The 55957-nt window shown below is 60.2% G+C and carries 52 protein-coding genes and 6 tRNA genes; 34 read left to right on the top strand and 24 right to left on the bottom strand.

All coding sequences use genetic code 11. The annotated features are described in order from the left end of the window. Positions 1 to 46: 46 nt before the first annotated feature. Entirely contained in the window at positions 47 to 724 is a 678-nt protein-coding gene (locus tag M9827_RS14390; protein ID WP_093442145.1) for a response regulator transcription factor, read from the top strand. Further along, positions 721 to 2067: an ATP-binding protein gene (locus tag M9827_RS14395; RefSeq protein ID WP_038367433.1), complete on the top strand. Its 1347-nt coding sequence runs from the start codon at positions 721 to 723 to the stop codon at positions 2065 to 2067. The genes M9827_RS14390 and M9827_RS14395 overlap by 4 nt, the downstream gene beginning before the upstream one ends. 335 nt (positions 2068 to 2402) lie before the next feature. Here M9827_RS14395 and M9827_RS14400 read toward each other — a convergent pair whose 3' ends face one another. Then, on the bottom strand, positions 2403 to 3401 hold the full coding sequence (locus tag M9827_RS14400; RefSeq protein ID WP_250605923.1) for an AraC family transcriptional regulator: 999 nt from the start codon (positions 3399 to 3401) through the stop codon (positions 2403 to 2405). Between the two features lie 351 nt (positions 3402 to 3752). Between M9827_RS14400 and M9827_RS14405 the strand changes: the two genes are divergently transcribed. Together M9827_RS14405 and M9827_RS14410 are read left to right on the top strand one after the other, a co-directional pair. Next, entirely contained in the window at positions 3753 to 5087 is a 1335-nt protein-coding gene (locus M9827_RS14405; protein WP_130929328.1) for a dicarboxylate/amino acid:cation symporter, read from the top strand. Positions 5088 to 5232: 145 nt separating this feature from the next. Then, positions 5233 to 6414 (top strand): CaiB/BaiF CoA transferase family protein, encoded by a 1182-nt coding sequence (locus M9827_RS14410; protein ID WP_250605924.1) that lies wholly within the window; start codon positions 5233 to 5235, stop codon positions 6412 to 6414. 133 nt (positions 6415 to 6547) lie between these two features. On the opposite strand, the gene M9827_RS14415 is transcribed toward M9827_RS14410, so the two are convergent. Both M9827_RS14415 and M9827_RS14420 read right to left on the bottom strand, forming a co-directional pair. Further along, on the bottom strand, positions 6548 to 7042 hold the full coding sequence (locus tag M9827_RS14415; RefSeq protein ID WP_250605925.1) for a SprT family zinc-dependent metalloprotease: 495 nt from the start codon (positions 7040 to 7042) through the stop codon (positions 6548 to 6550). A gap of 140 nt (positions 7043 to 7182) precedes the next feature. After that, a complete protein-coding gene (locus tag M9827_RS14420) occupies positions 7183 to 7785 on the bottom strand; it encodes a Yip1 family protein (RefSeq protein ID WP_016773629.1) in 603 nt (200 codons plus the stop codon). A 397-nt stretch (positions 7786 to 8182) separates the two neighbouring features. On the opposite strand from M9827_RS14420, the gene ttcA reads away from it, so the two are divergent. Both ttcA and M9827_RS14430 read left to right on the top strand, forming a co-directional pair. After that, the gene (gene ttcA / locus M9827_RS14425) at positions 8183 to 9007 is read left to right on the top strand and encodes a tRNA 2-thiocytidine(32) synthetase TtcA (RefSeq protein WP_123453360.1); all 825 of its coding nucleotides are present in this window, start codon (positions 8183 to 8185) and stop codon (positions 9005 to 9007) included. A gap of 134 nt (positions 9008 to 9141) precedes the next feature. Next, positions 9142 to 9816: a DNA-3-methyladenine glycosylase I gene (locus M9827_RS14430; RefSeq protein WP_250605926.1), complete on the top strand. Its 675-nt coding sequence runs from the start codon at positions 9142 to 9144 to the stop codon at positions 9814 to 9816. 114 nt (positions 9817 to 9930) lie between these two features. Here the strand turns inward: M9827_RS14430 and M9827_RS14435 are convergent, their stop codons facing one another. The 3 genes from M9827_RS14435 to arsC are packed head-to-tail and all read right to left on the bottom strand — an operon-like array spanning position 9931 to position 11304. Continuing rightward, complete coding sequence (locus tag M9827_RS14435) at positions 9931 to 10356, bottom strand: DUF2069 domain-containing protein (protein WP_250605927.1); 426 nt, start codon at positions 10354 to 10356, stop codon at positions 9931 to 9933. A 1-nt stretch (position 10357) separates the two neighbouring features. Continuing rightward, on the bottom strand, positions 10358 to 10954 hold the full coding sequence (gene wrbA / locus M9827_RS14440; RefSeq protein ID WP_250605928.1) for an NAD(P)H:quinone oxidoreductase: 597 nt from the start codon (positions 10952 to 10954) through the stop codon (positions 10358 to 10360). Then, positions 10951 to 11304 carry an arsenate reductase (glutaredoxin) gene (gene arsC / locus M9827_RS14445; protein ID WP_250605929.1) on the bottom strand — a complete coding sequence of 118 codons (354 nt, stop codon included), beginning with the start codon at positions 11302 to 11304 and terminating at the stop codon, positions 10951 to 10953. The genes wrbA and arsC overlap by 4 nt, the downstream gene beginning before the upstream one ends. A 113-nt stretch (positions 11305 to 11417) precedes the next feature. Here arsC and M9827_RS14450 point away from each other — a divergent pair, with 113 nt between their 5' ends. Further along, positions 11418 to 11885: a TlpA disulfide reductase family protein gene (locus M9827_RS14450; RefSeq protein ID WP_250605930.1), complete on the top strand. Its 468-nt coding sequence runs from the start codon at positions 11418 to 11420 to the stop codon at positions 11883 to 11885. 244 nt (positions 11886 to 12129) lie between these two features. Here the strand turns inward: M9827_RS14450 and M9827_RS14455 are convergent, their stop codons facing one another. Together M9827_RS14455 and M9827_RS14460 are read right to left on the bottom strand one after the other, a co-directional pair. After that, positions 12130 to 12534: an META domain-containing protein gene (locus tag M9827_RS14455; protein ID WP_250605931.1), complete on the bottom strand. Its 405-nt coding sequence runs from the start codon at positions 12532 to 12534 to the stop codon at positions 12130 to 12132. Then, complete coding sequence (locus tag M9827_RS14460; RefSeq protein WP_093442198.1) at positions 12534 to 12968, bottom strand: hypothetical protein; 435 nt, start codon at positions 12966 to 12968, stop codon at positions 12534 to 12536. The genes M9827_RS14455 and M9827_RS14460 overlap by 1 nt, the downstream gene beginning before the upstream one ends. A 133-nt stretch (positions 12969 to 13101) precedes the next feature. Between M9827_RS14460 and M9827_RS14465 the strand changes: the two genes are divergently transcribed. Next, complete coding sequence (locus tag M9827_RS14465) at positions 13102 to 13560, top strand: hypothetical protein (RefSeq protein WP_250605932.1); 459 nt, start codon at positions 13102 to 13104, stop codon at positions 13558 to 13560. Between the two features lie 12 nt (positions 13561 to 13572). On the opposite strand, the gene M9827_RS14470 is transcribed toward M9827_RS14465, so the two are convergent. Both M9827_RS14470 and M9827_RS14475 read right to left on the bottom strand, forming a co-directional pair. Then, on the bottom strand, positions 13573 to 14562 hold the full coding sequence (locus M9827_RS14470) for a 2-hydroxyacid dehydrogenase (protein ID WP_250605933.1): 990 nt from the start codon (positions 14560 to 14562) through the stop codon (positions 13573 to 13575). An 81-nt stretch (positions 14563 to 14643) separates the two neighbouring features. Beyond that, positions 14644 to 17397: a response regulator gene (locus M9827_RS14475; RefSeq protein ID WP_250606152.1), complete on the bottom strand. Its 2754-nt coding sequence runs from the start codon at positions 17395 to 17397 to the stop codon at positions 14644 to 14646. Between the two features lie 219 nt (positions 17398 to 17616). Here M9827_RS14475 and M9827_RS14480 point away from each other — a divergent pair, with 219 nt between their 5' ends. The 7 genes from M9827_RS14480 to M9827_RS14510 all read left to right on the top strand — a co-directional run bounded on the left by M9827_RS14480 (position 17617) and on the right by M9827_RS14510 (position 26105). Beyond that, entirely contained in the window at positions 17617 to 18339 is a 723-nt protein-coding gene (locus M9827_RS14480) for a response regulator transcription factor (RefSeq protein WP_250605934.1), read from the top strand. Next, positions 18326 to 19750: a sensor histidine kinase gene (locus tag M9827_RS14485; protein ID WP_250605935.1), complete on the top strand. Its 1425-nt coding sequence runs from the start codon at positions 18326 to 18328 to the stop codon at positions 19748 to 19750. The genes M9827_RS14480 and M9827_RS14485 overlap by 14 nt, the downstream gene beginning before the upstream one ends. Before the next feature lie 252 nt (positions 19751 to 20002). Beyond that, positions 20003 to 20905: a cysteine synthase CysM gene (cysM, locus tag M9827_RS14490; RefSeq protein WP_026000780.1), complete on the top strand. Its 903-nt coding sequence runs from the start codon at positions 20003 to 20005 to the stop codon at positions 20903 to 20905. Further along, positions 20905 to 22281, top strand: coding sequence for a 23S rRNA (uracil(1939)-C(5))-methyltransferase RlmD (gene rlmD / locus M9827_RS14495; RefSeq protein ID WP_250605936.1), 1377 nt, complete (start codon positions 20905 to 20907; stop codon positions 22279 to 22281). Before cysM ends, rlmD begins: the two co-directional genes overlap by 1 nt. 101 nt (positions 22282 to 22382) lie before the next feature. After that, entirely contained in the window at positions 22383 to 24626 is a 2244-nt protein-coding gene (gene relA / locus M9827_RS14500; RefSeq protein ID WP_250605937.1) for a GTP diphosphokinase, read from the top strand. 77 nt (positions 24627 to 24703) lie between these two features. After that, a complete protein-coding gene (gene mazG / locus M9827_RS14505) occupies positions 24704 to 25537 on the top strand; it encodes a nucleoside triphosphate pyrophosphohydrolase (protein ID WP_250605938.1) in 834 nt (277 codons plus the stop codon). A 25-nt stretch (positions 25538 to 25562) separates the two neighbouring features. Then, positions 25563 to 26105 carry a DUF2058 domain-containing protein gene (locus tag M9827_RS14510; RefSeq protein ID WP_038367495.1) on the top strand — a complete coding sequence of 181 codons (543 nt, stop codon included), beginning with the start codon at positions 25563 to 25565 and terminating at the stop codon, positions 26103 to 26105. Positions 26106 to 26174: 69 nt separating this feature from the next. On the opposite strand, the gene M9827_RS14515 is transcribed toward M9827_RS14510, so the two are convergent. From M9827_RS14515 to M9827_RS14540, 6 genes are all read right to left on the bottom strand, one after another. Continuing rightward, positions 26175 to 26363: a hypothetical protein gene (locus M9827_RS14515; RefSeq protein WP_034155814.1), complete on the bottom strand. Its 189-nt coding sequence runs from the start codon at positions 26361 to 26363 to the stop codon at positions 26175 to 26177. Between the two features lie 391 nt (positions 26364 to 26754). Further along, on the bottom strand, positions 26755 to 27975 hold the full coding sequence (fabB, locus tag M9827_RS14520; protein WP_007968959.1) for a beta-ketoacyl-ACP synthase I: 1221 nt from the start codon (positions 27973 to 27975) through the stop codon (positions 26755 to 26757). An 11-nt stretch (positions 27976 to 27986) separates the two neighbouring features. Continuing rightward, positions 27987 to 28502 (bottom strand): 3-hydroxyacyl-[acyl-carrier-protein] dehydratase FabA, encoded by a 516-nt coding sequence (gene fabA / locus M9827_RS14525; RefSeq protein ID WP_003227150.1) that lies wholly within the window; start codon positions 28500 to 28502, stop codon positions 27987 to 27989. A 247-nt stretch (positions 28503 to 28749) separates the two neighbouring features. Further along, positions 28750 to 30654 (bottom strand): ATP-binding protein, encoded by a 1905-nt coding sequence (locus M9827_RS14530; protein ID WP_250605939.1) that lies wholly within the window; start codon positions 30652 to 30654, stop codon positions 28750 to 28752. After that, a complete protein-coding gene (locus M9827_RS14535; RefSeq protein WP_250605940.1) occupies positions 30651 to 31583 on the bottom strand; it encodes an ABC transporter substrate-binding protein in 933 nt (310 codons plus the stop codon). The genes M9827_RS14530 and M9827_RS14535 overlap by 4 nt, the downstream gene beginning before the upstream one ends. Position 31584: 1 nt before the next feature. Further along, positions 31585 to 33708 (bottom strand): TonB-dependent receptor plug domain-containing protein, encoded by a 2124-nt coding sequence (locus tag M9827_RS14540; protein ID WP_250605941.1) that lies wholly within the window; start codon positions 33706 to 33708, stop codon positions 31585 to 31587. Between the two features lie 196 nt (positions 33709 to 33904). On the opposite strand from M9827_RS14540, the gene M9827_RS14545 reads away from it, so the two are divergent. The 9 genes from M9827_RS14545 to M9827_RS14585 all read left to right on the top strand — a co-directional run bounded on the left by M9827_RS14545 (position 33905) and on the right by M9827_RS14585 (position 42073). Continuing rightward, the gene (locus tag M9827_RS14545; protein ID WP_250605942.1) at positions 33905 to 34930 is read left to right on the top strand and encodes an NAD(P)H-dependent glycerol-3-phosphate dehydrogenase; all 1026 of its coding nucleotides are present in this window, start codon (positions 33905 to 33907) and stop codon (positions 34928 to 34930) included. 19 nt (positions 34931 to 34949) lie between these two features. Then, positions 34950 to 35297: a DUF4389 domain-containing protein gene (locus M9827_RS14550; protein ID WP_160059050.1), complete on the top strand. Its 348-nt coding sequence runs from the start codon at positions 34950 to 34952 to the stop codon at positions 35295 to 35297. Beyond that, the gene (sixA, locus tag M9827_RS14555) at positions 35294 to 35746 is read left to right on the top strand and encodes a phosphohistidine phosphatase SixA (RefSeq protein WP_250605943.1); all 453 of its coding nucleotides are present in this window, start codon (positions 35294 to 35296) and stop codon (positions 35744 to 35746) included. The genes M9827_RS14550 and sixA overlap by 4 nt, the downstream gene beginning before the upstream one ends. 181 nt (positions 35747 to 35927) lie before the next feature. Beyond that, positions 35928 to 37583: an AMP-binding protein gene (locus M9827_RS14560; protein ID WP_250605944.1), complete on the top strand. Its 1656-nt coding sequence runs from the start codon at positions 35928 to 35930 to the stop codon at positions 37581 to 37583. 31 nt (positions 37584 to 37614) lie between these two features. Next, positions 37615 to 38058 (top strand): hotdog fold thioesterase, encoded by a 444-nt coding sequence (locus M9827_RS14565; RefSeq protein ID WP_042560476.1) that lies wholly within the window; start codon positions 37615 to 37617, stop codon positions 38056 to 38058. Between the two features lie 313 nt (positions 38059 to 38371). Continuing rightward, on the top strand, positions 38372 to 39178 hold the full coding sequence (locus M9827_RS14570; RefSeq protein WP_250605945.1) for an alpha/beta fold hydrolase: 807 nt from the start codon (positions 38372 to 38374) through the stop codon (positions 39176 to 39178). Then, complete coding sequence (locus M9827_RS14575) at positions 39175 to 40029, top strand: alpha/beta hydrolase (protein ID WP_250605946.1); 855 nt, start codon at positions 39175 to 39177, stop codon at positions 40027 to 40029. Before M9827_RS14570 ends, M9827_RS14575 begins: the two co-directional genes overlap by 4 nt. Before the next feature lie 115 nt (positions 40030 to 40144). After that, a complete protein-coding gene (locus M9827_RS14580; RefSeq protein WP_250605947.1) occupies positions 40145 to 40951 on the top strand; it encodes a DUF4892 domain-containing protein in 807 nt (268 codons plus the stop codon). A 69-nt stretch (positions 40952 to 41020) separates the two neighbouring features. Next, entirely contained in the window at positions 41021 to 42073 is a 1053-nt protein-coding gene (locus M9827_RS14585) for an AI-2E family transporter (protein ID WP_250605948.1), read from the top strand. Between the two features lie 545 nt (positions 42074 to 42618). Here M9827_RS14585 and xopAW read toward each other — a convergent pair. From xopAW to M9827_RS14600, 3 genes are all read right to left on the bottom strand, one after another. Beyond that, positions 42619 to 43269: a XopAW family type III secretion system calcium-binding effector gene (gene xopAW, locus M9827_RS14590; protein ID WP_250605949.1), complete on the bottom strand. Its 651-nt coding sequence runs from the start codon at positions 43267 to 43269 to the stop codon at positions 42619 to 42621. A gap of 145 nt (positions 43270 to 43414) precedes the next feature. Beyond that, positions 43415 to 44464: a sensor histidine kinase gene (locus M9827_RS14595; protein ID WP_250605950.1), complete on the bottom strand. Its 1050-nt coding sequence runs from the start codon at positions 44462 to 44464 to the stop codon at positions 43415 to 43417. Further along, complete coding sequence (locus M9827_RS14600) at positions 44464 to 45213, bottom strand: response regulator (RefSeq protein WP_502943457.1); 750 nt, start codon at positions 45211 to 45213, stop codon at positions 44464 to 44466. Before M9827_RS14600 ends, M9827_RS14595 begins: the two co-directional genes overlap by 1 nt. A gap of 296 nt (positions 45214 to 45509) precedes the next feature. Between M9827_RS14600 and pyrF the strand changes: the two genes are divergently transcribed. Beyond that, positions 45510 to 46208, top strand: coding sequence for an orotidine-5'-phosphate decarboxylase (gene pyrF / locus M9827_RS14605; RefSeq protein WP_250605951.1), 699 nt, complete (start codon positions 45510 to 45512; stop codon positions 46206 to 46208). 84 nt (positions 46209 to 46292) lie between these two features. On the opposite strand, the gene M9827_RS14610 is transcribed toward pyrF, so the two are convergent. Both M9827_RS14610 and M9827_RS14615 read right to left on the bottom strand, forming a co-directional pair. Further along, a complete protein-coding gene (locus M9827_RS14610) occupies positions 46293 to 47297 on the bottom strand; it encodes an NADP-dependent oxidoreductase (RefSeq protein ID WP_250605952.1) in 1005 nt (334 codons plus the stop codon). Continuing rightward, the gene (locus M9827_RS14615; protein ID WP_250605953.1) at positions 47294 to 47431 is read right to left on the bottom strand and encodes a hypothetical protein; all 138 of its coding nucleotides are present in this window, start codon (positions 47429 to 47431) and stop codon (positions 47294 to 47296) included. The genes M9827_RS14610 and M9827_RS14615 overlap by 4 nt, the downstream gene beginning before the upstream one ends. A 95-nt stretch (positions 47432 to 47526) precedes the next feature. Between M9827_RS14615 and M9827_RS14620 the strand changes: the two genes are divergently transcribed. The 3 genes from M9827_RS14620 to M9827_RS14630 all read left to right on the top strand — a co-directional run bounded on the left by M9827_RS14620 (position 47527) and on the right by M9827_RS14630 (position 51957). Beyond that, a complete protein-coding gene (locus tag M9827_RS14620; protein WP_250605954.1) occupies positions 47527 to 48288 on the top strand; it encodes an SDR family oxidoreductase in 762 nt (253 codons plus the stop codon). A gap of 191 nt (positions 48289 to 48479) precedes the next feature. Then, positions 48480 to 49880 (top strand): aminotransferase-like domain-containing protein, encoded by a 1401-nt coding sequence (locus M9827_RS14625; RefSeq protein ID WP_250605955.1) that lies wholly within the window; start codon positions 48480 to 48482, stop codon positions 49878 to 49880. A gap of 109 nt (positions 49881 to 49989) precedes the next feature. Next, the gene (locus tag M9827_RS14630; RefSeq protein ID WP_250605956.1) at positions 49990 to 51957 is read left to right on the top strand and encodes a methyl-accepting chemotaxis protein; all 1968 of its coding nucleotides are present in this window, start codon (positions 49990 to 49992) and stop codon (positions 51955 to 51957) included. Between the two features lie 630 nt (positions 51958 to 52587). Here the strand turns inward: M9827_RS14630 and M9827_RS14635 are convergent. Then, positions 52588 to 53346 (bottom strand): hypothetical protein, encoded by a 759-nt coding sequence (locus tag M9827_RS14635; protein WP_176471267.1) that lies wholly within the window; start codon positions 53344 to 53346, stop codon positions 52588 to 52590. A 383-nt stretch (positions 53347 to 53729) separates the two neighbouring features. Here M9827_RS14635 and M9827_RS14640 point away from each other — a divergent pair. The 6 genes from M9827_RS14640 (at position 53730) to M9827_RS14665 (ending at position 54356) form a co-directional block, all read left to right on the top strand. Next, a tRNA-Glu gene (locus M9827_RS14640) sits at positions 53730 to 53805 on the top strand. Positions 53806 to 53808: 3 nt separating this feature from the next. Beyond that, positions 53809 to 53884 (top strand) — tRNA-Gly (locus M9827_RS14645). A 104-nt stretch (positions 53885 to 53988) separates the two neighbouring features. Beyond that, positions 53989 to 54064 (top strand) — tRNA-Glu (locus M9827_RS14650). A gap of 3 nt (positions 54065 to 54067) precedes the next feature. After that, a tRNA-Gly gene (locus M9827_RS14655) sits at positions 54068 to 54143 on the top strand. Positions 54144 to 54201: 58 nt separating this feature from the next. Continuing rightward, positions 54202 to 54277 (top strand) — tRNA-Glu (locus tag M9827_RS14660). Between the two features lie 3 nt (positions 54278 to 54280). Continuing rightward, positions 54281 to 54356: transfer RNA gene (locus M9827_RS14665), tRNA-Gly, on the top strand. Between the two features lie 126 nt (positions 54357 to 54482). Here the strand turns inward: M9827_RS14665 and M9827_RS14670 are convergent. Together M9827_RS14670 and M9827_RS14675 are read right to left on the bottom strand one after the other, a co-directional pair. Then, positions 54483 to 55121 carry a LysE family translocator gene (locus tag M9827_RS14670; RefSeq protein WP_250605957.1) on the bottom strand — a complete coding sequence of 213 codons (639 nt, stop codon included), beginning with the start codon at positions 55119 to 55121 and terminating at the stop codon, positions 54483 to 54485. A gap of 1 nt (position 55122) precedes the next feature. Continuing rightward, a complete protein-coding gene (locus M9827_RS14675) occupies positions 55123 to 55893 on the bottom strand; it encodes a 2OG-Fe(II) oxygenase (protein ID WP_095048633.1) in 771 nt (256 codons plus the stop codon). Between the last annotated feature and the right edge of the window lie 64 nt (positions 55894 to 55957).

The following is a 55957-nucleotide window of genomic DNA, read 5'->3' on the forward strand; positions in this document are numbered from 1 at the left end:
CCCACAGGTGTGTGACTGGAGATTCTGATTTACCCGGGAGAGTGTTATGAAACTGTTGGTCGTCGAAGATGAAGCGCTGTTGCGCCATCACCTGCAAACCCGCCTGACGGAAAGTGGCCACGTTGTCGAATCCGTGGCCAATGCCGAAGAGGCGCTGTACCAGACCGGACAGTTCAACTTCGACCTGGCGGTGATCGATCTCGGCCTGCCGGGCATGGGCGGTCTCGACCTGATTCGCCAATTGCGCGCGGCCGGCAAGACCTTCCCGATCCTGATCCTCACCGCGCGCGGCAACTGGCAGGACAAGGTCGAAGGCCTCGCCGCCGGCGCCGACGATTACGTGGTCAAGCCGTTCCAGTTCGAAGAGCTCGACGCGCGCCTGAATGCCTTGCTGCGCCGTTCCAGCGGTTTCACCCAGTCGACCATCGTCGCCGGTCCGCTGCTGCTCGACCTCAATCGCAAACAGGCGAGCCTTGACGAGCAACCGCTGGCGCTGACCGCTTACGAATACCGCATCCTTGAATACCTCATGCGCCATCACCAGCAAGTGGTGCCCAAGGATCGCTTGATGGAGCAACTCTACCCGGACGACGACGAGCGCGATCCAAATGTCATCGAAGTGCTGGTCGGTCGTCTGCGGCGCAAGCTCGAAGGCCCGGCCGGGTTCAAGCCGATCGACACCGTGCGCGGCCTCGGCTACCTGTTCAATGAGCGCTGCACTTGATTCGTTCCCTTCGCGTTCGCTTGATGCTCGCCGCCACCACGTTGGCGGTGTTGTTCATGCTCGCCTTGCTGCCGGCAATGCAAGGCGCGTTCAGCTTGGCCTTGCAGGATTCCATTGAGCAGCGGCTGGCCTCGGATGTCACCACGCTGATCTCGGCTGCACGCATCGAAAACGGTCGGTTGGTGATGCCGACGCAACTGCCGGATGAGCGCTTCAACCTCACCGACTTCCGTTTGCTCGGCTACATCTATGACCGCGAAGGGCATCTGGTGTGGCGCTCGAAAGCCACCCAGGAAGAGCAGATCAACTACAAGCCGCGTTATGACGGCCTCGGTAACGAGTTCGCGCGGATCCGCGAAAGCAACGGCCAGGAATTCTTCGTCTATGACGTCGAAGTCAAACTGCTCGGCGGCAAAAGCGCGGCGTTCAGCATCGTCGCCCTGCAACCAGTGCGCGAGTACGAAACCACCCTCGAAGGCCTGCGTGAAAATCTCTATCTGGGCTTCGGCGCTGCATTACTCGTGCTGCTGGCGCTGTTGTGGATCGGCCTGACCTGGGGCCTCAAAGCCCTGCGCCGGCTCAGTCAGGAACTCGACGAAATCGAAGGTGGCACTCGTGAGAGTCTGACTGAACAACACCCGCGTGAACTGCTGCGTCTGACCGGTTCGCTCAACCGTTTGCTGCACAGCGAACGTCAACAGCGCAGTCGCTATCGCGATTCCCTCGATGACCTGGCGCACAGCCTGAAAACGCCGTTGGCGGTGTTGCAAGGCGTCAGCGAAGACATGGCGCAACGTCCCGAAGAGCGCGATCAGGCCTGGGTGCTGCAAAGCCAGATCGAACGCATGAGCCAGCAGATCAGCTACCAACTGCAACGGGCCAGCTTGCGCAAAAGCGGGCTGGTGCGACATCAAGTGCGCTTGCAACCGGTGCTCAAAAGCCTCTGCGATACGCTGGACAAGGTTTACCGTGATAAACATGTGCGGGTGGCGTTCGATCTGCCCGAGCATTGCTACGTGCCGATCGAGCAGGGCGCGTTGCTGGAGATGATGGGCAATCTGCTGGAAAACGCTTATCGCCTGTGTCTGGGCGAAGTGCGCATCAGTGTGCGCGAGACTCTGGCCGGAATTGAACTGTGCGTCGAAGATGACGGCCCGGGCGTACCGCCGGATCAGCGTGCGCGGATTCTTGAGCGCGGTGAGCGACTGGATGCCCAGCATCCGGGGCAGGGCATCGGGTTGGCGGTGGTCAAGGACATTATTGAAAGCTACAACGCCAAACTCGCACTGGGGGATTCGCCGATGGGCGGGGCGGCGTTCAGGATTCATTTTCCGGCGGTGTGATTAAAAGCTGCCCTCACCCCAGCCCTCTCCCAGAGGGAGAGGGAGCCGACCGAGGTGTCTGGCGTTATCCATCGACCTGAAATAGCCAGTCGATTATGGATTCAACAGCGAAGTTTCAGGTCGGCGGATTTACCGAGCATCCCCCAATCAGTCCCTTCCCGCTCAGAGCGAGGGGACTGATCGAATTGTCTTTGGAAAATTATCGACCTGAGCGATTTGCAGCGAATATGGATTCAATAGAGAGCTTGCAGGTCGGCGTATTTCTCAAGCATCCCCCAATCAGTCCCCTCTCCCTCCGGGAGAGGGTTAGGGTGAGGGGCTTTTGATTTAGCGCCTCATTGTTCCTGCGCCCGATAAGCCCCCGGCGTCAGCCCCGTCCACTTCTTGAACGCCCGGTGAAACGCCGACGGTTCGGAAAACCCCAACTGCTCGGCAATCTGCTGCAACGACAGATCCGCCCGGCCCAAATGATAAATGGCGATATCCCGCCGCAACTGATCCTTCAATTCCTGAAAACTGCTGCCTTCTTCACGCAAATGCCGGCGCAGCGTTTGCGGGCTGATGTGCAAGTGCGCCGCCACCGCTTCCAGATCCGGCCAGTGTGCCGTGTCGCGACTGAGCAAACGGCGCAAACGACTGCTCAGGCTGTCGCCTTCGTCCGGGCGTGAGAGCAGGTCGGCGGGGGAACGTTCGAGGAAATGTTTGAGTGTGCGTTCGTCCTGCAACAGCGGCATAGACAGATAGCGGCTGTGGAATAAAAGGCTGCTTTGCTCGGTGCCGAAGGTCAGCGGGCAGGGGAACAGCAGGTCATATTCAGCCCCATGCTCGGGGCGCGGATAGCTGAAGCTCGCTTGTTCGAGGCGAATCCGCTGGCCGATCAGCCAACTGCCGAGGCGATGCCAGATCACCAGCAAACTTTCGGTGAGAAAGTGATCCGGGTCCCACATCTGCGAATCAGCGAGGCTCAAACGCACCCATTCGTCTTCGCGCGTCAGGCTCAGGCGTGGGGCTTCGGGGAATAGGCTATAGAACAATAAACCGCGTTGCAGCGCTTTCTCCAGATTGCGGCAGTGAATCGAGGCATGGCACATCATGGCGAAACTGCCGGGTTTGCTGGGTGCGTTGCCGAAACCCAGGTACTCGTCGTCCAGCGCCAGCCACAGGCCCTGGATCAACCGGGTGAATTGTTCCGGAGCAATGCGTGCGCGGGGTTCGTCGAGCAATTCCGGGCTGATGCCCAGTTGCGACAGCAGCTGCGAATAATCAAAACCCAGGCGGCGCGCGCCACCGAGGGCGGCACGGGCGAAATGACTGGCGATGGTGCGTTCGCGCATAAGCGGCAGATCCTTCCTCAGGCGCCGGATGGTAGCCGGCGGCTGGACACGCCTACAAGGCGGATTTCCGCCAAATTGCAGGACGACAAGCGGCGAGTTGGCGGAAATCCGCCACACTTGAGTCACTGGACGGTGACATTCGTACACCTGTAATCCCTGATATCAAAAGGCTTGCTGGCAATCGCACCAAAGTGGCACGAGGTTTGCGATACAAGCCACAGAAGCGTGCGTTTGGCCCTGATGGAAAATGCTGCTCCAACAACAAATCCCTCCAGTGCAGGAGGGTTCGCAATTAAGGTTTCGCGGCCAACAGATGGATGTTGTCACGCGGAACGCTTGAGGAAACCTGCAATGACGACTCGTCAGCCACTGTACAAATCCCTGTATTTCCAGGTGATCGTTGCCATCGCCATCGGCATCCTGCTTGGTCACTTCTACCCTCAGACCGGTGTGGCCCTCAAGCCGCTGGGTGACGGGTTCATCAAACTGATCAAAATGGTCATCGCCCCGATCATCTTCTGTACCGTTGTCAGCGGCATCGCCGGCATGCAGAACATGAAATCCGTGGGCAAGACCGGCGGCTACGCGCTGCTGTACTTCGAAATCGTTTCCACCATTGCCCTGCTGATCGGTCTGATCGTGGTCAACGTTGTGCAACCGGGCGCCGGCATGCACATCGACGTCACCACTCTGGATGCCTCGAAAATCGCCACTTATGTGACGGCCAGTAAAGACCAGAGCATTGTCGGTTTCCTCCTCAATGTAATCCCGAACACCATCGTCGGCGCGTTCGCCACCGGTGACATCCTGCAAGTGCTGATGTTCTCGGTGATCTTCGGCTACGCCCTGCATCGCCTGGGTTCGTACGGTCGTCCGCTGCTGGACATGATCGATCGCTTCGCCCACGTGATGTTCAACATCATCAACATGATCATGAAGCTGGCGCCGCTGGGTGCTTTCGGCGCGATGGCCTTCACCATCGGTGCCTACGGCGTCGGCTCGCTGGTGCAACTGGGCCAGTTGATGATCTGCTTCTACATCACCTGCATCCTGTTCGTTGTGCTGGTGCTGGGTGCGATCTGCCGTGCTCACGGTTTCAGCGTGTTCAAGCTGGTGCGTTACATCCGTGAAGAACTGTTGATCGTACTGGGTACATCCTCGTCGGAATCGGCACTGCCACGCATGCTGATCAAGATGGAGCGTCTGGGCGCGAAGAAATCGGTAGTGGGTCTGGTGATCCCGACCGGTTACTCGTTCAACCTCGACGGTACTTCGATCTACCTGACCATGGCGGCCGTGTTCATCGCTCAAGCGACTGATACCCACATGGACATCACCCACCAGATCACCCTGCTGCTGGTATTGCTGCTGTCCTCCAAAGGCGCGGCTGGCGTGACCGGTTCGGGCTTCATCGTGCTGGCAGCGACCCTGTCGGCGGTCGGTCACCTGCCGGTGGCCGGTCTGGCGCTGATCCTTGGTATCGACCGTTTCATGTCCGAAGCCCGTGCACTGACCAACCTGGTTGGTAACGCAGTAGCCACCATCGTGGTTGCCAAGTGGGTCAAGGAACTGGATACCGATCAGCTGCAAACCGAGCTGGCCTCGGGCGGTCGCGGTATCTCCGACGAGCGTGAAGAAGATGACCTGGGTGTGGCTGAAGGCCCAACCCCAAGCAATGTGAAGTAAGCACTGCTTGCCTGGAAAAACCCGCTTCGGCGGGTTTTTTCTTGCCTGCGATTTGAGCATAACGGTCACACCCGCTGACATTTGCGGTGATTGCCGTACGCGGTATCGCTGCCTAGGCTGAGTGCATCGCCCAAGGAGTTCACCCATGTCCGCACCGCTGGCCTCACTGAAGATCCTCGATTTCTCGACACTGTTGCCGGGGCCGTTCGCGTCGCTGTTGCTGGCGGACATGGGCGCCGAAGTGCTGCGCATCGAGTCGCCGACGCGCCTGGATCTGTTGCGGGTATTGCCGCCGCATGATGGCGGAGTCTCGGCCAGTCACGCCTACCTCAATCGCAACAAGCGCAGCCTGGCGCTGGACCTCAAGCAGCCCGCGGCACTGGAAGTGGTCAAGCAACTGCTGGCCGATTACGACATCGTTCTCGAGCAGTTTCGCCCCGGTGTGATGGCGCGTCTGGGGCTGGGTTATGAAGCGCTGAAGGCGATCAACCCGAAGCTGATTTACGTGTCGATCACCGGTTATGGCCAGACCGGGCCATACAAGGATCGCGCCGGGCATGACATCAACTACCTGGCGCTGGCGGGACTGGCCAGCTACAACGGCCGCGCCGACAGCGGTCCGCTGCCGCTGGGCATGCAAGTGGCGGATGTTGCCGGAGGTTCATTGCACGGGGTGATCGGCTTGCTCGCGGCGGTGATTGCTCGTCAGCAGACCGGGCAGGGCACGCATCTGGATGTGAGCATGACCGATTGCGCGTTCAGCCTGAATGCCATGGCCGGTGCCGGCTATCTGGCGTGCGGCGAGGAGCCTGCGTGGGAAGAGCAGATGCTCAATGGCGGCAGTTTTTACGACTACTACCGCTCTCGCGATGGGCGCTGGATGTCGGTGGGCAGTCTGGAACCGGGGTTCATGCAGCAATTGTGTGCGGCGCTGGGCCGGCCGGAGTTGGCAGCGCAGGGCCTGTCGCCCAAGCCTGAACAGCAGCGAGCACTGAAATATGCGCTGACGGTCGAGTTCGAAAAACATGACTTTGCCGAGCTGTGCGAGATGTTTGCCGGGATCGATGCGTGTGTCGAGCCGGTGTTGAGTCTGGGCGAGGCGGTGCGCCATCCGCAGTTGCAGGCGCGGGAACTGGTAACGCAGGTGCCGCGTGAGGATGGTACGACGCAGGCGCAAATGGCCTGTCCGTTGAAGTTTTCCAAGGCGTTGCCGGCGCCGCGGCATGTTGGCGCGGCGTTGGGGCAGCATACGGATCAGGTGTTGGGGGAGTTGGGGTTGAGTCCTTCGAAAATTGAAGAGCTGCGCCGGGCCAAAGTCATTCTTTAGTGCCTGTTCTGGCCTCATCGCTGGCAAGCCAGCTCCCACAGTTTTCGAGGTGTCCACAGATTCTGTGTAAGACACCTAAACCTGTGGGAGCTGGCTTGCCAGCGATGGGGCCAGTCAGGGCGACACAAACTGACTATTCCACCCGCATCTCACCACTGAATACCAGCGTGTTGCGGCATCGCCGACACAAATACCGCCGCCCCTGCCGCACCAGGCTATGGCGCTGCGCCGAAAACGGGAAATCACTGTCGGCACACGGGCATTTGTAGATATAGCGGGTCGCGCTGCGACGCTTGATTGCATAGGTGTGGCAGCGATCCGGCGGCAGTTCGTAAACGCCGCGCATGATCAGTTGCCATTCCTCGCCGTGGGGCTGAATGCGCTCGCCAAACAACTGATGGGCGATCAGGTGCGCGACTTCGTGGGCCACGGTCTGCTTGAGGAAGTGTTCGGTGTTTTCCCGGTACAGCTGCGGGTTGAAGCGCAGCAGGTTCTCGTGCAGATGCGCGACACCGGCTTTTTGCCCGCGCAGCTTGAGGCTGACAACAGGGCGCGGGAAGGAGCGTTTGAAAAAGGATTCAGCGAGTTGGTAACAGTCTTCGACGCGGGTATTGAGTTGCTCGGGCATGCTTGATGGATCTCCAGAGGCGTCGAGTATGCCGCAACCCTGTGCACTTGCGAATCGCCAAGCTGCCGAATGGTCATGCCGAGAACGAGAAGGCCGCCTTGCGGCGGCCTGAGTTGGCAGATCTTGTTTTTCTCGGAGGGTCAGTTCGTATAGACCGGGCCGACGCCCAAGCCCCAGACGATCACGGTGAACGCCATGATGGCCACCAGAACCACCAGACCCACCGCCAGCACCGAGCTGGAAAACAGGAAACCTTCATCCGACGGAATATTCATGAATGTCGGCAGCCCCACGTACAGCAGATAAACCGTGTAACAGATGGCCGCCGTGCCGACGATCATCCCCAGCCACATATGCGGATACAGCGCCGCCAGTCCACCGACAAACAACGGTGTCGCGGTGTAGGTGGCGAACGCGACGCACCGTGCCAGGCTCGGGTTGGCGTCATAGGTGCGGGCCATCCAGTGCACGAAAGCACCCATGACCGCGACCCCGCCCAGCATCGCCAGGTAGGACATGATCGTCATCCACAGTGCGCTTTCAAAGGTCAGCATCACCGGCGCACGGTTGCCTATCACCCAGCCGACCTGAGTCGTGCCGATAAATGCCGATACAGCGGGTATCGCCGCCAGAATCAGCGTGTGGGTGAGGTACATGTGGCTGATGCTTTCCTCTTGGTCGCCACGGATTTCCTTCCATTCCTGATCGGGGTGGGTAAAAAGTCCCACTACGTGATGGATCATGCCATTCACTCCTCTTGTTATTGCCATCGCCCCCCAGCGGAGCGCCTACGGGCCAAGGTGGCCGAGCAAATACAGGTCTTCAGATTGTGTGCGACCTTATGTCGCAGTATAGAAAGGACTTACCCGTACAGGTATCAGGGGCTTAGAGCAAATCGCGCTGTAAACACAAGACTTAATCGCCGTACAGTCTTGAGTGATCGGACTTCCGATCCTGTAGGAGCTGCCGAAGGCTGCGATCTTTTGATCTTGTTTTAAAAAATCACAATCAAAAGATCGCAGCCTTCGGCAGCTCCTGCATGAATATGCATTTCAGAATGCGACCGTTCGGTATGCTTCGCCCACGCCGGGTTTTTGCGTAAAATGCCGGCCTTTCGTCACACCTCACGGATTCCGCGTCATGGGCACTCTTACGGTCAACCAGAACAAACTGCAAAAGCGCCTGCGCCGCCTGGCCGGCGAAGCGGTCGCCGATTTCAACATGATTGAAGACGGCGACAAGGTCATGGTCTGCCTGTCCGGGGGCAAAGACAGCTACACCATGCTCGACGTGCTGCTGCACCTGCAAAAGGTTGCCCCGATCAAGTTCGAGATCGTCGCGGTGAACATGGACCAGAAGCAGCCGGGCTTCCCCGAGCATGTGCTGCCGGCCTATCTGAAAGAGCTGGGCGTCGAGTACCACATCGTCGAGAAAGACACCTATTCTGTGGTCAAGGAACTGATCCCGGAAGGCAAGACCACCTGCTCGCTGTGCTCGCGCCTGCGTCGCGGCACGCTGTACACCTTTGCCGACGAAATCGGCGCGACCAAAATGGCCCTCGGTCACCACCGTGACGACATTGTCGAAACGTTCTTCCTCAATATGTTCTTCAACGGCTCGCTCAAGGCGATGCCGCCGAAGCTGCGCGCCGATGACGGTCGCAACGTGGTGATTCGTCCGCTGGCGTACTGCAACGAGAAAGACATTCAGGCGTACTCGGACTTCAAGGCATTCCCGATCATCCCGTGCAACCTCTGCGGTTCGCAGGAAAACCTGCAGCGTCAGGTGGTCAAGGAAATGCTCCAGGACTGGGAGCGCAAGACCCCGGGCCGTACCGAAAGCATCTTCCGCAGTCTGCAGAACGTGATCCCGTCGCAACTGGCCGACCGCAACCTGTTCGACTTCACCAGCCTGAAGATCGACGAGACCGCAGCTTCGCGCTTCGTCAACGTCGTCAATCTGTAAACACCTTCAAATGTGAGAGCGAGCCTGCTGGCGAAAGCGGTGTGTCATTCAACTGATTTGTTGACTGAGACTCCCACTTCGCGAGCAGGCTCGCTCCCACATTGGTTTCTTCGCTTTATTCAATAGGAGAGGGCATGCGCGATTACAAGTGGCTGCACGAATACTGTCTGAACCGCTTCGGTTCGGCGGCTGAACTGGAAGCCCATCTGCCTGTTCCCAAGACTCCCGCACAACTGCGCAAGATCAGCGACGACCGCTACCTTTCGACCATGGCCTTGCGCGTATTCCGCGCTGGCCTCAAGCACAGTCTGGTCGACGCCAAATGGCCGGCCTTCGAAGAAGTGTTCTTCAAGTTCGACCCGGAAAAAGTCGTGCTGATGAGCGCCGAACACCTTGAGCGCCTGATGCAGGATGCGCGGATCATCCGCCACCTGGGCAAACTCAAGAGCGTGCCGCGCAATGCGCAGTTCATCCTCGATGTCGAGAAAGAGAAGGGCAGTTTCGGCGCACTGATCGCCGACTGGCCGGTGACTGATATCGTCGGCCTGTGGACGTACCTGAAAAAGCACGGCCATCAACTGGGCGGGCTCTCGGCACCACGGTTCTTGCGCATGGTCGGCAAAGACACATTCGTGCCGAGCTACGACGTGGTCGCGGCGCTGAATGCCCAGAAGATCGTCGACAAAGTGCCAACCAGTCAGCGTGATCTGGCGATTGTGCAGGATGTGTTTAACCAGTGGCACGAACAGAGTGGCGGGCGGCCGATGAGCCAGATTTCGATGATGCTCGCTTACACCGTCAACCATTAAGACCGGGTCGCCCCAATCGCTGGCAAGCCAGCTCCCACAGGTTTTTGTATTGATCACAATATTGTGTTTCAACACAGACCCTGTGGGAGCTGGCTTGCCAGCGATGGCGGTCTGTCAGGCGACGCTGACCTCGCCTTCGCCAGCCAGTTTGCGATTCAACTGATACCGCCACCGCACATACAGCAGCGCCGAGCAGAACACCGCCAGGCTGGCGACCATCTCCAACACCCCAAACCACTGGCGGTTCGGGTCATACGCCGCCAGTGCGCCTTTGATGAAATACAGATTCACCACAAAACACATCCACGAATGCCCACGGGCACTACCCATGATCATCGCCGGGGCGAGCACGATCCACGGGATCAGCTCGACCAGCAGAATCACCCACGGCCGTGCACCGTGCAGATCGGCGAAAACCAGGTAGTAGACAGCGAGCAATCCGGCCAAAGCAAAAAAACTCAGCAGGCTGAGCACCCGCATCGCCTTCACCCGTGGCTCAAGCCACTCGACACTCGGCAGAATCTTCGGCTTCTTCGCCATCTCAGCCCACCAGTTTCTGAGCGGTTTTCGCCAGCCGCAGACCCAGTGCGCGACACAACGCCACTTCATGCGGATCGAGGCCATTTTTGCCGTCAGCCCCAGCGTGATGGCTGGCACCGTAAGGTGTGCCGCCGCCCTGGGTTTCCAGCAGCGCCGACTCGCTGTACGGCAGGCCGGTGATGAGCATGCCGTGGTGCAGCAGCGGCAACATCATCGACAGCAGGGTGGTTTCCTGACCGCCGTGCAGGCTGGCGGTTGAGGTAAACACACCGGCCGGTTTGCCGACCAGAGCGCCTGTCAGCCACAGGTTACTGGTGCCGTCGAGGAAGTACTTCAGTGGCGCGGCCATGTTGCCAAAACGCGTCGGGCTGCCGAGAGCGAGGCCGGCGCAGTTCTTCAAATCATCCAGCGTCGCGTACAGCGCGCCTTCGTCCGGGATGGCCGGGGCCACGGCTTCGCACTCGGTGGAGATCGCCGGCACGGTGCGCAGGCGCGCTTCGAGACCGGCCTGTTCGACACCGCGGGCAATCTGCCGGGCCATCTCGTTGGTCGAGCCGCTGCGGCTGTAATACAGCACCAGAATGTACGGCGCGCTCACGGCAACAACTCCAGCACATTTTCCGGCGGACGACCGATCACGGCTTTGTCGCCGACCTCGAGAATCGGTCGTTCCATCAGTTTCGGGTGCTGGGCGATCGCGTCGATCAGTTGCGCTTCGCTGAGGCTTTCGTCAGCCAGCTGAAGCATTTTGTATTCATCTTCCCCGGTGCGCAGCAATTGGCGTGCGCTGATCCCGAGTTTGCCGAGCAGGGACTTGATTTGCGCCGCGTTCAGCGGGGTTTCCAGGTAACGCACGACGTTTGGCGTCAGGCCGCGGGCTTCAAGAAGCTCCAGCGCGCCGCGGGATTTCGAGCAGCGCGGATTGTGATAAAGCGTCAGATCGGTCATGGCGGGTCGCTTCTGGCGTAAAGTGGCGGCTATTCTAACTGTGCAGCGCGCAATCCAGAACCTTCGGAGGCAATGGGTCGCAGGCGCCTTCAAATTTTCTCAAGGAACACGACATGACACGGCGATTGGCAGCGGCATTGACGATTATCGGGGCGTTGATGCTGGGGGGCTGCGGAAATGATTACGGGATCGACCAGAACGGTCAGAAAGTTGCGTCCGAACGTCTCGACAAGCAATGGGTGGTGCTCAACTACTGGGCCGAATGGTGCGGCCCGTGCCGGACCGAGATCCCGGAACTCAACCATCTGGCAGATGAGCTGAAGAGCAAGAACGTCGGCGTGTTCGGGGTCAACTTCGACAATGTGCAAGGCGTGGAGCTGAAGGACGCCAGTGAAAAACTGGGTATCAAGTTCACCGTGCTGGCGCAGGATCCGGCTGAACTGTTCGAATTGCCGCGCAGTGAGGCGCTGCCGGTGACCTACATCATCGACAACAAGGGCAAGGTGCGTGAACAGTTGATGGGCGAGCAGACGGCGGCGGGGGTGATGGCCAAGCTTGAGGCGTTGCGGGCGACCCAGTAACGTCAAAAGCCCCTTACCCCAGCCACTCCCGGAGGGAGAGGGGCCCGACCAAGGTGTCTGGCGAAGTACATCGACCTGAAAAAACCAGTCGATTATGGATTCACCAAAGCCACATCAAGTCGGTGTATTCCGCGAAGCCAGCAAGTCGGTTATGGATTCACCAAAGCAGGATCAAGTCGGTGTATCTCTGGAATATCCCCCAATCAGTCCCCTCTCCCCCTGGGAGAGGGTTAGTGAGGGCTTTTTAACCCTCTTCCAGCCACCAACGCAAAGGCTTGCCTTGCGCCGGCCAGAAACGCATCTGCTCGATCGGCGAGATGTCCCAGCGCTCGACGTGTTCCAGCGCCTGCAGGAAACGTTGTTCCTGCTCCATCAGCGCCGGTGCGCAGAGTTTGCGAGTCTTGCCGATCTTGCCGAAGGTCAGCTTGTCACCTTCCAGCGTGTACGGCGCAAACCAGTGGTTGCAACCGCCATTGCCGTAGGCGCGGCCATCATCACCGAGGGTCACGGTCAGATGGCTGTAATCCATCAGCGGGCGCTCGCCGATCCACTCCAGAATGTAGCTGCGGTTCTGTTGCAGTTGCACCGGCTCTGCCGCGCAACCCACCAGACCCACACCGACCATGGCGGTCAGGGCAAAGCGTTTCATCACGCAGGCTCCTGGCATTTCGGGCACAGGTGCTTGTCGCCAACGGCTTTCCAGCCCAGCTCGGCGATGCGCGCGGTGGCCGCCGGTTTCTCGGCGGCCTTGCCGAGTTTGGCGTCCACGGCGAATTCGAAGCTCAGCTCTTTGGCGCAGCTGTCGCAGTTGACCTGCCAGGTGTGAATCGCCAGTTCACCGAACACCGGACCCGTGGTCATCGCGGTCCATTGGCCCGGCGGGTTGATCAGATGGCGGACGGTTTCAACGGTCAGTCGCATGGACAAGTCCTTGCTGCCTTTGAGGGTGACCAACAGCGCGTCACCGATGCGAATCGAGCCACCATTGCCGGTGACCTGATAGCGGCCCGGAACGAGGGCGCGGCATTCGGTGAGGGTGTGTTGCGGGTTCATCAGGGTGTAGCGGAAATCGTGTTCGACCATGGGTCCTCCAAATATGCGCGACATGCTAGCACGGGCTTGATTGCAGAATGATGCGCGCGTGCGACCTTCGATCCGGTTCAAATGCCGCGACACTCATGGCAAACTGCCGGCCTCGAATCTGAAGGAACGGAACATGGCGCTGATCGAATGTTATGAATGCAAAAAGAGCATCAGCTCCGAAGCCTCGGCCTGCATTCATTGTGGAGCTCCGATGGCGGAGCAAACCGCTCACGCCCAGGCGCAGACAGTCGCGGCACCGGCTCAGCCGTCGACGATTTCTTTTGGCAGTCTGCCGCGTAACAAGGCTGTGCCCGAAGTCAGTGCTCCGGCGCCTGAACCGCAACCGTTACCGAAAGTCATGCCGGCCGCCGCGCGGCGTCGGCGCCAGCAGCCAACCGAGCAACCGGCCACTGAGCAGGCCAATGCCGACGGCAGTCGTCCAGTGGAAGGCTGGCTGAAGATCATGATCTTCCTGCTGCCGATGGTTTTCGTCTGGTTCCTGCTGCGCTACGGCCACTCGATGAAACAGCGCTTTTTTGGCTTCGGCTGGCTGGCGCTGCTGATTCTGGCGTCTTCGCTTTCACCGAAATAAACGGAATAAATCTCAGCCCTCGACCTGGTTCTGTGGCGTTCCCGCCGCCCAGGTCGCGATGTTGTGCAGAGTGGTTGCGGCAATCGCACCCAGCGCTTCGCGGGTCAGAAAGGCCTGATGCGCGGTGATGATCACGTTGGGAAAGGTCAGCAATCGCGCCAACACATCGTCCTGCAAGGGCAGGTCGGAGCGATCCTCGAAAAACAGTTGTGCCTCTTCTTCATAGACATCCAGCCCCAGATAACCGAGCTGGCCGTCCTTCAATGCATCGATCAGTGCCGGTGTGTCAACCAGGCCACCACGTCCGGTATTGATGAGCATGGCGCCGGCCTGCATGTGCGCCAGTGAATCGCGGTTGATCAAGTGTTTGCTCTGCTCGTTGAGAGGGCAATGCAGGCTGATGATCCGCGACTGCGCGAGTAGTTCCGGCAGGCTCAGATAGCGCGCACCCAACGCCAGAACATCGGGGTTGGGGAAGGGGTCGTAAGCCAGCAGCTCACAGCCGAAGCCGTGCATGATTTTCGCGAACGTGGCGCCGATCTGTCCGGTGCCGACAATCCCCACGGTTTTGCCGACCAGATCGAAACCGGTCAGGCCATGCAGGCTGAAATCGCCTTCACGGGTGCGGTTATAGGCACGGTGCAGGCGACGGTTGAGAGCCAGGATCAGCGCCACGGCGTGTTCGGCCACCGCATGGGGCGAGTAGGCCGGCACGCGCACCACGGCCAGTCCGAGACGTTTCGCTGCGGCCAGATCGACATGGTTGTAACCCGCCGAGCGCAGGGCAATCAGGCGCGTGCCGCCCTTCGCCAGCCGCTCCAGCACCGCAGCGCTGAGGTCATCATTGATGAACGCACAGACCACTTCATGTTGGTCGGCCAGCGCTGCCGTATCAAGGCTGAGCCGGGCCGCTTGAAAATGCAGCTCGATACCCGCCGGGCAAGCGGCGGCGAGGAAGCTGTCGCGGTCGTAGGTCTGGCTACTGAAAACGAGCGTGCGCATGAAATCCTCCTGGAACATCGACACGGATTGAATCACCGAACCTACTTTAGCGCTGCCGGCGCTGGCCGGCATTGCCGTAGATCAGGCGCTGATCTTCGCTTGCGCCGCGAGCCGGTTGATCGCGCGCTCCAGTTCTTCCAGCGCTGCCACGGCCTTGGGGTCGTCCTGCTTGAGCAGGGTTTCGCTGCGCTGGCAGGCCGCGCGCAATTGCGGAACGCCGCAGTAACGGGTGGCGCCGTGCAGACGATGGACGCGCTCGATCAATGCGTTCTGGTCGCGGTTTTCGCACGCCGCGCGGATGGCTTCGCGGTCGGCTTCCAGTGAGGCGAGCAACATGGCCAGCATGTCTGCCGCCAGATCAGCCTTGCCAGCGGCCAGGCGTAAACCTTCCTCGTGATCGAGTACCGGCAGTTCATGGTTGCCCAGCGCCGTGTCGCCGATCCGCTCCGGCCCTTGATTGCGCAAGGCCAGGCCGGTCCACTTCAACACCACCTGCGCCAGTTGCCGCTCGCTGATCGGTTTGGTCAGGTAGTCGTCCATGCCGCTTTGCAGCAAGGCGCGTTTTTCGTTGGCCATGGCATGGGCGGTGAGGGCGACGATCGGCAGCGGCGTGCAATGCCGCTCGCTTTCCCAATGGCGAATGGTTTCGGTGCTCTGGCGGCCGTCCATGCCGGGCATCTGCACGTCCATCAGCACCAGATCGAAAGACTCGCTCTGCACGGCTTTGACCGCCGCGTAGCCGCTTTCCACCGCAAGCACCTTGGCGCCCATGTCTTCGAGCAGGGTTTGCACCAGCAGCAGGTTGGCCGGGTTGTCGTCGACGCACAGCACTTTCGGTGCACGGCTCGACAGCGGTTCGCCCGGCTCATTGCGCGGCTGACGCGGGTTGACCAGATCGGCCAGAGCGCGACGCAATTTGCGCGTGCAGGCCGGTTTTGCTTGCAGTTGACTGTGCGGGTTCGGCACCGACAGATGGAACAGCGTCTGTTCGGTGGTCGGGCACAGCACCAGCACTTTGCAGCCGAGGTGTTCGAGGTCCCAGATGTGCTGATTCAACCGCTCGGGCAGCATGTCGTTGCTGGTGATGCCGATGACCGCCAGATCAATCGCCTGATCGGTCTGGTGCGCGCCGGTGACGCCATTGGTCAAGGTTTCCAGCGTATTGAACGGCGTGACGTCGAGGCCGCAATCTTCCAGTTGGTGTTGCAAGGCCTGACGCGCCAGTTCGTGACTTTCCAGCACCGCCACGCGGCGCCCGAGCAACGGCGCGGCTGGCAAGTCTTCGGCGTCATCGCGGGTTTTCGGCAGGCTCAGGCTGATCCAGAATTCCGAGCCTTCGCCCGGTGTGCTGTCGACGCCGATTTCGCCGCCCATCTGTTCGATCAGGCGTTTGGAAATCACCAGCCCCAGACCGGTGCCACCCGGTTGCCGCGACAGCGAGTTGTCGGCCTGACTGAAGGCCTGGAACAACGCGCGCACGTCCTGGTTCGACAGGCCGATGCCGGTGTCCTGAATGCTGATGCGCAACTGCACGCTGTCTTCCTGTTCATCTTCAAGCATCGCCCGGGCAACGATGGTGCCTTCGCGGGTGAACTTGATCGCATTGCTGACCAGGTTGGTGAGGATCTGCTTCAGACGCAGCGGGTCACCGACCAGCGACAGCGGCGTGTCGCGATAGACCAGGCTGACCAGCTCCAATTGCTTGGCATGTGCGGCAGGGGCGAGGATGGTCAGGGTGTCCTGCAACAGGTCGCGCAGGTTGAACGGAATATGGTCGAGCACCAGTTTGCCGGCCTCGATTTTCGAGAAGTCGAGGATCTCGTTGATGATCCCCAAGAGGCTGTCGGCGGACTTTTCGATGGTGCCCAGATAATCGAGCTGGCGCGGGGTCAGTTCGCTCTTCTGCAACAGGTGCGTGAAGCCGAGAATACCGTTGAGCGGCGTGCGGATTTCGTGGCTCATGTTGGCGAGGAATTCGGATTTGATCCGGCTCGCCTCCAGTGCTTCTTTGCGCGCCAGATCCAGTTCGATGTTCTGGATCTCGATGGTTTCCAGGTTCTGGCGCACGTCTTCGGTGGCCTGATCGACACTGTGCTGCAACTCTTCGCGGGCGTTTTGCAGGGTGCCGGCCATGCGGTTGATGCCGGAGGCCAGTTCATCCAGCTCCTGACTGCCGAGCGGTGGCAAACGCGTTTCCAGATGGCCGTCCTTGAGTTGCGCGACGGCTTGTTTGATCTGGCTCAGCGGGCGGTTGATGGTGCGGCCCATGCGCAACGCCAGCAGGGCGGCGCCCGCCAGACCGGCGGCAATCAGCAGCAGGCTGGCAAACAGGCTGCGATAACCGCGCAGCAACATGCCGTTGTGCGACAGCTCCAGTTCGACCCAGCCGAGCAGTCGGTCGGACTCGTCCGGGATCAGTTCGCCGGCGAGGTTGCGGTGTTTGCCGAACACCGGCATCAGGTAACGCGTCGCGTCATTGCCACTGCGCCGTTGCAATTGCGCGCTGTCGCCGCTCGGTGCCTGATTGAGCATGGTCGGTCCGGCGTGGGCCAGCGGCGAGCGGTCCGGGGCGAGGAACGTTACCGCGCGCACATCCGGCTGCTCAAGGGATTGTGTGGCAATGCGCTCCAGCAGCTCGCTGTTGCCGTGGCCCATGGCGGGCGCCACGAGAGGCGCCAGTTGCTCGGCAATCATTTCGCCGCGCTGCATCAATTGGGTCTGCAAGTCGACCTGCTGCGTCCAGGTGAAATAACCACCCAGCACCAGCGCCATCAGGCTGGTCGGCAACAAGGTCAGCAACAACACGCGACCTTTGATTCCCAGTTTCTTGAGCACGCCTATCTCCTGCATCCCGCTGATCTGTTGACTCATGCGTGCATCCGGCACGCGACATTGGCGCAGTGTAGCGATTTGCTCGCGGGCAATCTCCGGAAAAATGCGCTCGCGTCGGGGCAGGGCGCCGCCGCGCGTTGGTCAGCTCGCTCAACCTTGAGTTGCCCGATGCCCGGCAATCTTGAATAATCAGTCTCAACTGAGAATTACTTGCAGATACTCATGACTCCTGTTTCCGCTGGCCAGCCACGCATTCTCTCCATCGAAGACGATCCGGTGCTCGGCGCCTATGTTCACGAACATCTGGGCCGCAGCGGCTTTCAGGTGACCTGGTGCCAGAACGGTCAGGAAGGCCTGAACATCGCCACGCGCCAGCCGTTCGACGTGGTGCTGATGGACATCCTCTTGCCGGGACTGGACGGTTTGCAGGTGTTGACGCAATTGCGCCAGAGCCACACGACGCCAGTGCTGCTGATGTCGGCCCTCGGCGCCGAGGCAGATCGCATCAGCGGTTTCCGTCTCGGTGCCGATGACTATTTGCCCAAGCCGTTCAGCATGGCCGAGTTGCACGTGCGCATCGAAGCGATTCTGCGCCGGGTCGCGCTGGATCGGCGCCCGGCATCGCTGGCGGCGGCAGTGGCGGCCGGTACGCTGCGATTCGATGAAGAACAGTGCGATGTGTTGTTCCGCGAGCAAGCCGCCGGGCTGACCCGCAGTGAGTTCCGTTTGCTGGAAACCCTCAATCGCCACGATGAGGAAGTGCTGAGCAAAGCCTTCCTTTATCAGCACGTTCTGCAGCGCGGCTACGCGGCCCACGACCGCAGTCTCGACATGCACATCAGCCAGATCCGCCGCAAACTGAAAGCCATCGATTACACCGAGCGTGAAGTGCGCACCGTCTGGGGCAAGGGTTACGTGTTGAGCGCCGCTGATGAAACGCTCTGAACTGCCGGGGCGGCATTCGCTGTTCTGGAAACTGGCGTTTCTGCTGGTCGCATTTTGTCTGCTGATGATCTGGCTGAGCTGGTCGTGGGGACGTTATATGGAGGAGCGCAACCAGTTCCTCTCCGATGAAGCGCGCGGCACCCTGACGCGTTACGCCGCGCAAGCGGAACAGGCGTGGCAGCACGGCGGCCGCAGCGGGGTCGATGACTGGTTGCAGAGCATGGAGCTGCGTGAAGCCAGTTGGGTCGGGGTGATCGGTGGCAATTTACAGTCGTTGAGTAATGATCCGCTCACTGATCAGGCGTTGCAGCGCCTGACGTTCCTGCGCGGCCTCGACTGGCCGATTCACAAACAGGGGCGGCCGTGGTTGCGCATTCCTTTTCCCAAAGAACCGTCTGCCGGCAGCCTGGTGATCGAATTGCCCGAACGATTTGTTCCGGGCAAGTACCGGCTGTTCTGGCGCGTTATCACCAACGGCGTGATTCCCGGTCTGTTCACGTTATTGCTGTGTGTCGGTTTGTACCGCTTGCTGGTCGTGCCCCTGAACAACCTGCGCGAACAGGCCAACGCCTGGCGCGCCGACCAATTGAATGTGCGCCTGTCGAGCGGCATTACTCAGCGCCCGGATGAACTCGGCGAACTGGCGCGGGCATTCGACTCGATGTCTGAGCGCCTGCAATCGACCGTAGCTCTGCAGCAGCAATTGCTCCGCGATCTGTCCCATGAATTGCGCACACCGCTGAGCCGGCTGCGCGTCGCCAGCGAAAGCGAGCAGGATTTGGTGCAGCTACGCGAACGTATCGGTCGCGAAGTCGACGGTATGCAAAGACTGGTCGAAGACACCCTGCAACTGGCTTGGCTCGATACTGACCGCTCGCCATTGCCCGACGAGGCGATCCAGATTCAAGCCCTGTGGGAAATGCTCACCGATAACGCCTGTTATGAAAGCGGCTGGCCGAGTCTGCAATTGCAGTGTTCGGTCGAGGCGTCGTGCTGGGTGCGTGGCAACCTGAATACGTTGGCGCAGGCGCTGGAGAATATTTTGCGCAACGCCATTCGGCATTCACCGCCGGGCGGGATTGTGCGTCTCGATGGCCGGCGCGATGGCGATTACTGGCATTTGTGGCTGGAAGATCAGGGCGGCGGTGTAGCGGAAGGGGATCTGGAGCGGATCTTTTCGCCGTTCACCCGACTCGACGGCTCGCGGCCCGGCGACGGTGGATTCGGCTTGGGGCTGAGCATCGCGCGCAATGCCGTGCAGCGTCAGTGCGGGAGTATTTGGGCGGAGAACAGCGGAGCGGGGTTGCGGTTGAATTTGCGGTTGCTGGCGGATGACGGTGTTGCGCCGACTGACGCTATCGCTGGCAAGCCAGCTCCCACAGGGAGTGTGTTTCACCCGCAGATTGTTTGAGTAATACAAGACAGTGTCAGCACTGCTGACACTATTAATAGAGCAACACGGGTCACTGTGGGAGCTGGCTTGCCAGCGATGAGGCCACTCGCATCGCCGCAAACAAAGATGACCCAGCGTAAAAGTCTCACCAGTGGTGAGACTATTGCTGCTTATTCCCATAAACCATAAGCACCGCACTTTGCGTGATATGGCCTTCGCAGGTTTGCCGGTATGATAGGCGCCCCCGCACGTCTGGATTGCGAATACGCCATGACCTTGCAGTACCCAACCATCGCCGATTGCGTCGGCAACACGCCGCTGGTGCGTTTGCAGCGCCTGCCCGGTGCCACCAGCAACACCCTATTGCTCAAGCTCGAAGGGAATAACCCGGCGGGTTCGGTCAAGGACCGTCCGGCGTTGTCGATGATCACCCGCGCCGAGTTGCGCGGGCAGATCCACGCTGGCGATACATTGATCGAAGCGACCTCGGGCAACACCGGGATCGCCTTGGCGATGGCCGCCGCGATCAAGGGTTACAAGATGATCCTGATCATGCCGGACAACTCCAGCGCCGAGCGTAAAGCGGCGATGACCGCCTACGGTGCCGAGCTGATTCTGGTCAGCCAGGAAGAAGGCATGGAAGGCGCCCGCGATCTTGCGCAGCGGATGGAAGCCGAAGGTCGTGGCAAGGTGCTTGATCAGTTCGCCAACGGTGACAACCCCGAGGCGCACTACACCACCACCGGCCCGGAAATCTGGCGTCAGACCCAGGGCACCATCACCCATTTCGTCAGTTCGATGGGCACCACCGGCACCATCATGGGCGTGTCGCGCTACTTGAAAGAGCAGAGCGACAGCGTGCAGATCGTTGGTCTGCAACCGATGGAAGGCTCGGCCATTCCCGGCATCCGCCGCTGGCCGCAGGAATACCTGCCGAAGATCTATCAGGCTGACCGCGTCGACCGTATCGTCGACATGGCGCAAAGCGAGGCCGAAGACGTCACCCGGCGTCTGGCCCGCGAAGAAGGCATCTTCTGCGGCGTGTCCTCGGGCGGTGCAGTGGCAGCGATGCTGCGCCTGTCCAAAGAAGTTGAAAACGCGGTGATCGTCGCGATCATCTGCGACCGTGGCGACCGTTACTTGTCGACCGGCATTTTCGACGCGCCCAACTGATGGCCAAGCATGAGAGAGGCCTGCGCTTCCAGCCCACGGGCGGAAGCAAGGCGCCGCAAATCCCGACCGGCAAAAAGCAGCGCTTGAGCATCGAGCGCCTGGCCAATGACGGTCGCGGTATCGCGTTTTTCGAAGGCAAAACCTGGTTCGTCCTCGGCGCCCTTGCCGGTGAAGAGGTCGAAGCACGGGTGCTCGGCGCCCACGGCAAAGTGGTCGAGGCGCGCACCGAGCGCGTGTTCAAGGCCAGCGAGTTGCGTCGCCCGGCACCGTGTCAGCACGCCGGCCGTTGCGGCGGTTGCAGCGTCCAGCATTTGCCCCACAGCGAACAGCTTGCCCTGAAACAGCGCATGCTCGCCGAGCAATTGTCGCGCGTTGCCGGTGTCGAACCGCAAGAGTGGGCCGCGCCGCTGACCGGTCCCGAATTCGGTTATCGCCGTCGCGCCCGGATTGCGGTGCGCTGGGACATGAAGGCGAAGAAGCTCGAAGTGGGTTTCCGTGCCGCCGGCAGTCAGGACATCGTCGCGATCAACGAATGCCCGGTGCTGGTACAGCCCTTGCAACCGATCATGACCCGCTTGCCGGAGATGCTTCGTCGTTTGAGCAAACCGCAAGCGTTGGGCCATGTCGAGTTGTTCAGCGGCTCGTCACTGGCAGTGCTGCTGCGGCACATGGCGCCGTTGTCCGAAGCGGATCTGACGATCCTCAAGGACTTCTGCCAATTCCATCAAGCGCAATTGTGGCTGCATGGCGAAAGCGAGCCGCAACCGGTCGATGCGACCCAGTCGCTGGGCTATCGCTTGGAGCAGTGGGATCTCGATCTGGCGTACCGCCCGGGTGATTTCATTCAGGTCAACGCCGGCGTCAACGAAGCCATGGTTGCGCAAGCGCTGGACTGGTTGAAACCGGGCAGCGACGAGCGCGTGCTGGATCTGTTCTGCGGCCTCGGCAACTTTGCCTTGCCGCTGGCCAAAAGCGTGCGGGAAGTGGTAGCGGTCGAAGGCGTGCAGACCATGGTCGATCGCGCCGAAGCCAACGCCGCCAGTAACAATTTGCATAACACAAAGTTTTTTCAAGCTGATTTATCCCAGCCTTTGACCGATGCCCAGTGGATCGGAAACGGCTTTTCTGCGGTACTCTTGGACCCACCGCGTGACGGTGCTTTCGAGGTGGTGCGCAAGCTGGCGACCCTGGGCGCCAAACGGTTGGTGTATGTGTCGTGCAACCCGGCAACTCTGGCGCGCGATACGGTCGAATTGATCAAGCAGGGCTACCGGTTAAAACGTGCCGGGATTCTCGATATGTTTCCTCAGACGGCGCATGTCGAGGCCATGGCGTTATTTGAAGCGAGCCAGGATGGCTCGTCTGAATCCGTCTGATCTGTCCGCGCAGCGCTCGCTTTAGCCCCGCGAGCGCAAACGGACAATAAGGATCAGCGATTTGACGCATTGAATCTGCGTCGTAGGGAAGGTAAAGCAAGATGGTACAGGTGAGAGCACACCAGCCGATCAACACTGACGGCAGTATCAATCTCGAGGCTTGGCTCGATCACGCGGTCAGTGTCGATCTGGCACTGGATCGCGAAGCCTTGAAAGAAGCCTGCGAGTTCGCTCGCGAGGCCGAACAACAATCCAATGCCAAGAAGAATCTGTGGGCCGAAGGCTCCGGCAGTTTCAGCACGGGCCTGGAAATCGCCGAGATTCTCGCCGACCTCAAGCTCGATCAGGATTCGCTTGTCGCAGCGGTCCTGTATCGCGGCGTGCGCGAAGGCCAGATCGAACTCGCGGCCGTCGGCCAGCGCTTCGGCCCGGTGGTGGCCAAACTGATCGACGGCGTGCAGCGCATGGCGGCCATCAGCGCCAGTCTCAGCCCGCGTCAGTCGATGGTCATGGGCACGCAAGGGCAGGTGGAAAACCTGCGCAAGATGCTTGTGGCGATGGTCGATGACGTTCGCGTTGCGCTGATCAAACTGGCCGAACGTACTTGCGCCATTCGTGCGGTGAAAACCGCCGACGACGAAAAGCGTAACCGTGTCGCCCGCGAAGTCTTCGACATTTACGCGCCGCTCGCGCACCGCCTCGGCATCGGTCATATCAAATGGGAACTGGAGGACTTGTCCTTCCGTTATCTCGAGCCGGATCAATACAAACAGATCGCCAAGTTGCTCCACGAGCGACGGCTGGACCGTGAGCGTTTCATCGCCGATGTGATGACCCAGCTCAAGGATGAATTGCAGGCCACCGGCATCGATGCCGATATCAGCGGCCGGGCCAAACACATCTATTCCATCTGGCGCAAAATGCAGCGCAAGGGTCTGGAATTCAGCCAGATCTACGACGTGCGCGCCGTGCGTGTGCTGGTGCCGGAAATGCGCGACTGCTACACCGCGTTGGGCATCGTCCACACCTTGTGGCGGCACATCCCGAAAGAATTCGACGACTACATTGCCAACCCGAAAGAGAACGGCTACCGCTCGCTGCACACGGCGGTGATCGGCCCTGAAGGTAAAGTGCTTGAGGTGCAGATCCGTACGCACTCGATGCACGAAGAAGCCGAGCTCGGCGTCTGCGCGCACTGGCGCTACAAGGGTACCGACGTCAAATCCGGTTCGAACCACTACGAAGAGAAAATTTCCTGGCTGCGTCAGGTTCTTGAGTGGCACGAAGAGCTGGGCGATATCGGTGGTCTGGCCGAACAGCTGCGTGTCGATATCGAGCCGGATCGGGTCTACATCTTCACTCCTGACGGTCACGCCATCGACTTGCCGAAAGGCGCGACGCCGCTGGACTTCGCCTATCGCGTGCACACCGAGATCGGCCACAACTGCCGTGGCGCGAAGATCAACGGGCGCATTGTGCCGCTCAACTACAGCCTGCAGACCGGTGAGCAGGTCGAGATCATCACCAGCAAGCACGGCACGCCGAGCCGCGACTGGCTGAACTCCAACCTCGGTTACGTCACCACCTCGCGGGCGCGGGCGAAGATCGTTCACTGGTTCAAGCTGCAGGCGCGTGACCAGAACGTGGCGGCCGGTAAAACCCTGATCGAGCGCGAACTGACGCGCCTCGGCCTGCCCGCGGTGGACTTCGACAAGCTGGCCGACAAGGCCAATATGAAAACCGCCGAGGACATGTTCGCCGCCCTCGGCGCCGGCGACTTGCGCCTGGCGCAACTGGTCAACCTCGCGCAGCAATTGGTCGAACCGGAACGCGGCAACGAGCAACTGGAACTGATCCCGCGCAAAGCCACCGGTTACAAACCGGGCAAGCGCGGCGATATTCAGATCCAGGGCGTGGGCAACCTGATGACGCAGATGGCCGGCTGCTGCCAGCCGCTGCCTGGCGATGCGATCGTCGGTTACATCACCCAGGGGCGTGGCGTGAGCATTCACCGTCAGGACTGCGCCTCGGTGCTGCAACTGGGCGGACGCGAGCCGGAGCGGATCATCCAGGTCAGCTGGGGTCCGGTGCCGGTGCTCACCTATCCGGTGGACATCGTCATCCGCGCCTACGACCGTTCCGGGCTGCTGCGTGACGTTTCGCAAGTACTGCTCAACGAGCGCATCAACGTGCTGGCGGTCAACACCCGTTCGAACAAGGAAGACAACACCGCGCTGATGTCGCTGACCATCGAGATCCCGGGCCTGGATGCGCTGGGTCGCTTGCTGGGACGGATTTCGCAGTTGCCGAACATCATCGAAACGCGGCGTAACCGCACCCCTTGAAGATGACTTCGATTGATCGTTCCCACGCTCCGCGTGGGAACGATCAAGATCGCAGAAAGGGTTGAGTGAGATTTTGTATGTACAGCCTTGAAGACCTGCTCCACCTCATGAACCGTCTGCGCGATCCGCAGTTCGGTTGCCCGTGGGACATCAAGCAAACCTACGCAACCATCGTTCCGCACACCCTCGAAGAAGCTTACGAAGTGGCCGACGCCATCGAGCGTGGCGACTTCGATCATTTGCAGGGCGAGTTGGGCGATCTGCTGTTCCAGGTGGTGTATTACAGCCAGTTGGCCAAGGAAGAAGGGCGCTTCGAATTTGCCGGAGTAATCGATAGCATCACCCGCAAGCTGATTCGTCGTCATCCACACGTGTTTCCCACCGGCGATCTCTACGCGCCGCTGGATGTGCCGCGCTTGAGTGAAGAACAGGTCAAGCAGCGCTGGGAAGAGATCAAAGCCGAGGAGCGCGCGGAGAAGTCTGCCGCGCCGGAGCAGCTGTCATTGCTTGATGATGTGCCAGCGACGTTGCCGGCACTATCGCGTTCGGCCAAGTTGCAGAAGCGCGCAGGCCAGGTCGGTTTCGACTGGCCGGATGCCTTGCCGGTGCTCGACAAGGTGCGCGAGGAACTCGATGAAGTCCTCGAAGCCATGGCCGAAAACGATCCGGTGGCCGTGGCTGACGAGATCGGCGACTTGCTGTTTTCCGTGGTCAATCTGGCTCGGCATCTGAAGGTCGACCCGGAAACGGCACTGCGTGGCGCCAACGGCAAGTTCGAAAGACGTTTCCGATTTATCGAACAGGCATTGCGCGACACCCACCGTCCCATAGAAGATTGCACCCTCGAAGAGTTGGACGCCCTGTGGGGTGAAGCCAAACGTCAGGAAAAGAATTTGCCCGGCTGCGGCTGAGCCACTGCCCAAGTGAGTAAGCACCATGAGTATTTCCCTTCGCGACCAGTTGCTCAAAGCAGGCCTGGTCAACCAAAAGCAGGCAAAACAGGTCAGCAAGGACAAGCAGAAGCAGCAGCGTCTGGCGCACAAAGGCCAGATCGAGCTGGATGACTCGCAGCAGCGTGCCGCCCAGGAAGCCATGGCCGAGAAGGTCAAGCGCGACCAGGAGCTGAACCGTCAGCAGAAAGAGAAAGCCGAAGCCAAGGCGCGTGCGGCGCAGGTCAAGCAACTGATCGAAGTCTCGCGTCTGCCCAAGCTGACCACCGAGGACTACTACAACTTCGTCGACGACAAGAAGGTCAAGCGCATCTCGGTCAACACGCTGATGCGCAACAAGCTCAGCAGCGGTTCGCTGGCGATCGTCCACCATGCCGGCGGCTACGAAGTGATTCCCCGTGAAGCGGCCCTGAAGATCCAGGAACGCGATCCACAGCGTATCGTCCAGCTCAACGTGCAGACCGAAGAGGTCAGCAGCGAGGACGATCCGTACGCGGCGTATCAGATCCCTGATGACCTGATGTGGTAAATCGATAAAGCTGTAACAACGACAAACCCCGCTCATGGCGGGGTTTGTCGTTTTCAATGCTGTGGTGACTCAGGAGGAGCGGGCTTCGCGTTGTTGCTCTTGCACTTCGAGTTCGGCCTTGTAGTTATGGGCATCGATCTCATTGTGGAACATGCCGACCAGCAAGTCTTGTTGATGCACATCCCAGATGCGGATACCGGCGGCTACGCCTTCGTGGGACATGTGTGAATCGTCGCGTTCAGTTACTTTTACAGTCATCTGCTAGCTCCAAATCTCAAGTTATCTGCAGCAAGGCGTGTGCAGGACTCTTTTATATGTTTGGTTAGCTTGCTAAGTAAACGCTTGATTTGCGCAAGGTGTTGTTGCGTTTTTTGCAACAGTGCTGCAGCCCGCGTAATCCGCGACATTCGGTCGCAGGGCGGTAAGTTTCATGACAGAAGTTTCATTTTCAGAACACACCGAGAACCCTGTGGGAGCTGGCTTGCCAGCGATAGCGGGGTGTCAGGCGACATAGATGTTTGCTGTGCTGACGTCATCGCTGGCAAGCCAGCTCCCACAGGGGGCGGTGGGGTTCCCGCTACTTTCTGCAGGCAAAAAAAACGCCCCGAACCAGTCGGGGCGTTTTCATGTGTGGCTCAGCAACGGGGAATTACTTGCCTTCCCAGCGCTTCAGGACCAGCGTGGCGTTGGTGCCGCCGAAGCCGAAGCTGTTGCTCATCACGGTGTTGATGGTGGCGTTCTCGCGGGTCTTGGTCAGCACCGGCAGATCGGCCACTTCAGGGTCCAGCTCGTCGATGTTGGCGGAGCCGGCAATGAAGTTGCCTTCCATCATCAGCATGCAGTAGATCGCTTCGTGAACGCCGGCGGCGCCCAGGGAGTGACCGGACAGGCTCTTGGTCGAGCTGATTGCAGGTGCCTTGTCGCCGAACACTTCACGCACACCTTTCATTTCCGCAACGTCGCCGACCGGAGTCGAGGTGCCGTGGGTATTCAGGTAGTCGATCGGCGTATCAACGGTGGACATCGCCATCTGCATGCAGCGGATCGCGCCTTCGCCACTTGGGGCAACCATGTCGTAGCCGTCGGAGGTCGCGCCGTAGCCAACGATTTCCGCGTAGATTTTTGCGCCACGGGCCAGAGCGTGTTCCAGCTCTTCAACCACGACCATACCGCCACCGCCAGCAATGACGAAACCGTCACGGTCAGCGTCGTAGGCACGCGAAGCTTGTTCCGGGGTGTCGTTACGCTTGCTGGACAGAGCGCCCATCGCGTCGAACAGGAACGACTGGCTCCAGTGCTCTTCTTCACCGCCACCGGCGAAGACGATGTCCTGCTTGCCCATCTGGATCTGTTCCATGGCGGTACCGATGCAGTGAGCACTGGTGGCGCAGGCAGAAGCGATGGAGTAGTTCAGGCCCTTGATCTTGAATGGCGTGGCCAGGCACGCGGAAACGGTGCTGCTCATGGTCCGCGTAACGCGGTATGGGCCAACGCGCTTCACGCCTTTCTCACGCAGGATGTCCAGCGCTTCCATCTGGTTCAGCGTGGAAGCACCACCGGAACCAGCGATCAGGCCGGTACGCGGGTTGGACACTTGCTCTTCGGTCAGGCCGGAGTCAGTGATGGCGTCTTTCATGGCCAGGTAGGCGTAAGCCGCTGCGTGGCCGACGAAACGATAGATCTTGCGATCGATCAGTTCTTCAAGGTTGAGGTCGATGGAGCCGGAAACCTGGCTACGCAGACCCATTTCAGCATATTCCGGGTTGAACCGGATGCCAGGGCGGCTTGCACGCAGGTTAGCGGAGACGGTCTCTTTGTCATTGCCCAGGCACGAAACAATGCCCAGACCAGTGATAACGACGCGGCGCATGCGAATAACCCTTAGAAGTTGTCAGTGGAGGTGAATACGCCGACGCGAAGGCCTTCGGCGGTGTAGATTTCGCGACCGTCGACAGTCACCGAACCATCGGCGATGGCCAGGTTCAGCTTGCCCTTGAGGACGCGTTTGATATGAATGTTGTAGGTGACTTTCTTGGCGGTCGGCAGGACCTGACCGAAGAACTTCACTTCGCCCGACCCCAGTGCACGGCCACGGCCCGGCAGGCCTTGCCAGCCCAGGAAGAAACCGACGAGTTGCCACATGGCATCCAGACCCAGGCAGCCCGGCATCACCGGATCGCCTTCGAAGTGGCACGCGAAGAACCACAGGTCAGGGTTGATATCCAGCTCGGCGACCAATTCACCTTTGCCGTACTTGCCGCCTTCTTCGCTGATCAGGGTGATGCGATCAACCATCAGCATGTTCGGGGCGGGCAGTTGCGCGTTACCTGGGCCGAACAGCTCACCGCGACTGCAGCGCAGCAGATCTTCCCGAGTAAAGGCGTTTTGTTTGGTCATGCGAGCTCCTCAATAATCCCATGCGGCAGGTGGGGCAAATCTTCCCGACCGATCGAAGCGTTCATGCCTCGAACCGGCAGCCTACTCATAGACTATTGCGTTGTGGTGAAAGTCACAGCACCAAGGACATGAATGTACACTTGTGCACTGAAATTTTTATTCAAGCCCCTTTTGAGGCTTGTTCGGGTGCCTAAGACTGCCGCACTTTCGCTTTTCACGCCAGTCGCAGATGGTCAAAAGGCCCACACTACGACACCCAGCGCTGCAGAATCTGCTGCAGATCATTACGTTTGAACGGCTTTGCCAGATAATCGTTCATGCCCGCCGACAGGCAGGTTTCACGATCGCCCTGCAAGGCGTTGGCGGTCAGCGCGATGATCGGCACGTCAGTGCGTCCGGGCAGGCGGCGGATCTGCCGGGTGGCCTCGTAGCCATCGATGATCGGCAAGCGGCAATCCATCAGAATCACTTCAAAGTCGCTGCCCTCGGCACTGCGCACGGCCTGTGCGCCATCAGTGGCAACACTGACAGTAAAGCCCAGACTGCGCAGCATCGCTTCGATAACCGTCTGGTTCACCGGATTGTCTTCGACCAGCAAGACATTGCGCCCTTCGCCTTGGCCCATGCCATTCAGCGCACGCGGCGCGGCCAGTGGCGGCAGCGCCTGCTTATAGAGTGCCAGCGGAATTTCCAGAGTGAAGACCGAACCACGACCCTCCTCGCTCTGCGCACGCAAGGTGCCGCCCATGCGTTCGGCCAGCGTCCGGGCGATCGGCAAACCGAGACCGGTGCCGCCGTAACGTCGCGAGATCGAACTGTCGGCCTGCTGAAAAGCGTTGAACATCAATTCCAGACTTTCGGAAGAAATGCCGATGCCGCTGTCACGCACCGAGCAGGTGAACCACAGCAGTTCGTGATCCAGCGACTGCCACTGCGCTTCGATGCTGATCCGGCCCTGTTCGGTGAACTTCAGCGCATTGCCGACCAGGTTGACCAGAATCTGCCGGATCCGCGTCGGATCGCCCTGCACCTGCAAACCGCGCATGTCGTCCGGGATCCGCAGATTCAGCGCCAGACCGCGTTGCACCGCACTGTGCTGGAACGACTGCGCGCAGGCGCCGATCAGTTCGGCGAGGTTGAACGGAATGTGCTCCAGTTCCAGCTCCGAGCGTTCGATGCGCGAGAAATCGAGAATGTCGTTGATGACTTTCAACAGGTGTTCGGTGGACTCCGAGGCGAGGGCGGCGTATTCGACCTGCTCCTCGGTCATCTCGGTGGTTTCCAGCAGTTGCAGCATGCCCAGCACACCGTTCATGGGCGTGCGCAGTTCGTGGCTCATCATCGCCAGAAAGTCGGATTTGGCGTTGTTGGCCTTTTCCGCCTCTTCGCGGGTCTGAATCAGTTGCGCCATGGCTTGATGCTGCTCACGGCTGGCCTGTTCCAGCGCCTGGGCGAGGTTGTTGATGTGCTGCGACAGCGCGCCCAATTCAGTGTCATCGACAATTGGCAGTGGCGTTTTGTAATCGCCCTCCTGAATCGCCTTCACCGCGTCACCGATATCGCGGATCGGCTGCGACAGGCTACCGGCCAGGCGTCGTGCCAATACGAAGGTGAAGAGCAGGGCGAACAGCGCGAGAATTGCGGCCTTGAACAGAATCTCCTGCTGGCGCTGGCTGAAGGCATCGTTGGACAAGCCGACGATCACTCGGCCCAGATAGTCCTCGCTGGCCCCGCCGTTGCTGACCTTGCCGTCCTGAAAGAAATCATTGTGCAGGGCGATGCGTTGCAAGCGCACGGGGGCCTGAAACACTTCAACCTGATGCGGGCGACTGTGAGCGGCGGCGGGTTGTTCGACGTACACCAGAATCCGGTTGGCACTGTCCTGTACTTCAAGAAAACGCACGTTAGGCGTGGCCAGTGTGGCTTTGAGCAGGCTTTCCAGTACTTCGTTATTGCCGGAAATCACTCCGTATTCGGTGGCCGGTGCCAACTGGTTGGCGATCAGTTGGCCGGTGTGGTTCAACTCCTGACGCAAATCCTGAATGCGCACGAAGGTGAAGAAGCTGATCAACAACAGGGTCAGCAACAACGCCGGGCCCAGGCTGATCAACTGGGTGCGGGTATTGATGTCCCAACGGCGACGAAAACTCATGGGTGACGTTCTCCTTCAGCCAGAGCACTGGCGACAGACGCATCATTCAGCGGTTCGATACCGAGTGAACGAGCGACCTGTGCATTACTTGAGACTTTAAAACGTGCGGGGTAGAGCGTTCGCGGCCAACTGGTCGGCGGTTGGTCGAGCAAATGATCGAGCACGGCCAGCCAGTCGTCCTGATCGCTGTAGGTACTGGCCAGGCTGCCGGCGCGGACGAACGCCACGTTTGGCCCGACCAGCGCGACTTGCCGTGAGTAGCTGCTGAGCAGCAGGTTTTTCGCGGTTTTCGGGTTGTACAGGTCAGGGTCGTCGAGGCCGAGTAACACGTCGCTGTTCTTCAGCACGGTTTGCAGGGGGCGGCTGTCGTGGATGTTGTCCCAGGTCTGGCTGACGATCTGCAGGTTCAGCGGTTCGGCAGCGAGATTCAGTTCCTTGAGGAGGAATTCGCTGTGTTGATCGAAGAGCACGCCGATCCGCCGCGCCTGGGGCAGAATGCGTCGGATCAACTGCAACTGGCGGCTCAACGGTGGATCACTCCACAGCAGACTCAGGTGTGCCGGTTGCGCGCTGCCCAGGCGCTGGCGCGCTTGCAGACGACTGATGCGCAGCACCAGCGTTGCCGGTCCTTGGGGTTCTTGCAGGCGCCAGTCGAGGCTCGGCAGGTCGAGCAGAATCAAGCGCAAACTGGCGGGCAGTTTTCCCGGTGCCGGCAAACTGGCCAGCGGTTGGAAACGCACGTTGTCGGTCGGGCGCAGCTCACTCAATGCCTGGACGAAGGCTTGCACGCCGGGACTTTCTTCAGTGCCGGTCAACAGGATATCGGCCGCCTGCACCGCCACGCCATGCAGCCATGCGGTCAGAAACAGGCAAACCCCGGCCAGCCAGTGGCCAAGGGTTGGCAGCTTCCGTAACGGCCCGTAGCGCACTCTAGAACTCCAGCTCGGCGCTGAAATACATCACCCGACGCTCGTCGTAATTGTTATCGACGAAGGTAGTCGGCTCATGGTCGAGGCGCTGTTGCAGCACGCCGGCCAGTTGCAACTGGGCTTTGCCCAGCGGGATGCGTTTGGCGATGCGCGTGTCGACTCGCTCAAAGCGGTAGCCGTTGAGTGCGTTGTCGCCGTAATAGAAGAGGGCGCTGTTCCAGCCGTGGCCCCAATCGCGCAACCAGCCGGCCGAACCGCTGTTGCGCGAGGTGAATTGCTGATCCAGTGGGTTACTCGCCTCGGCATCGACAAAGGCGTAGGTGAAGCGCAGGCGATCGGCGAGGCTCACGCGCCAGTCGAGCTGGGTTTCCGTGCCGCGAAACCGTGAGCTGTTGGCGTTGCTCGCGATGTATTGGTTGTTGCGCAGCGGCTCGCTGATCATCCCGGTGATCTCGTCGTAGAACAGCTTCACATCCAAGGCCAGGCCCAGCTCGGCAAAATAGCCGTTGTAGCCCAGTTCCCGCGAGCGCATGTGCTCCTGATCGAGATCGCCCGGGCCACGGGTCTTGACGAAGTAGCGCGCCGACGACTGGCCGTAAGCCGTAGGTCGCAATTTGCTGACCTGATAGCTCCAGTTCACATTGTTCTCGAACATGTCCGGCGAGCGGATGGCCTCGGAGTACACCGCGCGCAGGCCGTGGCGCGGGTTGATCAGGTAATTGACGGCGAAGCGCGGGGTCAGCGAGCTGCCGATCAGTTGCGTGTCTTCAAACATCGCTCCGCCCTGCAACAGCCAGTGTTCCGTGGCGCGCCATTCCAGTTGGCCGAACGCGCGCCAGGTGGTGTCGTCCAGCGTGCCGTTGAAGTAGGTCTCGGAGTCGGCGCGGTCGTAACGATAGTTCATGCCGCTGACCAGACGCAGGCTGTCGGACAGGCTGAGGGTGTCCTGCAATTCGAGATCGTAGCGCGATTCCCGCGCGCTCTGGTCGATGTCGCCGCACAGGGTTCGGCTGGCGCCATTGCGCCACTGATCAAGCACCTGATTGGCCAGGGCCATTTCCTGCGGCGTGCCGGGCGCCGCGCCAGGGCCGGTGAACTGCGTAATGTTGCGCGCCAGGCGTTCGGTGTAATTCGGGTTGAGTTGCCACAGCTGTGTCAGCTCAGGGCTGAACGACACCTCGGCATCACAGGCGCGCCAGGTTTGCTGACGATCCCAGTGTTGCGCCGAGCCTTGTATATAGAGGCTGTGTTCGGGATTGATGTCGAGGTTCCAGCGCACCGAGCCAGCGTAATCCTTGGCCACCACGTCGGAATTGTTCCCGGCGGCGGTAATCCCGGAGAAGACCGGACGATAGGTGTACGGCCGCTGGTTTGTTCCGTCCTTCGCGTTGACCTGCCAGTCGAGGCTCTGGTTATCGCTGAGGGTATGGCTGACCGCGAGACTGAAGCGGTTCAAGCGCCGACTGTCGCGATAATCAGCGCCGCTGCGATCGCTGTCGAAGCCGTCGTCTTCCTGCCCGGACAACGACAGACGCAAGTCACCGCCATTCCAGCCGGTGCCCTGGCTGGCGTAAAAATCATTGATGCCGCGCTGACCTCGGGTGTACTTCAGCCGCGTGCCATGGCTGTCCGCCGGGTTTCGAGTGATGATGTTGACCACCGCCATCAACGCGTTGGCGCCGTAACTGACGGTGTTCGGGCCGCGAAAGACTTCGATGCGCTCGATGTCTTCCATGGCCACTGGAATATCGCTCCAGTCCACCGTGGACAGGCCGGCGCGGTACACCGAGCGGCCGTCGATCAGCACTTGCATGCGTCGTGCTTCGCTGGCGTTGGTGCCGTGGTAATTGACCGCCGCCTGATTGCCGCTGATGTTGCCGACCATCATCCCCGGCACCAGGCGCAGCAGTTCGCTGATGTCGCGGGCACCACTGGCGGTGATCAGTTCGTTGTCAATTACGGTCATGCTTCCCGGCACTTCCGCCGGTGTCTGCTTCAGGCGCGTGGCGGTCAGCACCTGGGGCAGTGCTTCGTTGTCCGTGAACAGGTCGTCGGCCATTAATACCGGGCTGAACAACAGCGCCAGTAACACGGACGAACGCGGGGACGCAGAGCCAAAAGACACGACACAACCTTGATAGCGAAGAATTGGCGCGCATGTTAACCGAGGGCAGCGACTTTTCCAGTCACGTTGCAGGCATTTTCCTAGGAATTATTGGTCTTCTTCCTACAAGTGTCGGTAATTGACGCAGGGGCTGGCCGCGACCGGGTCGCCCCGTATAATGCCGGCATCGCCACTGGTATGGATTAACGGATTGCATATGACTGAACAGCGCCCGATTGCGGTCCTGGGAGGCGGAAGTTTTGGTACCGCCGTGGCCAATCTTTTGGCCGAGAACGGCCATCAAGTCCGGCAGTGGATGCGTGACCCCGAGCAGGCCGAGGCCATCCGGGTCAATCGCGAAAACCCGCGTTACCTCAAAGGCATCAAGATTCTGCCGGGGGTAACTGCCGTCACCGACCTGCAAGAAACCCTCGACGCCTGTGATTTGTGCTTTGTCGCGCTGCCGTCCAGCGCGTTGCGCACGGTACTCGCTCCCCACGCCGAGCGCTTGCGCGGCAAGATGCTGGTCAGCCTGACCAAAGGCATCGAAGCCCAGACCTTCAAACTGATGAGCCAGATCCTCGAAGAAATCGCCCCACAGGCGCGCATCGGCGTGTTGTCCGGGCCGAACCTGGCGCGCGAGATTGCCGAGCACGCACTGACCGCCACCGTGGTCGCCAGCGAAGACGAAGAACTGTGCAAAGCCGTGCAGGCCGCGCTGCATGGTCGCACCTTCCGCGTTTACGCCAGCGCTGACCGTTTCGGCGTCGAGCTGGGCGGGGCGTTGAAAAACGTTTACGCGATCATCGCTGGCATGGCGGTCGCGCTGGAGATGGGCGAGAACACCAAAAGCATGCTGATCACCCGCGCACTGGCGGAAATGACCCGCTTTGCCGTGAATCAGGGCGCCAACCCGATGACCTTCCTCGGTCTGGCCGGTGTCGGCGACCTGATCGTGACCTGTTCGTCGCCGAAGAGTCGCAACTATCAAGTCGGTTTCGCGCTGGGTCAGGGCTTGAGCCTCGACGAAGCGGTGTCGCGCCTCGGAGAAGTGGCGGAAGGGGTCAACACCTTGAAGGTGCTCAAAGCCAAGTCCCAGGAAGTCGGCGTGTACATGCCGCTGGTCGCCGGGCTGCACGCGATCCTGTTCGAAGGACGCACGCTGGAGCAGGTGATCGGTCTACTGATGCGAGCCGAACCGAAAACCGACGTCGATTTTATTTCCACCAGCGGTTTCAACTGAAATCAGCACGGAGCAAGTCATGAACGATCCGAAAACCGAAGCCAAGTACGAATCCATCCTTCTGCGCGTGTTGTGGATGATCGTCTACGTGCTGGTCTGGCAAGTGGCGCAGTTCATCCTCGGCGCGGTGGTGCTGGTGCAACTGATCTATCGTCTGATTTACGGCGCGCCGAGCGGCAGCCTGATGAACTTCGGCGACAGCCTGAGCCAGTTCCTGGCGCAGATCGGTCGCTTCGGCAGTTTCCACAGCGACCAGAAACCTTGGCCGTTCGCCGACTGGCCAACGCCGCGTACCCCGGAAGGTGAGGCGCCACACGCCGTAGCGCCGGCGCCGCATCCGGTTCGAGATGAGGAACCCAAGCTATGAAACTCTGGGTATTGCGTCACGGTGAGGCCGTGCCTTACGGCTCGTGCCCCGACTCCGAACGGGAGTTGACCGATCACGGTCGCCGGGAAGCCTTGAGCAGCGCCGCGCGCTTGATCGGCCAGCCGCTGACGGCAATCTACGCCAGCCCTTATCTGCGCGCGCAACAGACTGCGCAGATTGTTCGTGAGGCGCTGGGCTTCGAGCCGGAGATTCGCACGGTCGAGTGGCTGACGCCGGAGGTCGACCCGGACAAGGTCACCGATCAATTGGTGTCAGTGAGCAATGTGCTGCTGGTCAGCCACAACCCGCTGGTGGGCAATTTGCTCAGCTATCTGCAGCATGGCGCCGGTTATCCGCCGGAGAGGGTCAGCACGGCTGGCCTGGCTGAGCTGGAAAGCCCTGAACTGCTGATCGGCTCGATGACCCTCAACAGCCTTAAACACCCTTAAAAGCAAAGATCGCAGCCTTCGGCAGCTCCTACAGGGGAATGCATTTCAATGTAGGAGCTGCCGAAGGCTCGGGCCGCGATCGGACGATCTTTTGATCTTGTTTCTTTTAGTAAAAAATCCAACCAAGCACTTGCTTGGTTGACTACGCTTGCTCCAGACCCAAAAAACAGGAGCGAGTCGCATGTCTGCTGCCTTCCGTTTGCCGCTGGACGTGTTTTATGAACGCGAGGCCCGGCACCCGCGCCAGCGCTTTCTGGTGCAGCCCATCGGTGGCGGTCAGGTCGAGACGCTGAGCTGGGCCGACGTCGGTCATCAGGCCCGCTGCGCCGCGCATTGGTTGCGTGCGCGGGAGTTGCCGCAGGGCAGCCATATCGCCCTGATCTCGAAAAACTGCGCGCACTGGATCATCGCCGACCTGGCGATCTGGATGGCCGGGCACGTCTCCGTTCCGTTGTATCCCAACCTCACTGCCGATTCTGTCGCGCAAGTGCTCAATCACTCGGAAAGCGCGCTGGCCTTCATCGGCAAACTCGACGACTGGCCGGGCATGTCCAAAGGCGTGCCAGCAGATCTGCCGACCGTAAGCCTGCCACTGCACCCGCCCGGGGATTTTGATTTCAGTTGGGCCGACTTGCAGCTCAGCTCACCGATTCAGGACGATCCGCGCCCGGCCGCCGGGCAACTGGCGACGATCATCTACACCTCCGGCACCACCGGCCTGCCCAAAGGCGTGATGCACAATTTTGCCAATCTCGGCTTCGCCACCACGCGCGGTACGCAACTGTTCGGGCTTAACGAGAATGATCGATTGCTCTCGTACTTGCCGCTGTGCCATGTCGCCGAGCGCATGTTCGTGGAGCTGGCGTCGATCTACACCGGGCAGACGGTGTTCTTCGCCGAGAGTCTCGAGACCTTTATCACTGACTTGCAGCGAGCGCGGCCGACCGCGATGTTCGGCGTGCCGCGGATCTGGACCAAATTCCAGATGGGCGTGTACAGCAAGATCCCGGCGAAACGTCTGGATTTTCTCCTCGGTCTGCCCTTCATCGGCAAGCGCGTGGGTCACAAAGTACTGGCCGGCCTGGGGCTGGATGCTTTGCGCGTGGCGCTGTCCGGTGCCGCGCCTGTGCCGCAGACGTTGCTTGCCTGGTATCAGAAACTTGGCCTCGATGTGCTGGAGGTTTATGGCATGACCGAGAGCTGCGGTTACTCGCACATCTGCCTGCCGGGGCAATACAGGCAGGGCTGGATCGGCAAGCCGTGCCCGGATGTCGAAGTGCGTATCGATGCGTCGGGCGAGGTGCAGGTGCGCAGTCAGGCGAACATGCTCGGCTATTTCAAGGAGCCGCAGAAAACCGCTGAAACGTTGACCGAGGACGGTTTTCTGCGCACCGGTGACAAGGGCGAGCAGGATGCCGACGGGCGTTTGCGCCTGACCGGCCGCCTCAAGGAAATCTTCAAGACCAGCAAAGGCAAATACGTCGCCCCGGCGCCGATCGAAAATCGTCTGGCGGTACATTCACGGATCGAACAGGTGTGCGTGGTCGGTGACGGTTTGAGTGCCCCGTTGGGTTTGTGCGTGCTGTCGACGGTCAATCAGGAGGAGGGCCGGGCGAGTCTGCATTCGAGCCTTGAGAAACTGCTGGAAGAGGTCAACGCTGTACTCGACAAGCATGAACGCTTGCGCCGGTTGGTAGTGGTCAAGGACAGTTGGGCGGTGGAAAACGGCTTTCTTACGCCGACCCTGAAGATCAAGCGCAACGTCATCGAAGACACCTATGGCGCGCGTTTCGAGGAATGGAGCGAGCGCAGCGAAGCGGTGCTGTGGCAGGATTGAACGACCACCAAAACAACAAAGGAAGTCTGCGATGAGCTTGTGGCGTACCACTCCGAACATCGAGCAGTTGAACGCAATCCAGAAAAACACCATCGGCGAAGTGCTGGACATCCGCTTCGAAGCGTTCGACGAAGAATCGCTGACCGCGAGCATGGTCATCGATCATCGCACCCATCAGCCCTACGGTTTACTGCACGGCGGCGCCTCGGTGGTGCTGGCGGAAACCGTTGGTTCGATGGCCAGTTACCTGTGCATCGATGCCAGCAAGTTTTATTGCGTGGGGCTTGAGATCAACGCCAACCATTTGCGCGGCTTGCGCAGTGGACGGGTGACGGCGGTGGCCAAGCCGATTCATATCGGTCGCACCACCCATGTGTGGGACATTCGCTTGACCAGCGATGAAGGCAAGGCCAGTTGTGTGTCGCGCCTGACCATGGCAGTGGTGCCTTTGGGTGAACAGCCGCCGGCGCGTTGAGTGGGTTTCTTCAGTGATCAGCCCCTCACCCCAGCCCTCTCCCAGAGGGAGAGGGGGCCGACCTGGTTGTTTTAACGTGCTTCATCGACCTGAGATACCGAGTCGAATACAGATTCGGAATAGCATGAAGAACGGCTCCCTTTCCCCCTCGCCCCCTTGGGGGAGAGGGTTGGGGTGAGGGGGGGAAGCAGTCTCCCTGACACACCATCACGCTGACCGGACTGTCATCATTCCTGGCAGTTACGGTCATTGCTGTAAGACGCGGTCTTGCGGACAATCAACGCCACGTTTCCCGCTCATGGATTTACCCAGCATGTCGCAACCGATCTTTTTCGCCCACGCCAACGGTTTCCCTTCGGGCACCTATGGCAAGTTGTTCGCGGCCCTGGCGCCCGAGTACCGGGTCGCGCATCTGGAGCAGCATGCCCATGACCCGCGCTTCCCGGCGGATGACAATTGGTACAACCTCGTCGACGAGTTGATCCACCATCTGCAGCAACAGGATCAGCCGGTGTGGGGCGTCGGCCATTCCTTCGGCGGCGTACTGCATTTGCACGCGGCGCTGCGTTGCCCTGAGCTGTATCGCGGCGTGGTGATGCTCGATTCGCCAGTGCTGACCCGCACCGATCAGTGGGTCATCCGCGCCGCCAAGCGTTTTGGTTTCATCGACAAACTGACCCCGGCCGGCCGCACCCTTGGCCGCCGTGAAGAGTTCGCCGACCTCGACAGCGCGCGCCGCTATTTTGCCGGCAAGACGCTGTTCCGTGGTTTTGATCCGGAATGTTTCGATGCCTACCTGCAGCACGGTTTGCACCAGGTCGGCGACAAACTGCGCCTGCGTTTCGACCCGGCCACCGAGATCAGCATCTATCGCGGCGTGCCGCACACCAGCCCTGGCCACACCCGGAAATTGCAGGTGCCGCTGGCGGTGGTGCGCGGGCACAAGAGTCGCGTGGTCATGCGCCATCACACCCGGTTCGTTTCGCGTCTGGCCCAGGGCGAGGCACTGAGCATGCCCGGCGGCCACATGTTCCCGCTTGAGCGGCCGCAGGACACCGCGCGGTTGTTGAAGAATCTGTTTACCCGGTGGGAAAACCGTCAGGACAAGGATTGCGCATGAGTCCGACTTTCGAAGAAGTGCGCCTGAGCCTGCCGCATATCGAACTGGCGGCGCATTTGTTCGGTCCCGAGGACGGTCTGCCGGTGATCGCCCTGCATGGCTGGCTCGACAACGCCAACAGCTTTGCCCGATTGGCGCCGAAGCTCAAAGGCCTGCGCATCATCGCTTTGGACATGGCCGGGCACGGGCATTCCGGGCACCGGCCGAACGGCGCCGGCTATGCGCTGTGGGATTACGCCCATGATGTGCTGCAAGTTGCCGAACAGCTGGGCTGGAAGCGTTTCGGTCTGCTCGGGCACTCGATGGGCGCGATTGTTTCGCTGGTGCTGGCGGGGTCGTTGCCGGAGCGCATCAGCCATCTGGCGCTGATCGACGGTGTGATTGCGCCTACAGATAAAGGCGAAAATGCGGCCGAGCGCATGGGCATGGCCCTGCAAGCGCAACTGGATCTGCGCGAGAAGCGCAAACCGGTCTACAACACCCTCGACCGCGCCATCGAAGCGCGTATGAAAGGTCTGGTGGCGGTCAGCCGTGAGGCGGCTGAATTGTTGGCCCAGCGCGGTCTGATGCCGGTGCCCGGCGGTTACACCTGGCGCACCGACAATCGCCTGACCCTGCCATCGCCGCTGCGCCTGACCCAGGAACAGGCAATGGCGTTCGCGCTTCGAGTCAGTTGCCCGGCGCACCTGGTGGTCGCGGCTGACGGCATGCTGGCCAAACATCCCGAACTGCTGGAGCGTCTACCCTTTAGCCGGGAACAGCTGGCAGGCGGGCACCATTTGCACCTGAACGACGAGGCCGGTGCCGACCTTGTCGCAGACTGTTTCAATCGGTTCTTCGCCATTCCTTGACTTGCTGCGGGCAACTGTCGAGGCTGGGCGGGTTGAAATGGGAGACAACCACGATGGATTTCTATACCGCTGCGACCTCGAATCATCCAGCATTGCCGATCCGATGAGCCTGACTATGCGCTCACTCAGTCTGTTGGCACTGTGCTGTTTCAGTACCGTTTCGTTCGCCGCCGACGTGCCGGGCAGTCAGGATCTGCAGATCGTGCCGCGCCTGGCCGATGCGCAAATCGTCGATTACCGTCCGCCCGTGGAGCTTGAACGGATCTATCCACTGGGCTCGATCCGCAAGATCAGCGGACAGTTGCGTTTCGACGGCCAGGTCACCGCCCGTGGCCAGACCACTTCGGTGACCTACGAGTTGCCCCCCGAACACTCCGCCACCGAAGCCTTTACTGCCGCTCGTGAAGCGCTGCAAAAGCAGGACGCGCAATTGCTGTTCTGGTGTCAGGCGCGTGATTGCGGCGAAAGCAGCCTGTGGGCCAACGAGGTGTTCGGTAACTCCAAGTTGTACGGTGCTGACGAGCAACAGGCATATCTGTTGTTGAGGCTGGCCGCACCGCGCGACAACACGCTGGTGGCGCTTTACAGCATCACGCGCGGCAATCGCAAAGCCTACCTGCATGTCGAACAGTTCGAGGCGACTGCACCGTTGGGTGAGCTGCTGCCGACCTCAGCGACCCTGTTGCGGCAGTTGAAAAGCACCGGTGAACTGGATTTCCCAGATCGCGTGAATGACCCGGATGACACCTGGCTACGCCTGATTTCCCGTGGCCTTAACCTCGATACGACATTGCGTGTGACCGTGTCCGGGCCGAAAGCCGAGGCCTGGCGACAGGCGCTGATCAATCAGGGGGTGCGCGCGGCACGCCTGGAAACCGGCAGTGTCGAAGGCTCTGGCCTGCGCATCGATCTGTTGCGTTAAGCTGTTTCGGGCGAGCACGAATCGCGTGTTCGCCTACTCTTTGCCTGACTGACTTTTTCGAGACCTTACATGCTCAATAACGATCGCCTGCTGGTGCAGATCCTGCTGCTGGTGTTGTTTGGTGCCAGCCTGTGGGTGATGGCTCCGTTCTGGTCGGCGCTGTTCTGGGGCGCGGTGCTGGCGTTTGCCAGTTGGCCGCTGATGCGTTTGTTGACCCGTTGGCTCAATGGTCGCGAATCCCTGGCTGCCGCGATTCTGACGTTGGGCTGGATGCTGCTGGTGGCAGCGCCGCTGGTGTGGCTGGGGTTCAACCTGGCGGATCACGTGCGCGATGCCACGGCGTTTATCAAGGATGTGCAGGTCGACGGTCTGCCGGAGGCGCCGGTGTGGCTGGGGACTTTGCCGTTTGTGGGAGAACGCCTGGTCGGGCTGTGGAACAGCATCGATCAGCAGGGCGCCGCACTGATGGTGTCGATCAAGCCCTATCTGGGGCAGGTCGGCAACTGGCTGCTGGCGCGCAGCGCGCAGATTGGCGGCGGGATTCTCGAGCTGACCCTGAGCATCGTCTTTGTGTTCTTTTTCTATCGCGACGGGCCGCGGCTGGCGGCGTTTGTGCACGGTCTGCTGGAGCGGCTGATCGGTGATCGGGCGGGGTATTACATCGAGTTGGTGGCCGGCACGGTGCAGCGGGTGGTCAACGGCGTGATCGGCACGGCTGCGGCGCAGGCGGTTCTGGCGTTGATCGGGTTTTTGATTGCCGGGGTGCCGGGGGCGCTGGTGCTCGGGATTGTCACCTTCCTGTTGAGTCTGATTCCGATGGGGCCGCCGTTGGTGTGGGTGCCGGCCACGGCCTGGCTGGCGTGGAAGGGCGAGTACGGGATGGCGGTGTTTCTCGGGATCTGGGGGACGTTCATCATCAGTGGCGTGGACAATGTGCTCAAGCCGTATCTGATCAGTCGCGGGGGGAATTTGCCGTTGGTGATTGTGTTGCTTGGGGTGTTTGGCGGGTTGATTGCGTTTGGGTTTATCGGGTTGTTTATCGGGCCTACGTTGTTGGCGGTGGCTTACAGTTTGTTGACGGATTGGAGCAAGAGTCAGTCTCGGGTTGAGGATCGGCGGTAGCTTTTTGGGTTTTGGGTGTATATCCATTGCTGCGGTAACGGCTGCTTAAGGTTCCGCCCTTACGGGTCACTTTTGACAAACGCGAACGCCTCAAAAGTAACCAAAAACGCTTGCTCCTGCGTGCGGCCCGCTCGCTGGGGCTCGGGATTCCTTCGCTCCGGGATCGATCCGGGCGCAGCGTCTCCGGTTTGCTTCGCTGCACCTACTCCCGCTGTGTTCGACTGCCTCGAACGGTCGCTGCGCTCCCACGCCCGGATCAATCCCGGAACGAAGCCTTCCGACGTCGCCCTACAGATCAAGAGCGGCAGCCGAGCTAACGCTCATCCTGTTGAGTGGTGAGAAGCAAAAGCGATTCGAGGTGTGTGCGGTTTTTGCTTTTGCTCTTCTGTGGGAGTTGGCTTGCCAGCGATGGCGACCTGACAGCCGACCAGACTCTTTGACCTTTCACAATCCTCTGTAGGAGCTGCCGAAGGCTGCGATCTTTTGCCGTTGTTTTTTTACAATCAAAAGATCGCAGCCTTCGGCAACTCCTACAGGAGGGCAACTTATGTGGCGACGTTGAGGTATTTGCCCACTGACGCAGTTTTTTCCAGCGAGTACTGTTTGCTCAAATTGGCGATCATGCGGTTCAGCGCTTCAGTCGTGCTCTGGGTCGAAGCGGTCTGTTCTTCGTCAGGTCGTTCCCGGCCTGCCTGTAGCGCCGCTTTCAACTCGTCACTGCTCACGCCGCCACTGCTGTCGCTGTCTAGCACCTTGAGCAGCGCGGCACTGGTGTCGGTGCTGGTCGTTGCGGTGCTGTTGTTGCTGGTTTGCAGTGCGCTGTCGAGTTCGGTCGCGGTTACGCTGCCGTCGCCATCGGTGTCGAGTGCGCTGATCAGGGCGTCGGCGAGTTCGGTGTCCGGAGCTTGATCGCGTGGCGGTGGCGGAGGGGGCGCCATGACGGTCATTTCTTCGGCGCTGAGGCTGCCGCTGGCGTCGCTGTCCAGATCGCCGAATTGTTTACTCAGGTTGACCAGCAGGCCGTCGTCGGACTTCTGCGACAGGGCGCTTTGCAGTTCGTCCTGATCCACCGCGCTGTCGCCGTTGCTGTCGAGTTTGGCGAACAGTTCTTTTTGCAGTTGCTGGCTGCGGGCGTTTTGCGTGGAGGTACTGCTGGTGCTGGTATAGCTCGTGTAGTTGCTGACGCTACCGATCATCGGACTCACTCCCTGGAATGGAAAGCCGGTGGGTGCACCGGCTTATGCAGCCTCAGGGCGCAAGTTGTCGGGGGTATGTGGGATTTGTACCGGTGGGTACACACGATGCAATGAACACCAAATACCTTGTAGGAGTGTGTGTTTCTCAGAGGCGGGGCAGGCGAATGATGGCGGTGAGGCCGCCGCCGGGGGTTTCTTCAAGATTGAGCTGGCCACCCAATCGCTGCGCCGCCTCGCGGGCAATGGTCATGCCCAGGCCAACACCGCCGGAGTTGCGATTGCGCGAGCCTTCCAGACGATAAAACGGTTCAAACACCGCTTCCCGCTTGTCCTCGGCAATCCCCGGGCCGTGGTCGATCACGCGGATCAGCAGTTGCTCGCGTTGATCCTGCAATTCGATGCGTGCCTGCCCGGCATAACGCAAGGCATTGTCCATGAGGTTGTTGATGCACGAACGCAGCGCCATCGGCTGTACCGGCAACGGTGCGCAATGGCCGCTGACCTGTACGTCGGCGCCTTGATCCTGAGCATTTTCACAGAGCGACTCGACTAACGCCTGAACGTCCATCAACTGCAACGCTTCGCTGGTGCGCTGTTCGTGCAGGTAGGTGAGGGTGGCGTCGAGCATGCCGATCATGTCGTCCAGGTCCTGACGCATCTGGCCTTGCAGCTTTTCATCGCTGATGTTTTCCAGACGCAGTTTCAGGCGTGACAACGGTGTGCGCAGGTCGTGGGACACGGCACCGAGCATCCGCGCGCGCTGCTGCACCTGTTCGCGAATGCGTTGCTGCATCAGGTTGAAGGTGTAGGCGGCTTGACGCGCTTCCCGTGGGCCGGACTCGTCGAGTGGCGGGCTGTCGAGGTCTTCGCTGAGGCGTTCGGCGGCGTCGCTCAGGCGCTGGATCGGGCGACTGAGCAGTTTTGCGCCGTACCACGCGGCGATCATCAACGTGATGAACTGGAAGGTCAGCGGCACCACCGGGCCACCGAACCATGGACGCGGTGGCCGTGGCGGGTAACGCGGATCGTGCGCCATCGGTTGCCCTTCGGCGCCTTGGGAGAACTCCGGGGGCGGCGGGGGCGGGGGCGGACCGTAGAGGCGGAACCAGGCAAAAGCCAGCAGATGCGCCAGGACGATCGCCACGAACAGCACGCCAAACAGGCGCCCGAACAGCGTGTCGAAGCGCGCCCGCATCAGCCGATGTCTCGCGCGTCGAACAGGTAACCCTCACCGCGCACGGTTTTGATCAACTGCGGTGCTTTCGGGTCGTCGCCGAGTTTCTGCCGCAGACGCGAGACCAGCAAGTCGATGCTGCGGTCGAACGCTTCGATCGATCGACCCCGGGCCGCGTCGAGCAATTGCTCGCGGCTGAGCACCCGGCGAGGACGTTCGATAAACACCCACAGCAAGCGGAATTCGGCGTTGGACAGCGGCACCACCAGGCCATCGTCGGCGATCAGCTGGCGCAGGACGCTGTTCAGGCGCCAGTTGTCGAAACGAATGTTGGCCCGCTGTTCAGTACGGTCATCACGTACCCGGCGCAGGATGGTCTGAATGCGCGCGACCAGTTCGCGCGGTTCGAACGGTTTGGCCATGTAGTCATCGGCACCCAGTTCCAGGCCGATGATGCGATCGGTCGGTTCGCAGCGGGCGGTGAGCATCAGGATCGGGATGTCCGATTCGGCGCGCAGCCAGCGACACAGCGACAGGCCGTCTTCGCCGGGCAGCATCAGGTCCAGCACGACGACGTCGAAATGTTCGGCCTGCATTGCCTGCCGCATCGCCGCACCGTCGGTGACGCCGCTGGCGTGGATGTTGAAGCGGGCGAGGTAATCGATCATCAGCTCGCGGATCGGCACGTCATCGTCGACGATCAGCGCACGAATGCTCCAGCGCTTGTCGTCTTTAGGCTCATCCTTCGCGGTCATTTGGGTGTTGTGCATGGGGCTGTTCATCTGCCAGTAGGCCGCCAACCACAAAAGATGGGCTGCGAGGTGGTGGTTTCAGCATAGGCGTCCGGCCGTGAGGCGGGAAGTGCTGATGTAAGGACGTATTGCGGCTGGCGAGGCTAGCGCGGGTGCTTGTTGCTGGCGTGTCGGTTGTGTATCGGAGTCGACACAATAGCAGCGAGCGCTATGCTGATCACGGTCGACGCGACGATTTACCGATCATCGGGTGCCGCGCCGCCGCCGGTTCCGCTACAATGCGCGCCGATTTCGACCTGCCTGAGAGCCCATTCATGTCCGCCTGCCAGACTCCTATCATCGTCGCCCTGGATTTCCCTACCCGTGACGCCGCACTGAAGCTGGCCGACCAGTTGGACCCGAAACTGTGCCGGGTCAAAGTGGGCAAGGAACTGTTCACCAGTTGCGCTGCGGAAATTGTCGGCACCCTGCGTGACAAGGGTTTTGAAGTATTCCTCGACCTGAAATTCCACGACATTCCCAACACCACCGCGATGGCCGTGAAAGCTGCTGCCGAGATGGGCGTGTGGATGGTCAACGTGCATTGCTCCGGTGGCCTGCGCATGATGGCCGCCTGCCGTGAAGAGCTGGACAAGCGCAGCGGCCCGCAGCCGTTGCTGATCGGAGTGACCGTGCTGACTTCGATGGAACGTGAAGATCTGGCCGGTATCGGTCTGGATATCGAGCCACAAGAGCAGGTTCTACGTCTGGCTGCACTCGCCGACAAGGCTGGCATGGACGGTCTGGTGTGCTCGGCGCTGGAAGCCACGGCACTGAAAACCGCGCACCCGTCGCTGCAACTGGTGACCCCGGGCATTCGTCCGGCCGGCAGCGCGCAGGACGATCAGCGTCGCATCCTGACCCCGCGTCAGGCGCTGGATGCCGGTTCCGATTATCTGGTGATTGGCCGTCCGATCAGCCAGGCAGCAGATCCGGCCAAGGCGCTGGCGTCGGTAGTAGCCGAAATCGCCTAAAAGATCGCAGCCTTCGGCAGCTCCTACAGGGGTTATTTGAACACCTGTAGGAGCTGGCGCAGCCTGCGATCTTTTGATCTTGCTTTAGATTTTCAGTACCAACTTGCCAAAGTTCTCGCCGCTGAACAATTTCATCAGCGTTTCCGGGAAGGTTTCCAAGCCTTCGACGATATCTTCCTTGCTCTTGAGCTGCCCCTTGGCCATCCAGCCGGCCATTTCCTGCGCGGCGCTCGCGTATTGCGCGGCGTAATCCATCACTACAAAGCCTTCCATCCGCGCACGATTGACCAACAGCGACAGGTAGTTGGCCGGGCCTTTGACCGCTTCCTTATTGTTGTACTGGCTGATCGCGCCGCAGATCACCACACGCGCCTTCATGTTCAACCGGCTCAGCACCGCATCGAGGATGTCGCCGCCGACGTTGTCGAAATACACATCGACGCCTTTCGGGCACTCGCGTTTAAGCCCGGCCACGACATCTTCGGATTTGTAGTCGATGGCACCGTCAAAGCCCAACTCATCGATGAGGAATTTGCACTTGTCGGCGCCACCGGCAATGCCAACCACGCGGCAGCCTTTGATCTTGGCGATCTGCCCGGCAATGCTGCCCACTGCGCCCGCCGCACCGGACAACACAACGGTGTCGCCGGCCTTTGGTGCGCCGACATCCAGCAGGGCGAAGTAGGCGGTCATGCCGGTCATGCCCAGCGCTGACAGATACACCGGCAGCGGTGCCAGTTTCGGATCGACTTTGTAGAAACCTCTTGGCTCGCCAAGGAAATAATCCTGCACGCCAATGGCGCCGTTGATGTAGTCCCCGACCGCAAAGCCAGGATTGTTCGAAGCAATGACTTTGCCGACCCCCAGCGCACGCATGACTTCACCGATACCCACCGGCGGGATGTAGGACTTGCCTTCGTTCATCCAGCCGCGCATGGCCGGGTCGAGGGACAGGTATTCGTTCTTGACCAGAATCTGGCCCGCCACCGGTTCGCCGACCGGTACTTCCTGAAAGGTGAAGGTCTCGCGGTTGGCCGCGCCCACCGGGCGTTTGGCGAGCAGGAACTGGCGATTGGTCTGGTTGGTCATGGCAGGCACTCGAACGGAATGAAGCCTTGTTGATAGACCTTCGCCGGCATTGGCGCAAGGTTGGCTGATGCGGCGAATGCACGCCGATCCAGTGCAGTGATGATCACCGGGATGGTTTTATCACTGCGACGCATGGGTACATAAACAGCCTTTGGATAGTGCTGACGCTCTTCGGACCCCAATGGCTATGCTGCCAATCACTTGCAGCTATCCCTTTGAGGACATAACAATGAGCATGACGTTTTCCGGTCAAGTTGCCGTAATCACTGGCGCGGCCAACGGCATTGGCCGTGCGACCGCGCAGGCGTTCGCCGCCGAAGGCCTGAAAGTGGTGGTCGCCGACCTGGACGCGGCAGGGGGCGAGGGCACGGTAGCGCTGATTCGTACAGCCGGCGGCGAAGCGACCTTCGTGCGCTGCAACGTCACCGTCGAAAGCGAAGTAAAAAATCTGATGGACGAGGTCATCAATACCTACGGCCGTCTCGACTACGCCTTCAACAATGCCGGCATCGAAATCGAAAAAGGCAAACTGGCCGACGGCTCGATGGATGAGTTCGACGCGATCATGGGCGTCAACGTCAAAGGCGTCTGGCTGTGCATGAAGTATCAACTGCCGCTGCTGCTGGCGCAGGGCGGCGGGGCGATCGTCAATACCGCCTCGGTGGCAGGGCTGGGTGCGGCGCCGAAGATGAGCATCTATGCGGCGTCGAAGCACGCGGTGATCGGGTTGACCAAATCGGCGGCTATCGAATACGCGAAGAAGAAAATCCGCGTCAACGCTGTGTGTCCGGCGGTGATCGATACCGACATGTTCCGCCGCGCCTATGAGGCCGATCCGAAGAAGGGCGAGTTCGCCAACGCCATGCACCCGGTCGGGCGCATTGGCAAGGTCGAAGAAATCGCCAGTGCCGTGTTGTACCTGTGCAGCGACGGTGCGGCATTCACCACCGGCCACTCGCTGGCAGTGGATGGCGGCGTCACGGCTTTCTGAATAACACCCAGTAAAAACAGCCCGCATTCGTTGCGGGTTTTTTATGTGGGCAACGGCCAGTTCCGTGAAGCCCCTTAAACAATGTGTATCAAAGGGTTAGAACGGTCGCTTTTAGCGGCGTTGTCGCACAGCCTGTCCGGCGCGGCTGTGATTTACTGCCGCCAGCAAAACGGACAGGAGTTTGCTTGCTCATGGAATTGAGAATTGATCGACAGGCAATGGTGCCGGTCGTGCAGCAGATTGTTGACGGACTGACCGAGTGGATCCTGCAAAGTGGCGTACCGCCGGCCACCCGTTTGCCTTCCGTGCGGCAGATCGCCCGGGGCAATCTGCTCAGCCAGTCGTGTGTAGTCGAGGCGTGTGAACGGCTGGTGTCGCAGGGCGTTCTGAGGTCATGCCAGGGCGCCGGGTTCATTGTCGCCGCCTCGCCGTCGACACTCGGCGCAGAAGATGAACTGGCGCCATTCGAGGGCCGGTTTGCCTGGTGCGATGCCGTGTGCGAAGCCGCCGGTGGCTTGAAGCTTGGCGCGGGTGGTCTGCCGCAAAGCTGGCGCGAGCCCGACGACCTCAGCTATGCGCTGCGCGAGGTGGCGCGCACTGACATGGCCAGCTTGTTCAACTACAGCACGCCCTTGGGGCTTCCGGCGTTGCGCGAGCAGATCGCCAAACGTCTGAGGCTGGTCGGTATCGAAGCCCGCAGTGCGCAATTGCTCAGTACTTGCGGCGCCAGCCACGCGCTGGATCTGATCGTGCGCACGTTGTTCAAGGCCGGAGACTGCGTGGTGGTCGAAACGCCCGGGTACGCGCCGCTGTTCGATCTCCTGCGGATGCACGGCGTGCGCATGCTCGAGGTGCGTCGCACCCCGAACGGTCCGGATATCGACGCGCTGGAAGCTTTGCTGCAACAGTTTCGCCCCGGCGCACTGTTCATCAACAGCCATCATCACAACCCCACCGGCAGTTGCCTCTCGCCGAGTGTGGCGCAACGTCTCCTGCAACTTAGCAAGATGTACGATCTGCGCGTGATCGAAGACGATGTCTACGCAGACTTGCACACTGGTAACGGCACGCGCCTGGCGGCTCTGGATGATGAGGGGCGAGTCATCTACGTGGGCAGTTTTTCCAAGACGCTGAGCAGCTCGTTGCGGGTCGGCTTCGTCTTCGCCGACAGCGACATTGTCCGACGGCTGGCGCAGGTCAAGATGATCAGCGGTCTGGGGGCGTCGCGGTTTACCGAAGCGGTGCTGGCCAGCCTGATGGTCAGCGGCGCTTATCGCAAACTGGTGCAGCGCCAGCGTCAACGCTTGAATGCCGATCGCGCAGCCGCATTGCAGGCGTTGGAGGACGCCGACTGGGAGGTTTTCGGCAAGCCTGCGGGTGGCTTGTTCATCTGGGCGCGCTCGCGCATGGCCGATCAGGTTCGGGTGCGTCGGCAGGCTCAACGCTGCGGCGTATTGCTCTCAGCGCCTGACGCATTCAGCCCCAGTGGCGAGTCGGGCGACTGGCTGCGCATCAATGTCGCCTATGCTTGTGATCCACGTGCCAGGCAGTTTTTCCGTCACACCGGTTCGGATCGACCTCAAGCGTTCTGAAAACGACGCGGGCGTAGCTTTTTGCCATTATTCCGACGCCAGAGACTTGTGCCGGTGAATGGCCGTTGCGACTCTTCGCTCTACTGACAATGGCAGGGGACTACGCGCAATGATTTCGGCCATGCAAAGACGTTTTGCCAACCTCGGTATGGCGAAAAAACTAGGTATCGGTTTTTTGCTGGTTTTGCTCCTGACCGCCTTGGTGGCGGCCATTGGCGTCTGGTCGCTGCAAACCATCAGTCAGCGTTTCGACGGGCTGAAGCAGATGTCCTCGCTCAACAGCGGCTTGCTCAAGGTGCGCCTGCTCGAACAGGAATATGCCCTGCATGGCAGTCCGAAGACCGCCGATGCCCTGCGCAAGGGCGTCGATGAACTGGTTGCTCTGGCTGATCAGCTCAAGGCGCAGTCGGTGGCCAATGTACCGGTCATGAATGATGTGCAGCAGTCACTCGGTGCTTATCGCAAGGCATTCGATGAGTTTGTGTCGCTGACTCAGGCCAAGGACCTCGCGCTGGAAATGGCCAGTTGGTCGGTGTCCAGTGTGGCCAACAACCTTGATGTGTTGCAGGCCGGGCTTGCCGACGACGGCGCCTATACCTTGAAAGACACCGAGGGCAAGGACGGCGCGCAGTTCATCGAGCAGGCCAGTCAGGTCAGCCAGGTGTCGCGGTTGATGCTGCAAGCGATGAATGAAGCACGGATTCGTCTGGATCAAAGTCGCAAGGGTGATGCCGACAGTGCCGGCAAGGGCAATATCGAACAGGCCGCGCAGGCTCAGGCACAGGCCGAAGAACTGAAAACCACGGTCAAGGACGAGGGCTACCTGACCGTGCTCAACGAAGTCTCCGGGCATATCGCCGGCTTCAACGACAAGCTGGCCGAGTACATCGGATTGCTTGCGCAGGAAAAAACCGTCTACGAACAATTGCACCAGCGCGCCAACGAAGTGGTCGAGCGGGTGAATCAGGCGTATGTCGCTGAAGACGGCGCGATGCAGGCAGAACTGAAGAAAAACTCGCTGCTGATCATTGGCTCATCGGCGCTGGCATTGTTGGTCGGATTGCTCGCTGCGTGGCTGATCACTCGACTTATCGTCGCGCCGCTGCGCAGTGTGATTCAGGTCGCCCAGCAGATTGCCGCCGGCGACTTGAGTGCGACTGTGGAGGTGACCCGTCGTGACGAGATCGGCCAGTTGATGCTGGCGATGCAGCAGATGGGCGCGGGCCTGAGCACGATTGTCAGCGGGTTGCAGGCCGGGATCGAACAACTGGCCAGCTCGGCGCAATCGTTGTCGGCGGTCACCGAGCAGACCAACCTTGAGGTCAGCAGCCAGAAGGAAGAAACCGAGCAGGTCGCCACGGCAATGAACCAGATGACCGCCACTGTGCATGACGTTGCACGCAACGCCGAGGAGGCGGCGTTGGCCGCGCAAACGGCGGATGACAAGGTCGAGAGTGGACAGCAGGTGGTGCGTCAGAGCATGGCACGGATCGAGCAATTGGCCGATTCGGCGACGTCGGCCAGTTCCAGCATCGAAAGTCTCAGTGCGGAAATCCAGAATATCGGCACGGTGTTGGGGGTAATCAAGAGCGTCGCCGAGCAGACCAATCTATTGGCGTTGAACGCCGCGATCGAGGCGGCGCGGGCCGGTGAGCAGGGCAGGGGCTTTGCGGTGGTGGCCGATGAGGTGCGCGCGCTGGCGCGGCGCACGCAGCAATCGACCGAGGAAATTGAACGGCTGGTGAGTGCGTTGCGTTCGGCGGCGAATTCGTCGGTGCAGCAGATTCAGAGCAGCGGCGAGTTGGTAAAGCTGGCGGTCAGTGATGCCTTGCAGACCGAGAGTGCGCTGGGGAGTATTGCGGCGGCGGTGTCGTTGATTCAGCAGATGAATCAGCAGATTGCGGCGGCGGCCGAGGAGCAGAGTTCGGTGGCGGAGGAGATCAATCGCAGTGTGACGAGTATTCGTGCGAGTGCGGATCAGTCGTCGATCGCGATGCGCGGGAATGCGGCTTCGAGTGTTGAGCTGGCGCAGTTGGGGAGTGAGTTGCGCGGAATGGTTGGGCATTTTCGGCTTTGACGCTTTGGGCTTGGCGGCCTTTGGGCCGGCCATGCTCTTGGGGTTTTGGGTGTATATCCTTTGCTTTGGGTGCTGCCGCTGGCGGTTCCGCCCTTACGGCGGGTCACTTTTGGCAAACGCGGTGCGTGTCAACGTACCTGTCGCTTCACGGCTGTTTTAGGAGTCTATTACGCTCTTGCGTCAGGGCGCTCTGGATTCAGGTAAACAGCGTTTGCGAGTTTCCAATTACGTACTTCGCTGCACCTCCTCTCGATGTGTTCGACTTCGTCGAACGGTCGCTGCGCTCCCACCCCCGGATCAACCCCTCCACTCAGCCTGCCGACGGGCTTTCAGATCAAGATCAAGAGCTGCAGCCGAGCTAACGCTCATCCTGTTGAGTGGTGAGAAGCGAAGCGGGGCGAGGTGGTTGTGGTTGTGGTTGTGGTTGTGGTTGTGGTTTTTGCTTTTGTTTTTGCTTTTCTGTGGGAGCGAGCTTGCTCGCGAAGGCGGCCTGACAGCCGACCAATCCTCTCTCGGATGTACTCAGTCCCATTTTTCGCGATACCGGTCTTGCATCCACCGGGTTTCCAGTTCCCTCCCGCGAGCCACAAAAAAGCCACCTCTCGGTGGCTTCTCTTTCAATCTCTGCAATCAGTCGTAAATCACTTTCTTCTTCCAGTCCGCATCGGCCTCTACATCTTTGAGGCCGGCGGTCAGTTGGTTCTCTTCACCTTCAACCGGTGCGATCTTGTCCATGACCTGGGCGTTGGCGCGGGCCAGCAGTTTTTCCAGGTATTGCAGTTGTTCGGCGTACATCTGCGGGTCCTGCTGTTTGCGCAGGTATTGCACGCCGCGTTCGAAGGCGAGGCGCGCCTGGCCGGGCTGGTTTTGTTGCAGGGACTGTTGGCCGAGGTTGTTGAAGAATTCGATGTGCAGCAGTACCAGAATGTGGCGGACTTCGCGGATCCAGTGTTTGGCTTCGTTCGGCGGCAGGAAGCCGTCGTGGGCGGCGCGGGTGATCTGGCCGTGGAGGGCTTCGAGCAGGAAGCGCACGTCTTTGGCCTTGGCTTCGGTCAGGATCGGAGCCGGTGGGTTGTTGACCGGGATCGATTCGCCTTGGGCGACCAGGGCGCTCAGTTCGGTGATGCGTGCCTTGGTAGTGGCGCTGGTTTTTTCCAGGTTCAGCAGGCGCTGGCAGACGTTCAATTCCAGACGGGTCAGCAGCAGCTTGAGTGCCGGGGTCATGAACTGGCCGGGGAAAGTTTCGGTCAGTTCGCCACAGCGACGCAGGCGGTCGTTGAGTTCGACCTTGGTGCGGGCCTTCTCCAGTTTGTTGTTTTCCACCACATGGTTCATGTAGCCAATGGCGATCAGAATTGCGATCCCGGCTACGACTAGCAGGGTGATCATGAGTGGTGTCACCGGTAAGACCTCTTTATAGGGTTCGCATGCGAGTGTAGTGGCTGGGCATTTAGCCGCCTAGCGCCGCTCGACGAGTTGGATCGGCAGGTTCAATCTGTATCGGCCGCACGCTGCTTATATGAATGCTGGCGCTGCATGTGCAGATTGCCATCACTGTGGGTGGACTATAGCGTCTTGGCGAGTGGCGGAATATAGGCGTCAATCGTCGGGCGACGGAAAAGCCCGGTTGCCGCCGTAAAGCAGGTCGAAGTCATTGATTTAAATAAATTTATATCAAGGGGTTGACGACCCCTCAATCCATCCATAGAATGCGCGCCACTTGCAGCGTAAAGCACACAGCGAAGCGCGGCAGGGAGTGAATGTTGTAGTGTGTCCCCTTCGTCTAGTGGCCTAGGACACCGCCCTTTCACGGCGGTAACAGGGGTTCGAGTCCCCTAGGGGACGCCAATTGCGGGAATAGCTCAGTTGGTAGAGCACGACCTTGCCAAGGTCGGGGTCGCGAGTTCGAGTCTCGTTTCCCGCTCCAATTTTAAACAGCAGTGCTTTCGGGCGGTGCTGAGTGAAACCAGAACCAATTCTTCGGATTCGGATCTGGACACCGAAACACACACCATGTGTTCCGGGTAGCGTGTCCCCTTCGTCTAGTGGCCTAGGACACCGCCCTTTCACGGCGGTAACAGGGGTTCGAGTCCCCTAGGGGACGCCATTTGCGGGAATAGCTCAGTTGGTAGAGCACGACCTTGCCAAGGTCGGGGTCGCGAGTTCGAGTCTCGTTTCCCGCTCCAAATTCTAAAAACGCCGCTCAGTGAGCGGCGTTTTTATTGAGTGAAAGTTGTAGCCTGTGTCCCCTTCGTCTAGTGGCCTAGGACACCGCCCTTTCACGGCGGTAACAGGGGTTCGAGTCCCCTAGGGGACGCCATTTGCGGGAATAGCTCAGTTGGTAGAGCACGACCTTGCCAAGGTCGGGGTCGCGAGTTCGAGTCTCGTTTCCCGCTCCAATTTCACAAAAACGCCGCTCAATAGAGCGGCGTTTTTGTATGTGCGTGATTTGTGGTTGTTTCATCAGTAATAAAGAAAAAGGCCCGTCGAAGCGATTCGGCGGGCCTTTTGTGTTTTGTGTCTGCTTACCAGGACAGCATCAGTCGGCCAGCAAACAGAATCAGCACAACGCCCATGGTGCGCTCAAACCAATGGCCCATGCGCATGAACAGCAAGCGAACCCGACTGCTCGAGAAAAACAGCGCGACCACAACAAACCACAGCGCATTCACAAAGCACATCCATAGCCCGTAAAAGGCCTGGATCTGCAGGGGCGTGCTGGCGCTGATGATCGTGGTGAAAATCGCCAGGAAAAACAGCGTGGCCTTGGGGTTGGTCGCATTGGTCAGAAAACCGGTGCTGAACGCTTTGAACAGAGTTTGTTCGGCCACAGGCTCGTCCGCAGCTTTCTCACCTTCAACGGCCGATTTGGGTTTGCTGCGCAGCAGGCTGACACCCAGATAGAGGATGTAGGCACCGCCAATCACTTTGGCAACGGTCAGCAACCACGGCGTGGTGTGCATCAGCGCGCCCACACCAAGCAGCGTGTACAGCACGTGCACGGAAATCCCCGCGCCGATACCCAGGGCCGTGCAGATTCCTACCAACCGGCCGAACCGTACGCTTTGGCGAATAGTGACCGCAAAGTCCGGGCCGGGAGCAACCACGGCCAGAAAGTGAATGGTAGCCAGCGCCAGAAACTCGCCCAGATAATTCGAATACATCTCAGCTCCAGTAGGTCAGGGGTGAAGCATTGCCGCGATAGCCGACAAAAAAGGAAAGGCTCAAGCGCGGATCGGCCACGCCCGGGGTCACCGAGTGCATGCGTCGCGAATTGAACATGATGAAATCGCCGGGTTGCGGTCGGACTTCCAGCGCGGGTGGGCCGAGCAGCGCCGGTTCGATGCCGTAACTGTCACCGCGCATCTCGTCGAATTGATCCGGGGTGATGTCGTCGTCCCACATCTGCAATGCACCGCCCTCGGTCGGCATGTTCAGATAGACGTTGCAGGCGAACTGCGCTTCCAGGCTGCGGGCCTGGAAACTGTCCGGGGCGTCCTTGGCGAAGATGTCGTGATGGGCGAGGAAGCACACGCCTGGCTTTACCACTCGCGAAAGACCGACATACATTTTTCGACCGTAGAGATTTTCCAGATGTGCGCCGGCCGGCCAGGATTCGTCGAGCATGCAGCGCAAGGTGTCGATCGGTGAGGAGTAAGGCGCGCAGCGATTGCGCAGTTCCGCAATATTGCTGGTGGCGCGTTCGAAGTAGTCTTCGATCAGCAGCGGCTGGTTTTCCGCCTCATAAAAAGCCATGCCGATGCGGCCGATACTCGGCGCGTTGATGTAACCTTCGAAGCCCGGAGCGAGAATCTTGTCGCCAATCTGAATGGCCAGCGGCTCAGGCAAAAAGCCTTTGAGGCGGATGGCGAGGACTTCTTCGTTGGCCAGTTTTTTTATGCACGTCTCATCGAGACGCTCGACGTCTAGCATCATTTTTTTAGGTCCATCTATCGATAGTCAACGGAACCTGCGAATGCGGTTCCCCAGCGTTGGACGC

Source organism: Pseudomonas sp. AKS31, from assembly GCF_023634765.1.
Classification (GTDB): domain Bacteria; phylum Pseudomonadota; class Gammaproteobacteria; order Pseudomonadales; family Pseudomonadaceae; genus Aquipseudomonas.

Excerpts from the sequence above, each read along its gene's own strand:
- M9827_RS14390 (WP_093442145.1), top strand. The coding sequence starts at position 47 with ATGAAACTGTTGGTCGTCGAAGATGAAGCGCTGTTGCGCCATCACCTG.
- M9827_RS14400 (WP_250605923.1), bottom strand. The coding sequence starts at position 3,401 with ATGCGCGAACGCACCATCGCCAGTCATTTCGCCCGTGCCGCCCTCGGT.
- M9827_RS14405 (WP_130929328.1), top strand. The coding sequence starts at position 3,753 with ATGACGACTCGTCAGCCACTGTACAAATCCCTGTATTTCCAGGTGATC.
- M9827_RS14410 (WP_250605924.1), top strand. The coding sequence starts at position 5,233 with ATGTCCGCACCGCTGGCCTCACTGAAGATCCTCGATTTCTCGACACTG.
- M9827_RS14415 (WP_250605925.1), bottom strand. The coding sequence starts at position 7,042 with ATGCCCGAGCAACTCAATACCCGCGTCGAAGACTGTTACCAACTCGCT.
- M9827_RS14420 (WP_016773629.1), bottom strand. The coding sequence starts at position 7,785 with ATGATCCATCACGTAGTGGGACTTTTTACCCACCCCGATCAGGAATGG.
- ttcA (WP_123453360.1), top strand. The coding sequence starts at position 8,183 with ATGGGCACTCTTACGGTCAACCAGAACAAACTGCAAAAGCGCCTGCGC.
- M9827_RS14430 (WP_250605926.1), top strand. The coding sequence starts at position 9,142 with ATGCGCGATTACAAGTGGCTGCACGAATACTGTCTGAACCGCTTCGGT.
- M9827_RS14435 (WP_250605927.1), bottom strand. The coding sequence starts at position 10,356 with ATGGCGAAGAAGCCGAAGATTCTGCCGAGTGTCGAGTGGCTTGAGCCA.
- arsC (WP_250605929.1), bottom strand. The coding sequence starts at position 11,304 with ATGACCGATCTGACGCTTTATCACAATCCGCGCTGCTCGAAATCCCGC.
- M9827_RS14450 (WP_250605930.1), top strand. The coding sequence starts at position 11,418 with ATGACACGGCGATTGGCAGCGGCATTGACGATTATCGGGGCGTTGATG.
- M9827_RS14455 (WP_250605931.1), bottom strand. The coding sequence starts at position 12,534 with ATGAAACGCTTTGCCCTGACCGCCATGGTCGGTGTGGGTCTGGTGGGT.
- M9827_RS14460 (WP_093442198.1), bottom strand. The coding sequence starts at position 12,968 with ATGGTCGAACACGATTTCCGCTACACCCTGATGAACCCGCAACACACC.
- M9827_RS14465 (WP_250605932.1), top strand. The coding sequence starts at position 13,102 with ATGGCGCTGATCGAATGTTATGAATGCAAAAAGAGCATCAGCTCCGAA.
- M9827_RS14470 (WP_250605933.1), bottom strand. The coding sequence starts at position 14,562 with ATGCGCACGCTCGTTTTCAGTAGCCAGACCTACGACCGCGACAGCTTC.
- M9827_RS14480 (WP_250605934.1), top strand. The coding sequence starts at position 17,617 with ATGACTCCTGTTTCCGCTGGCCAGCCACGCATTCTCTCCATCGAAGAC.
- M9827_RS14485 (WP_250605935.1), top strand. The coding sequence starts at position 18,326 with ATGAAACGCTCTGAACTGCCGGGGCGGCATTCGCTGTTCTGGAAACTG.
- cysM (WP_026000780.1), top strand. The coding sequence starts at position 20,003 with ATGACCTTGCAGTACCCAACCATCGCCGATTGCGTCGGCAACACGCCG.
- rlmD (WP_250605936.1), top strand. The coding sequence starts at position 20,905 with ATGGCCAAGCATGAGAGAGGCCTGCGCTTCCAGCCCACGGGCGGAAGC.
- relA (WP_250605937.1), top strand. The coding sequence starts at position 22,383 with ATGGTACAGGTGAGAGCACACCAGCCGATCAACACTGACGGCAGTATC.
- mazG (WP_250605938.1), top strand. The coding sequence starts at position 24,704 with ATGTACAGCCTTGAAGACCTGCTCCACCTCATGAACCGTCTGCGCGAT.
- M9827_RS14510 (WP_038367495.1), top strand. The coding sequence starts at position 25,563 with ATGAGTATTTCCCTTCGCGACCAGTTGCTCAAAGCAGGCCTGGTCAAC.
- M9827_RS14515 (WP_034155814.1), bottom strand. The coding sequence starts at position 26,363 with ATGACTGTAAAAGTAACTGAACGCGACGATTCACACATGTCCCACGAA.
- fabB (WP_007968959.1), bottom strand. The coding sequence starts at position 27,975 with ATGCGCCGCGTCGTTATCACTGGTCTGGGCATTGTTTCGTGCCTGGGC.
- fabA (WP_003227150.1), bottom strand. The coding sequence starts at position 28,502 with ATGACCAAACAAAACGCCTTTACTCGGGAAGATCTGCTGCGCTGCAGT.
- M9827_RS14530 (WP_250605939.1), bottom strand. The coding sequence starts at position 30,654 with ATGAGTTTTCGTCGCCGTTGGGACATCAATACCCGCACCCAGTTGATC.
- M9827_RS14545 (WP_250605942.1), top strand. The coding sequence starts at position 33,905 with ATGACTGAACAGCGCCCGATTGCGGTCCTGGGAGGCGGAAGTTTTGGT.
- M9827_RS14550 (WP_160059050.1), top strand. The coding sequence starts at position 34,950 with ATGAACGATCCGAAAACCGAAGCCAAGTACGAATCCATCCTTCTGCGC.
- sixA (WP_250605943.1), top strand. The coding sequence starts at position 35,294 with ATGAAACTCTGGGTATTGCGTCACGGTGAGGCCGTGCCTTACGGCTCG.
- M9827_RS14560 (WP_250605944.1), top strand. The coding sequence starts at position 35,928 with ATGTCTGCTGCCTTCCGTTTGCCGCTGGACGTGTTTTATGAACGCGAG.
- M9827_RS14565 (WP_042560476.1), top strand. The coding sequence starts at position 37,615 with ATGAGCTTGTGGCGTACCACTCCGAACATCGAGCAGTTGAACGCAATC.
- M9827_RS14570 (WP_250605945.1), top strand. The coding sequence starts at position 38,372 with ATGTCGCAACCGATCTTTTTCGCCCACGCCAACGGTTTCCCTTCGGGC.
- M9827_RS14575 (WP_250605946.1), top strand. The coding sequence starts at position 39,175 with ATGAGTCCGACTTTCGAAGAAGTGCGCCTGAGCCTGCCGCATATCGAA.
- M9827_RS14580 (WP_250605947.1), top strand. The coding sequence starts at position 40,145 with ATGCGCTCACTCAGTCTGTTGGCACTGTGCTGTTTCAGTACCGTTTCG.
- M9827_RS14585 (WP_250605948.1), top strand. The coding sequence starts at position 41,021 with ATGCTCAATAACGATCGCCTGCTGGTGCAGATCCTGCTGCTGGTGTTG.
- xopAW (WP_250605949.1), bottom strand. The coding sequence starts at position 43,269 with ATGATCGGTAGCGTCAGCAACTACACGAGCTATACCAGCACCAGCAGT.
- M9827_RS14595 (WP_250605950.1), bottom strand. The coding sequence starts at position 44,464 with ATGCGGGCGCGCTTCGACACGCTGTTCGGGCGCCTGTTTGGCGTGCTG.
- M9827_RS14600 (WP_502943457.1), bottom strand. The coding sequence starts at position 45,213 with ATGCACAACACCCAAATGACCGCGAAGGATGAGCCTAAAGACGACAAG.
- pyrF (WP_250605951.1), top strand. The coding sequence starts at position 45,510 with ATGTCCGCCTGCCAGACTCCTATCATCGTCGCCCTGGATTTCCCTACC.
- M9827_RS14610 (WP_250605952.1), bottom strand. The coding sequence starts at position 47,297 with ATGACCAACCAGACCAATCGCCAGTTCCTGCTCGCCAAACGCCCGGTG.
- M9827_RS14615 (WP_250605953.1), bottom strand. The coding sequence starts at position 47,431 with ATGCGTCGCAGTGATAAAACCATCCCGGTGATCATCACTGCACTGGAT.
- M9827_RS14620 (WP_250605954.1), top strand. The coding sequence starts at position 47,527 with ATGAGCATGACGTTTTCCGGTCAAGTTGCCGTAATCACTGGCGCGGCC.
- M9827_RS14625 (WP_250605955.1), top strand. The coding sequence starts at position 48,480 with ATGGAATTGAGAATTGATCGACAGGCAATGGTGCCGGTCGTGCAGCAG.
- M9827_RS14630 (WP_250605956.1), top strand. The coding sequence starts at position 49,990 with ATGATTTCGGCCATGCAAAGACGTTTTGCCAACCTCGGTATGGCGAAA.
- M9827_RS14635 (WP_176471267.1), bottom strand. The coding sequence starts at position 53,346 with ATGATCACCCTGCTAGTCGTAGCCGGGATCGCAATTCTGATCGCCATT.
- M9827_RS14670 (WP_250605957.1), bottom strand. The coding sequence starts at position 55,121 with ATGTATTCGAATTATCTGGGCGAGTTTCTGGCGCTGGCTACCATTCAC.
- M9827_RS14675 (WP_095048633.1), bottom strand. The coding sequence starts at position 55,893 with ATGATGCTAGACGTCGAGCGTCTCGATGAGACGTGCATAAAAAAACTG.